Source organism: Arcicella aquatica (assembly GCF_034928825.1).
GTDB classification, from domain to species: domain Bacteria; phylum Bacteroidota; class Bacteroidia; order Cytophagales; family Spirosomataceae; genus Arcicella; species Arcicella aquatica.
In genome coordinates this window covers 115,343-163,589 of record NZ_JAYFUL010000010.1, presented here as the reverse complement: position 1 = coordinate 163,589, position 48,247 = coordinate 115,343, and the positions used below count along the sequence as shown (strand labels likewise).

Sequence of the window (48,247 nt, the reverse complement as noted above, 5' to 3'; positions counted from 1 at the left end):
GTCAATATCGAGTTTGGCTTGATGGCTCTTGGGCATAATTTTAGAAAATGGACTGGACACCTTACTCAAAAATTGAAGAATAATAGGGTATTGATTTGCTTTGTGAATAATCAAAGTCTATTAAAATATTTAGAATTCTTCAAATTCGACTTTAGAAAATTAGGAATGGAAAATTATAGCGTTCTATAAAATTGACCATTAAAAAGAGGCTATCCTTTTGGGACAGCCTCTTTTTTATGATTGATGGGCAACGAATTCCTACTGTTTGAGCGAAGCGAGTCGGTTCGCCGATGCGATTAGGAATTCTTGATTTTTTTATGGTCCGCCGTTGCGGTTACTTTTTGCATCAAGGCAAAAAGTAAGTACGAGAATAAATCCAAAAAACATTGAAATCTTTTAAAACTTGCTTTTCCAAGAGAAAATTCGGGATGACTCATGTTTCTTTATTAAACTGCCAAGTTAGCTTACTTAATAACTAATTCCATCCCCAAACTTAAAAAGTGCATAGCCTTTTGGTTTTAAATATCCCGGCACATCGGATTGATTTTCTGAAACGGCTTTCTCTGAAACAGGCGTGGTAAAAGGCATTTTACCTGTGGGGTTAAATGCTCCACTTACTACATCTAAAATTGCATCAGTTGTAGTACCAAATGTTGCTATTACAGTTTTTAAGTTTGTACCATCTATTTCATTAATTACCCAAGGATTAGTAAAGTTAATGGCAACCACTGTAGGCTTAGCCTTGATAATTTCATTTACATGGGCTACATCTATTTTATTTTTGGATAAACTCAATTCAATCGGTTTTCCTTGCGAACTAAACAAACTCCCACCATTAGGAATTAGCCATAATAAAACAACATCTGCTTCTTCTTTGCTTCCTACAAATTCAATATTAAGGTTCGAAATACTAGGTTTATTAACAGTAATGGGATTGGGGTTTCTACCATTGTCATAATATGTCTCAAAATATACTTTTGTCTTTTTAGTAATAGGCAAAACCTTTGTATCATTACGCAATAAAACGATAGATTTTCTCAGGGCTAAATCTGCTTTTTTCTGAAAAGCTGTATTTCCAACTGTTTTTACAGCTGTTTCTACATCAACATAAGGGTTTTCAAAAAGACCTAATTCAAATTTTTCTTTCAAAAGTCTAGTAATCGACTCATTGATTCTTTCTTCGGAAACCAAGCCTTTTCTAACGGTCTCTAGTAATAAAGACGGGTCTGCACTTCCTGAGAAAATATCAACTCCAGCATCAATGGCTTTTTGATAACGCTGTAGAATCGACAAGTTTTCTACCCCCCAAGGCATCATATCAATAGGGCCTGTATCTGAATTTATAATTCCTTTAAACCTAAGTTTTTTTCTCAGCAAATCTTGTATAATTGCTTTGTTGTACGAAAATCCAACTTCTTCAAATCCATCTCCTTTAGGGGCAGAATAATAAGGCATAATAGCCGAAGTCCCTGCTGCAATGGCTGCTATAAAAGGCTTTAAATGGTATTCAAACATTCCGCCAGGATAATGTGCATTTTTCCCCCAATCAAAATGGGAATCTTGCCCACCAACTTGTGGTCCACCTCCTGGGAAATGCTTGGTAGTCATAGCTACTGAGTTTTTATTCAATTTATTGCCTTGAAAACCCAATACAATTTCGCGAATCATGCTTGATGTCAAATCAGCATTTTCACCAAAAGTGCCTTCAATCCGTTGCCAACGAGGTTCGGTAGACAAATCTGCCATATACATATAGCCTTTTCGTAAGCCTACAGACGACCATTCTTTACCAGCTATTTCAGCAAATTCATGAGTAAGTTTTAAATCTCGCATAGCAGCCAAGCCTAATTCTCCGGGCCATTTTGAAAAAACAGTTGTACCTACACTCAGTCCTATTGAGGCATCAATCGTAACATGATTACGAGGATTGGAAGCAACGATAGCAGGAATGCCAAGGCGTGATGTTTCGCATAACGCTTGCAGATTATTTGACCATTCTGCCATGATTTTGGCTGTAGTATTGGCTCTTAGAATGAAGTGACGAAGGTGATAATTCATTACGCCTTTTGTTGTTCCAGCGGCTGACATGGTAGGAGCTGGCAGAGGCTTACGGGTAAACATATTGATGGGTTGCATCAAATCTTCTTCATTAAAACCACTCGAAATCTCCGCTTTAGGTGCATTAGGTTGAAAAGAATAATCACCAGCCAAACGGGTGCTACTAATAATCATAAACCCTATTTTCTCTTCTAAAGTCATTTGAGCAACCAAGTCTTTTACTCTTAAGTCAATGGGCAGTCGCCAGTCTTCGTATTTATCAAGTTTAGCATTCTTGTTTAAATCCTTAAATACTAGATTTTTCACTTTCAAAAGACTAACACTTCTATTGCCAAGTTCGGGCTGTATTATTTTCTGAGCATTTGAGCCTAGCGTAAAAAATGTTTGAAACACCATTACCGCTGTAGCTTTTAAGTAAATATTCATATCTTAACTTTAGTTTTAATGAACCAATTAGAAACAATCACCATTATTGTAGTTAATTTACCTCTCAATACAAGCTTTACCATAGCGAAAGGCTTATTTCATAAAGCCTACTATTATAAATTTATACTTATTTTTTATAAATAAAGTTATATTTTATAATCGTATAGAGATGACAAACAATCTTAACATTTAAAACCATGAGTGACTCGAAATTCCCAGAAAAATCAATCTTTATTTGTGATGGAAGCAAATGCGGAAAACACAAAGAAGTACGCAAAATTTTTAAAGACGCCATTAAAGAAAATGACTTAAAAGATACTGTAGAGATTTTTAAAATAGAATGTACTGACAGATGTAAACAAGCACCAGTTATGTGCTTTCAACCACAAAACAAATGGTTTACTGAGGTTTCGATGTGGAAAGCCGAGAAGATTTTTAAGGAAATGATTTTAACTAATTAACGATTCAACTGCCTGAATTGCTCGGGCGTTTGATGAACATCTTTTTTGAACACCCTTATAAAATATGAACAATCGTCATAACCAAGGTGATAGGCTATTTCACAAATAGACATACTTGAGTGCAATAAAAGCCTTTTGGCTTCTAAAATAATACGATTGCGGATTAGTTCTCCTGCTGTTCTGCCTACTATTTTATTACAAATGGCATTCAAATAATTAGCAGTGATATTTAGTTGACTAGCATAATTTTTCACAGATTTGTATTTCAGATAATTGTCTTCTATCAGATTTTCAAAACTTTTGAATTTTGAGATGCTTAATGTAGAAGTATCGTCTTTGTAATTAGGTTGGTATATCCTCAGTGCCTGTATCAGAATTTGCTTAAGAATCGTTTTGATGAAAGATTCATAATGTGCTTTTTTATCTGAATATTCTTGAATAATTTCTTCAAAAAGGGTTTCAATCACTTTGCTTGTTGACTCAGCAAAAACAATCATTGGCTCATCATTCGGACTATTATTGAAAAAGGGTAATCCATTCAACGAAAGATTATTTTCATCTACTTCATAGAATTCTTTCTTAAAGAAAAAGGAATACCCTTCAATATCATCACTAAGGTTCCATTCATGTACCTGCCCTTCATTCATTAAAAAAAGTTGGTGCGGTACTACCTCGTAATGCCTGAAATCAATATCATGAGTACCCGACCCTCTTTTTATATAAATCAAATTATAAAAATCATGTCTATGCGGAAAATCAGCAGGAGTCAATGTTTTAGCATGAACCTCTAATCTTCTAATATCCATATTCATCATGATATGCGTACCACAACTATTTAGTTGCTCGATGGTGATGATTGGAATTGGTTTTTTCATTTTATAGACAGAAGACTAAAGACTAGAAGATTAAGAATATAATTTTATAAGATTAAGATAGAAGAAACAAGACAAAAGAAGTAAGTTTTATAAAGACTAAAAAATCTTGTCTTATATCTTATGTCTTGCGTCTTCTGTCTATAAAAAAACTTAATGTGGTAATTTATCTCTTAAATATCCGTACACCCACGTACCAGCAATAGCACTTATTAAAGTGACACTTACTACTGCAAAACCGCTACCGATTTGAGCGAACAATGGCCCTGGACAAGCACCAGTAATGGCCCAACCCAAGCCAAAAATTAAGCCTCCATAGATTTGCCCTTTATTGAAAACCTTATCATGGAAAATGATTTTTTCGCCAGAAAGTGTTTTTATCTTAAATTTCTTAATTAGAAATACAGAAGTCATTCCTACTATCACAGCCGTACCAATCACCCCATACATAAAAAATGATTGTAACCGAAACATCTCTTGTATTCTGAACCATGAAACTATTTCAGCTTTCACGAATACTATCCCAAAGATGATACCTACTAGCATATATTTAAAGTTGCTAGCGAAGGATTCTTTTTTAATTTGTTCGTTTGGTGCATCACACACAAACTCTTCATTCATTAAAACATCTTGTTTTTGCATGGTCTTAGAAAAGTTTAAAGATAAGAGGTAACAGCAGGAATGTCATCAAAAAGCCCCCAATCATAAATGAAATAGTAGCAATTAATGACGGAAGCTGTAGGGTTGATAAACCCATGATAGCATGTCCAGAAGTACAACCGCCTGCATATCTTGTTCCAAAACCAACCATAAAACCACCCAATATAAAAAAGAAGAAGCCTTTCAAAGTAAAAATATTGTCAACGTTAAATAAATCAGCAGGCATTAAGTTTGAAAAATCTGTAATACCCAAAGCTTTCAAATCCGTAACCGTTTGTTCACTGATGACAATTGTATTTGGATTGGATAAAAAATTGGTAGCGATAAATCCACCAATTAATACGCCTGCTACAAAAAACAAATTCCATATTTCTTTCTTCCAATCATATTTGAAGAAAGAAATATTAGCAGGAAAACAAGTTGCACAGATATGACGTAGAGACGATGAAATCCCAAAAGATTTATTCCCAATGATGAGCAAAGTCGGTACAGTTAGACCAATTAGTACTCCGGCAACTGCCCAATGCCAAGGCTGACGAATTAATTCTATCATTTTTCTCGATGTTAAATATTATTTTAATTTAGAAGGACATACAAAATCTGTTGTAGGAACAGCTGTTTTAGCAATCTCATTAAAACCTCCAGCCACATCTACTACATTATCAAAACCTCGGGCTTTTAAAATAGAGCTTGCCATCATAGAACGATATCCCCCCGCACAATGAATATAATTAGTTTTTGTTTTTGAAAATTCAGCCATGTTATCACTTAATACTGCTAAAGGAATATTCATAGCTTCGTCAATATGCTCGGCTGTATACTCTGTTTGCTTACGAACATCCTTCACAATTAATTGCCCGTTAGCTTCTTCAAATCTTTTAGCAAATTCAGTCGCTGATATAGATTCTATACTATCTGTTTCTTTACCTGCCTTTATCCAAGCCTCGATACCTCCTTCCAAATAACCAATCACATTGTCGTAGCCAACTCGTGAAAGACGTGTAACAACATCATCGATATTTTCTTCATCTGCAATAAACAGAATTTCTTGTTCGATGTCAGTAATCAAAGTGCCAATCCACGGAGCAAAATCCCCTTTGATACCAATATTAATTGAATTAGGAATAAACGCATCTTTGAATACTTGTGCTGAACGAGTATCCAACACAACAGCTCCAGTTTCATTGGCAGCCGCCTCAAAGGCTTCTACCGATAAAGCCTGTACATTATTGACAATTTCCTTCATCGTTTTGATACCTGTTTTGTTCATCATTACGTTTTTAGGGAAATAATATGGGGGAGGCAACAAGCCATCGGTTACTGCTGCGATAAATTCTTCTTTGGTTTGTTCTTTCAAAGCATAGTTAGTCGCTTTCTGATTACCCAATGTGTCAAAAGTTTCTTTGCTCATATTTTTACCACAAGCCGAACCAGCACCATGCGCAGGAAAAATAATTAAATCATCTGGCAATGTCATTATTTTATTTCTTAACGAATCATATAAAAAACCTGCTAAATCGTTTGTCGTGATACTTCCCAATTTCTGAGCTAAATCTGGACGACCAACATCCCCAATAAAAAGGGTATCTCCAGAAAACAGACAATGCTGATGACCGTTCTCATCTGTTAGTAAAAAACATGCAGACTCCATCGTATGTCCTGGCGTATGGAGTACTTTGATGCTTACTTTTCCAATTTGAAAGACCTGACCATCTTCTGCGACAATACAATCGAAACTAGGATTGGCATTGGGACCATAAACAATAGAAGCACCCGTTTGGCGAGATAAATCTAAATGCCCTGATACAAAATCTGCATGAAAATGGGTTTCAAAAATATATTTAATTTTTGCATTATTTCTAGCAGCCTTCGCAATATAAGGTTGTACTTCACGAAGAGGATCAATAATGGCGACTTCACCTTCTGATTGAATATAATAAGCACCTTGTGCTAAACAGCCTGTATAAATTTGTTCTACTATCATTGTTAATGAATACATCAATGAAATGTATTAGTTTATTGATTATTGATAAATAATATTAAATACTTAAAGTTTTTTCTTTAGAATTAGCACTGAAACGATACAATAGAATGCAACTGGCAACCACAAAATGGAGAGTGAACTATAAAAAAAGGAAGCGATTCCCCCGACTATGAATCCTATAATATTCAGCATTTTAACACTGAAAGCTTTCAAAAAATCTTTTCTACAATCTGCTGAAAACCCTCCAAAAAAATATTTAGCCATATCAAGTCCAGAAGCCATTACTACACCTGTAATTTGCGAAGCTCTAATCTGATTTTCGCTATGATTAGCTCCAAAAGCATTTTGCGTGCTGGAAACTAAAAAGAGCAACCAAACCACTAAATTCTGTGACCAAAGAGCATATAACAAAATAATAAGATTCAAGAAAATAGGTAACGCTTTTATATAAGCTTTATCGGTTTTTTTTCCATAATAAAAACATGAAGACGCCCAAAATGAACCTAACCAATACATAAAAATATATGAACTGGTAATAAGGATGTCTTTATACGTTTCTGTTTTATTGGACAAAATACTTGTACTATAATGTCCAGTAACATTTGTTACAACCAATCCTAAAAATTGTATGCCCAAAATATTAATAATTCCCGAAACAAACGAAAAGGAAAAGGAGGATATATATGTTTTTCGAGTAATCATTAATGGTATTATTAAAATTAATATATGTTGTTTTTTTCATATAGAAATGTAAAAAAAGTTACATATTGCAATCGCAATTTTCAATACATTGTAACAGTTTAACGATTTCTTTCTCTTTCAAATCATAGTATACATTCAATCCATCTTTTTGAGATTGAAGTATTCCCCGAAGCTTCATATTAATTAAATGATGAGAAATCAGCGATTGTTCGCAGTCTAGGGCTTTGCAAATATCGTTTACGCCCATTTCTCCTTGCTGATTCAGCAAATCTATAATGGCTAAACGAACAGGATGTGCCACAGTCTTTAAGATATAGGCAGCCTTCTCCATTTTCTGTTTACTGGCTTGAAATCTTTCTTTAGGGGTGTTTTCTAATATTTCCATTGCTGTCTTGTTAATCACAATACAAATATATGATAATATTTTCATATAGAAGTATAGAATTGTTCAATACGATGCTATTTAGGTAAATTGTACTGTAAATTTGTTGATTTGTTCGATAAAAACCATACTTAACCTTCTTTACTTTCTTGAATATCTTTTAAAATTTTATGGTCAATATAAAAAGTACCAAACGGTAAAATACTGGCTACTAATACCTTCCAAGTTGTGGTCGAAAACTTCCAGTTTTCTTCTACACCCACACTTAAAGCATTTAAAATGAAAAGGATAAATAATGCCCCATGAATAGGTCCAAGTATTTTTGTTCCTGCTGGACTATCAAAATAATATTTCATCGGCGTAGCGATAAAAAGTAATAATAAAAATGATACTCCTTCAAGAAAAGCAATGATGCGCAAACGCCCAATATTGGTAGATAATAATGTTTTCATCTTAAAATGGTCTAAAAAGTGGTCTATGTGCTAAAGGAGAAAATGGCCAAGGAATGGCTATGAAAATGATGAATAAAGCTAATGAAAACCAAACTAACATTGTCTTATATTTAACTTCATCGTTTTTTCTACGTTTTGCTAATGCCGAGCCAATGGTTAAAACTATGATGGCAATCGACATTAAAAGGATATGTATTAAACCGAAAAAAGTAAATTCTAAGTGCTGAATAGCCTGCTTAAAATTACTTAAAAAATATTTAACTGTTGGGCTTTTAATATAAAGATTAATCCCAACAATTAATTGAATATGGGCAATAGTAGCTGTCCAGTGTCTGACTAAATTGTCTGTTTTAGAAAAAACTGTCTGATTCTTTAAGCCCATATATACTCTGAATAGAGAATATATAATACTAATTAAGACTAGCCACCTTAACAGAGAATGAATAAATAAGAGTATTTGCATCGATATTTTCAGTTTTAATACTGCAAAGATATTCAAAAACATACTAAATAGTATGTTTTTGAATAAAAAATTATTCCAATCGATTAAAATAGTCTTTTAACTCATTTAAATAGGCTCGATAATAATCAGCGTTCTCATATAATTTTCCTAAATTTCTGATACCTCCATAGCTGGCAGAGACAAAGATTGCTACTTGTTTGCTATTAACATCTGCCCTTACCAAGTTTGAAGTTTTTGCTCTCTCAACAGCTTTCTCTATACTTTGTAAAACATCATCCATAATTTTAGTAAGTGCTTTGCTAAAGTTTTCATTCAAAGGAGCCATTTCTTGAATCAGGTTGTTAGTAGGACAACCATATTTAATGTGCAAATAAGGTTCTTGCATTAATAAATATTCCATCATGTGATAAATAGCCATTAATGGATTTTCAGCCGTCAAAAGTGGCTCTAATAACATTTTCCCCATCGTTTGCTGCATCATTTCGTTAATGACAGCAAGCCCCATTTCTTCTTTATTTTTGAAGTGGTAAAAAAAAGCACCCTTTGTTACTTTAGTAGTAGCAATAATATCGTCAATACTAGTAGCCTGATAACCATTGATATAAATCAACTCAAAGGCTTTTTGAAGGATTGTCATTCGTGTTTCAGCAGCTTTTCCCATATTACTATTCCTAATTAATCTTATTTGATGATACAAAGATGGTTGATTTATTGAAAAATTCTCTCATCATGATAGGTTGTAAATTATTAACCCTTGCACACAAAGTTTTTAACTTTGGTGTGCAAGGGTTAATTTCTCAATACTATTAAAATATAGTTGACTATATTTTAAGCTTACTCTTCTTTACTAAATCAAATTTATCTCCCTTTTTCAAAAAGTACATTTTCATTTCATTTTTCTTTTGTTGGGTATCAAAAATCAACACCTGACTTTCGCCTAGTACTTCAGCTAATTTATTGTCTTGTACGTATACAGCTGTGTTTTCATCTATACCAATTCCTAATAACGTTGGATTTTGAAGAATTAAGCCCATCAAGCGATTTTCTCGTTGTCTCTTTACAAAATGCTGATCTACAATTACATTGGGTAATAATCCTAAGCCTTTTTTAGTTTCAACCTGCGAACCGTCAATTACATCCAGTTTACCTTCGCCCGTAATCATCTTTTCAGACATGATGGCTGTTCCTGCACTAGTACCAGCAAAAACGATTTGTTTGTGATAACGTTCGTGCATAGCCTTGAATAAACTTTCGTCTTCCAACACCTTCATAATCCGAACTTGGTCGCCTCCTGTAAAGAAAACGCCTTTAGCTGTTTTTAACTGACTCAACAATACTTCTTTAGACTCGACTGCCAACGGAGAAACTGGTGCATGAACAACTTTAATAGGAGATAATGCTGAAATATCTTTTTTGATAGATTGAAAACTGGCTTCTTGTTCGCCACTTGCCCATGTAATAATTAATATCTCGCCTTGGTCTTTACCACTTAATTCAACAAATTTTGTCAATACATCGGCAGGACGTTTTCCCCCTCCGATAATAATTAAACGTTCTTGAGCATAAGTAAAGCCTGAACACAATAAAATGATTGATAGAATTTTTAGAAGCATGTTTGTAAGAATTATTTGTTGAAGAATTTTCTTACAATATCGCAAATGTAATTTGTAAAAAATAGTATAAAGATATTCTGTTTGAGGATTCTTATCTCTGAGTTTTATATTAAAAATTAAAATGATACTTTAGAGAATTGAATAGATTGTTATTCTAACAATGTAAAAATCACTAAAAAAAGAGAAGGAAAAGTTATGCCTCCCTATTATGATATTTACGGGCTTTCAAAACAGAGAGACAAAGTAACCGTTGAAAAGTTTTTAGACTATTTTTCTTACAGAGATAAAATTGAAAACAGAGAAGAGCAAGAAATTTTTGTATACAAAAATGAGCAGTATGATGTAGAAGAAACTTGGACATCAATTAGAACTTTAACAGAAGTAATTGATTATGGTCTTATCCATAGAAACTATGGATTTGCTTTTTATATTGGAGATTATTTAAAAAAAGAAGTAAGTCATATAATATTAAAATTTACATTCGATGAAAAAATTATTTTTGGAATATCTATTGAAGAAAAACTATTAAAGAATGGTAGCTTAATTGACAATTATGACAAAGCATTTGAAGTAGAAAAATTAATTATTGAACTGACAAATGCAACAAAAACTTCTATACAAGTTGAATATGCCCCTTCAGATGATGAAGATGAATTTGACGATGATATTGAATTATGGAAAAATATGAACGAAGAAAAACGAAAGAAATAAGCACAAATCGTTAGTAAAACTACCAAGAGCAAAATGTAGCGGTAACCCTTGCGGTTACCGACATTCCGACAAAAGAAACGGTAACCGCAAGGGTTACCGCTACAATTATCCAAAATATTATTTTCTCAAGCCAATTCAAATCAGAGATTTTGAAGAAAAATACACTATTCCTTCAGTAATCTAATACTATAAATTGCCCCAGTACTTTGTTTATTTTTAGCAACAAATTTGATATTGATAGCTTTTGTATTCAATGCTTGTGGCAATTCATAATCAATATCTGATGGCTTTCTCGACTTTTTTGCTTCTAGTTGAATCGTTTTAAACAACTCACCATTGATAACAATATCAAATTCTCTTACTTTATTTTCATTCCCTACAGTAACTCTTAATTTCTTAGCAGTCTGCTCAATATTTCTTAAATCATAGCTAATCCAATCGATAGTGCTTCTCCAAAAAGCACCTAATTCTCCTCCTGTGTTTGATTGATTTCCTTGAAAATGATGGTCGGCTTCGGGTTGTTGTTCTCCTAAAGCAATTTGGTCTATGGTTTTCTGTTCCAATGCTAATTTCAATTGCTCTTTTTCCTTCATTTCCTGAATTTTACCAGCCAATTGTTCTTGATTCATTACAGGAAAATACATCATATAACGGGCATCGTGCAATTGATAAAAAGGAATTAAGGTGAGTGATTGGTATTTGCTTGGATAAAGTGCATCACCCATTGAAAACTGTAAAGCTGTATTTTTGATAGGCTGTATTTTCGATAAATATTCATTAGAATTACTTACTAAAATCGGTGCTTCATCTAAAGGATATAGTTTTCCTGAGGCTTCATGTCCCATACGACTATCGTTAGCAAAAAGTCCTTTTAGGTCTGTTGTATCTGTTTTGGCTGCTAATACGATTGGTCCGTGTACAAATGAAACCCAAGATGAACCATCTGGAAGTGTTTCAGCTATAGTTTCCATCGGGAAAACTAGCGATACTTTATCCCCTGATTTCCAAGTTCTATTGATGGTAATAAACGACGATGGTTTTTCATTCAGCACAAAGGATTTACCATTGATTTTTACTTGAAAAGCATTTTCTTTTACCCATTTCGGGTAGCGAACATAAAGCGTAAAGGTTTGTGGTTTTGTAAGTTTTAAGATAATTTCTGAATTGGAAGTGTTTGGAAACTGAGTATTTTGAGTAAGTACTATTCCTTTTTCTTTCCAGTTCACGGTTGAAGCCATGAAGAGATTTACATATAAATCTTTGTCGGTATGGGCGTAAATCATTTCTCCATATTTCCCGTGATTTTCTAACCCTGAGCCTACACAACACCAAAAGCCTTCTTGTGGTTGTGAATACACACGGTAGTGGCGAGGACGAATAGGCGTAAAATATACAAATCCTCCTTTAGTCGGATGTTGAGAAGACAAAATATGGTTGTATAAAGTACGTTCATAAAAGTCTATATAATTGGCTTTAGGTTCTGACAAAAACAAAGATTTAGTCAGTTTGAGCATATTATAGGAATTACAAGTTTCTGGACCTTGATTAGATTCTAACATTGGCGTAAAATCATTAATAGGATTAAAATGTTCTCTGAAACTATTTCCGCCAAAAGAAACACTGCGTTTTGAACTGACATTTTCCCAGAAAAAATTAGCGGCATTAGCCCAATCTTGGTTATTCGTCAAACTTGCTATACGCTGAAAACCAATCACTTTCGGAATTTGCGTATTAGCATGCAAGCCTGTCAGCGCATCTTTTTGTGCTAAGAGAGGATTTAAAATAGCACGATGAGATATCTTCTGAGCTATCTCTAAATATTTTTTTTCTTTCGTAATTTCATACAACTCAGCATATACCTCATTCATTCCTCCATGTTCAGTTTGAAGCATTTTTTGGATTTGAACTTCATTCAAGTTTTGAATCGTACCAGCAAACCAATCACCTAATTTTACCAAAACCGTTAATGCTTGTTTATTACCTCCTACCGTATAGGCATCGTATAAACCTGCAAATAATTTATGAATATTATACAGAGGCACCCAAGTATTGTTTAGTCCAAATCCACTACCATCTAAATCTCCTTTGGCAATCCTCGACCAAAATACTTTTCCCTGTGGAATACCTCCGACATAACCATCACCATTTTTTTCCTGACATAAAGCCAATTCAGACACCATGTAGTTTAGGCGTTTTTGCATTTCAGGGTTATTGGTGGAAGCATACATCAACGCCAAAGCTGATAAATAATGCCCCCCAATGTGTCCATCTAAACCAGAATTCTCCCAGTTTCCATATCGTTCTGCTTTTAATGGCAAGCCTGCATCTATGCGATATGGAGCTAACAGTCTATCAGGATTTAGGGCAATGATATATTTCATATCCACCTGCTGTGCATTCAAAAATGGACCCGCTTGCAAACGAACAGCTTGTAAAGGAAAACTTTGAAGCTTTGGAGTAGCAGAAGACGTTTCTTGTTGAGCATAACTTGTTGTTAAAATGCTGATGAAAAACAAGAATAGAGAAAAGTGTTTGATAGACATTGGATTGTTCATGGATTAAAAATTTGACCTGAATAAAAATTGGTTAAATTTAAAATGTGTATTTTTGACACAAATATAGGTACGCTTTTTTGATTATATAAATGGTACTTATAAAAGCAAGGCTTTTAAGCACCAAATCCATAACGGGGGACTCAAATCCCTCAATATGGATAAATGATTTTAAGTTTTTCACAAATCTACCTTTTGCATTTTTGGCGTTAGCAAATGAATAATGCCCCAAGCTAATAAATAGGCAAAACCACAGGCTAAGAAAATGATATTATAGCCTCCGTTTAGGTCACCAAGTAATTTATACTTATCTAAAATAATTCCAATAAAGTAAGGGAACAAGACACCTCCTAAAGAACCTGCCATTCCTCCGATTCCTACTACAGAACTAATGGCTTTTTTAGGAAACATATCTGATACAGTAGTAAAAATATTAGCACTCCAAGCCTGATGAGCGGATGCTGCTAAGCTAATCAAAAATACTGCTTGCCAAATGTTAGTAGCATAACGCGCTAACACAATAGGTATAACGAATATGGCAAAAATCAACATGGCTGTTTTACGAGCTTTGAAAACTGTCCAGCCCTTTTTAATAAACCATCCTGATAAATAGCCACCCCCAATACTGCCTATGGTAGTAAAAGTATATAAAACGGCTAAGTGTATGCTTGGCTTTTTTAAATCTAAAGCAAAAGTTGACGAAAAATAAGATGGTAACCAGAATAAGAAAAACCACCAGATAGGGTCCGTCAGAAATTTACCCGTAACAAATGCCCAAGTTTGTTTATATTTAAAAAGTTGTAGCCAAGGCACTGATGCTGTAGTACCTTCTTCTTCTTCTTCATTATCACTATGAATGTGCTGAAACTCTTTAGCTGAAAGGTTTTTCTTACGAGTGGGAATTTCATAAATAAACCACCAAAAAAGTAGCCATATAAAACCGATGGCTCCCGTGATGATAAATGCTTCTTCCCAACCATAAGCACCCAAAATCCAAGGCACCATGATAGGAGCAACTACTGCCCCAATGTTTGCTCCAGAATTAAAAATACCCGTTGCCAAAGCTCTCTCTTTTTTAGGAAACCATTCTGCAACCGATTTAATGGCCGCAGGAAAGTTTCCAGCTTCTCCAAAACCTAACGAGGCTCTTGCAATGCCAAAACCTAAAGTTGTTTTAGCTGCTGCATGAAAAATAGCGGCAATACTCCAAATAATAATAGAAATGGTATAACCGAGCTTTGTACCAATTTTATCAATAATGCGTCCGAAAATCAATAAGCCAATCGCATAAGCGGCTGTAAACGACATCACGATTTTTGAATAATCGCTTTCTGTCCAAGATAATTCTTTTTCGAGCGTTGGTTTCAATAGACCTATTACTTGTCTATCGAGATAATTGATGGTTGTGGCAAAGAATAATAAAGCTACAATCGTCCAACGGTAAGTACCTGAATTTTTCATAGAGAATGGTTAAAACTTAACAACTTCCCAAAATGCTTTTTTGGGCTTAAGGTTTTTATCAAATAAAAGCGGGAAGTCTTTTCTACCTGTTACAGGAAAATTATCCAACCAAGAATATTGGTCTGAAAGATTCCAGAATGTTACGCTGGTAATGTTTTGTTTATGCTTTCTGAAAACATCAAAAACCATTTTATATTGCTGTATCTGCTTCTGTTCCATTTCATCCGTGAAAATACCTACTCCATCGTTTTCCCTCCTTTCACGTCTTTCATGTTCTTTTGGATACACCGAAATATCTAGTTCAGTAATCTGTATTTTCAAACCCAAACTCGCAAATTTGGTAATTGATTCTTCTAATTCACTTTGTGTAGGTTCATCAATAGACCAATGGGCTTGTAAACCAACGCCATGAATAGGTACTCCTTTTTGTTTGAGCCCTTTTAATAATTGATAGATTTTTTCTCTTTTAGCTTTACTTTCAGTGTTATAGTCATTGTAAAAAAGTAATGCATTGGGGTCGGCTTCATGAGCATATTCAAAAGCTTTGGCGATGTATTCTTCTCCTATAATCTCATAAAATTTAGATTTTCTATACATTGAAAGTCCAGTGTCGGGCACAGCTTCATTGACTACGTCCCAAACATAAATTTTGCCTTGATAATGTTTTACTACCTCAAAAATATGTGCTTTTAAACGAGCTAATAGTTCCTCTTTCGTAACGACTCTATTATCTTTTTTAAAGAACCATGCAGGTGTTTGGTTGTGCCAGCACAAATTATGCCCCCGTACTTTCAAGCCATTTTGCTGAGCAAAGGCTACCATCTTGTCTGAGGCTTCCCAATTATACACATTCTCTTGAGGATGAATGGGCCCCATTTTCATAGAATTTTCAGGCGTAAGGCTACTGAATTGTTGTACAATAAAGGAAGATTCTGCACCCTCATTCACCATCCGAGGGTTTACTGCTACACCAATGGGGAAATAGGCTTGATAATAATCTTTGAGTCCCTTGACCTTTTCGCTTTGAGCGAAAAGGCATAAAGAGCTACAAGTATATAAAACGGTTAAAAGGGTTTTCTTCATTTATTTGTAAGCAGTGATTGTTTGAATACTTCCATCTGGATTATACTTCAACTCTGTCACTTTTACATTTCTTAAATGTGTTTTTCCAGAAAGCTGTACATCATGATAGAACAAATACCATTTTCCTTTGATTTCTACAATAGAATGATGGTTTGTCCAACCATCAACAGGATTCAATACTACTCCTTTGTAAGTAAATGGTCCATAAGGATTATCTCCTATAGCATAATTGATAAAATGGGTATCACCTGTTGAATAAGAGAAGTAATACTTGCCTTTGTATTTATGTAACCAAGACGCTTCAAAAAAACGTTTGGTATTGTCGCCTGCCAATAATACTTTACCATTCTTGTCTAGAATCTGTACATCTTTTGCTTCCTCGGCAAAGCTTAGCATATCCTTACTTAATTTGGCTATTTTAGGAGCTAAAGCAGGTTGTTTATCATCTTGCAATTTCCCTTTAGGGTCATAGCTTCCTGTTTTCCAACGTTGTAATTGTCCACCCCAAATACCTCCGAAATACATATAATAACTACCATCAGTATCTTTAAACACACATGGGTCTATGCTATAACTGCCTTTAATGGGTTCTTTTTCTGCTTTGAATGGCCCTACGGGACTTTTGCTAGTGGCTACGCCTATTCTAAAAACATCATCTTTATCTTTTACTGGAAAATATAAATAATAGGTTCCGTTTTTAAACGCAGCATCAGGAGCCCACAACTGACGACCTGCCCAAGGAATATTTTTAATATCTAAGGCAACGCCATTGTCTGTTACTTTCCCTCCTACTTTATCCATTGATAAAATATGAAAATCTTTCATATCAAAATGTCCACCCTCATCGTCTTCTTTCACGCCCGACTCAATATCATGTGAAGGATAAATATAGATTTTTCCATTAAATACATGGGCAGAAGGGTCGGCTGTGTAAATATGAGAAACCAAAGGTTGCGATATAGGCTTTTTCGCTTGTCCGAAGACAGACAAAGATGCAGCCACTAAGCATAAGGATAAGAATTGTTTTTTCATGGATAATTAAAATTAAGAGTGTGTAATAAGCAATTTTCAGTGCTTCACGTATTTATCAAACATTGATTTAAAAGCAAATATTATAATAATATCTGCTTTTTACAAGATTATTACAATAAAAAACTAGAACACATAAGAACTGTTTAAAACTATAGAGTCAATCGACTCTATAGTTCATGATGATTAATGGTCAGGTAATGATTAAAACCCGATTGAATTTCCGCCATCTACAGGCAACGAGGCTCCTGTAATATATTTGGCAGCTTCTGAAGACAGGAATACGGCAGCCATACCAATATCTTCTGGTTTTCCAAAGTACCCCATAGGCGTGCGGTCGAGTGCTTTATGCTTTCTAGCAGGGTCAGAATTCATTGCAGTCTGTGACATTGCCGTTTCGATAAACCCTGGGGCAATCGCATTTACACGCACATTGTCGATAGAAAACTCCATTGCTAATGCCTTAACCATACCTTCTACGCCACATTTTGAAGCTGTATACGCCACCACTCTGTCTATCCCATAATAGGCAGCCATCGAAGAAATCATCAAAATTGAGCCCTTCTTACGTGGTAACATTTTTTTAGCACAGGCACGGGTTAAAGCAAATACGGCATTCAAGTTAGTATGCACGATACGGTTGAAATCTTCATCGGTAACTTCTACCGCAAATTTTTTCATATTGATACCTGCATTGTTTACTAAAATATCAATAGCACCTATTTCACTTTCTATTTGCTCTACCAAGCCTTCTAAGTGTTCTAAAACTGTTACATCATTCACAATATAAAAAGCACTATCACCCAATTCAGCAACCGCATCTTTTAAGGCTTGCTCACGTCTACCTGTAATAACTACTTTCGCTCCTGCCGTAACCATGCATTGAGCAATGGCAAAGCCAATTCCACTTCCGCCCCCAGTAATCAGGGCAATTTTTCCTTCTAATGAAAACATGATTTTTTTAGCTTTAAGCTGATAGCTATGAGCCATTAGCTTTTTTACTATTGATTTTTTAAAATATTATAATAAATGTCTGTGCCTTACTAATTCAAGGTATCAAGAAAAAACTCATAGCTATTAGCTCATAGCTACCTCAATTGATACGTTTCTACTAATGTTTTTACTTCCTCCAGACTTCTTTCGGGTTTTGGGAAAGGAGCAGGAATTGGCATTTTTGAATATTGCTGAAAATACAACACACAAGCATCTCTCCACCAAATGGCTTCTCTTTCCTGTACAGCTAGTCTACCTGCTACATCTTCAAAAATCTCTTTATCAACATTCGACTTCACGGATGACCATTGCTGACGCATTTCTTTTACTGAGGCTAATCCTGTATAATATCTAGTACAAAGTTCATCCCAAAGCGTATTCCCTGTTGATAATTTAGTTTTCCAGCCTACATGATGAAACCATAGTAAATAGGGCAATGGAGTTTTGTTAGGGTCATTCCATTGATTTTGTACTTCTGGTGCATACAGCAAAAGGGCTTCTGTGCCTTTTTTTGTTCTATCAAAACCAAGACCTACACTATCAGCACGATGATAATATGCCGATGCCCAGTCAGGACGTGCACTTCTCTCTAACCAAGGCTCAGGGCCGTAATGAATGCCTTGTCCCATAATATGGTGAAGTCCCAACGGAGTAGTAAAATTCACATAGTTTTCACGCGAGGCTAACAATATATTCGTAACCGTTTTTACTGCTTTCTCATCTTGCATTAAGGTCATTTTAGTCCATTCATCTGCGATTTGTGCTGATGATAATTCATGGTTCCACGCCAATCTACCAAATGCATACCAATTAGCTTGCGACATAAAATGACCCGTCCAATTACGGTCAGAACCCGTATTGGCTACTCCAGCAATGGCCGTTAAATTATAATCATGCAAAGAACCATCAACCACTTTCGCTACTGTTGAGCCTTTACCTTTTACATAAGTATCTGATTCAAGACATTCTTTGAAGAGGGGCGCTAAATAAACCAAATTGGTAGAAAATCCCAGATACTCTTGGGTAATCTGAAATTCCATCGCCAGTGGTGTTTTAGGCATAGCTCCAAAAAGTGGGTGAAAAGGTTCACGTGCTTGGAAATCAATCGGGCCATTTTTGACCTGAACAATTACTTTTCTATCAAATTGTCCATCTAACGGTTTGAAGTCATTATAAGCTTCTTTGTAGCGATCACCTTTGGGGTCATCTTTTGAACTTGGTTTATACACAAAGGCACGCCAAATAACTACACCCGTAAAAGGTTTTAAAGCTTCCGCCAACATATTTGCACCGTCGGCATGTGTTCTTCCAAAATCCTGTGGACCAGGCTCTCCTTCAGAATTAGCTTTTACCAAATACCCTCCAAAATCTGGAATAATACTGTAAATTTCCTTTGTTTTGGCTTGCCACCAAGCACGTACTTGAGGGTCGAGTGGGTCTGATGTTTTAGCTCCCTTTAAAATTTTGGGAGCAGCAAAATTCACCGATAAAAATATTTGAATGCCATACGGACGAAAAACATCTGCCAAGGCTTTTACCTTTAAAAGGTATTCTTTGGTCATGAATCTTGCACTAGCATTTACATTATTGACTACCGTTGCGTTAATACCAATTGAAGCATTCGCACGCGCATAATCTTTGTAGCGAGGGTCGATATTTTCAGGTAATTCATACCATTTCCATAAAGATGAGCCTGCATAACCTCTTTCGATAGTTCCCAATGGATTATCCCAATGGTTCAACATCCGTAGTTTGATTTTAGGATTACTCGTGATAAAGATATTTGCTAACGATTTTCCTGTCTGTATACTTCTTAGCAATTCAAATGTTCCATACAATATCCCTTTTTCGGTATTACCAGAAACCACTACATTGCCATTCTGATTGATAATGGTAAATCCTTCATCATTCAATGCTTGATTTTTCGAAAGTTGAAGTACAATTCCACCTGCATTTTTTGAGGTACTCAATACTGAAACTTGCTTACCAAGCAATCCTTGTAAACCACTTTTTAATTCATCAGTAGCTACTTTGATGATTTCATGTTGAGTATTGGCTACAATAAATTTTGTAAAATGTGCGTAACTTTCTCGTTGTTGCTTATTACTGATTAAATCATATTTCAACCATAAACGATAACCATCATCGGCAAAGGTATTCATACTGACAAAAAACAGTAAAAATCCTATTATTTTTTTATACATAATTTTATAATGTTTTGGCAATAATGTGGATTATTTCAGACTGCGTTCTATTCCTAATTCTAAACCTCTTAATTCTGCCAAGCCTTTTAAGCGACCAATGGCAGAATAGCCTGGATACGATTTCTGCTTGCCTGTTTTCTCTAAATCATCCAACATCAAATGCCCGTGGTCTGGTCGCATCGGTATCGACACAACACCTTCATTGGCTTCTTTTCTTCGATTTTGCTCTAGCACAATGGCTTTCACCACTTCATACATATCCACATCTCCATCCAAATGGGCAGCTTCATGAAAATTGAGTGGATTTTCTTCTCGTTTAGTGGTACGTAAATGAATAAAATGAATCCGTTCTCCAAATCGCTGAATCATTTTTGGCAAATCATTATCTTCTCTTACGCCTAAAGAACCCGTACAAAAAGTAATACCGTTGGCTGTTACATCAGCCGCCGCCATTAGTTGTGCTAAATCATTTTCGGTACTTACTACTCTTGGTAAACCCAATAATGACTTCGGAGGGTCATCAGGGTGAATACATAAATTCACGCCTAGCTCTTGGGCTAAGGGTGCTATCTGCTGAATGAAATAATATAAATTTGCCCGTAATTCGGCATCACCAATATGTTTGTAATTATCTAAAAGTGCCTGAAAATTAGTTAATTCAAAGGCTTCTTCTGAACCGGGCAAACCTAATAAAACAGTGTTGGTAAGCAAAGCAAGCTCTTCGGCAGACATTGCTTTCATCTTTTCTAATGCTGAAATTTGTACTGCTTCTGTATAATCTAACTGTGCATTGGGTCTTTTCAGAATGTATAAATCAAATAGCGCAAAATCTTCCCAAACAAACCTAAGGGCTTTAGCACCATCAGGCATTTCATAATTCAAGTTAGTTCGTGACCAATCCAATACAGGCATAAAATTATAGCAAACTGTTTTGATGCCACAAGTCGCTAAGTTCTGTAATGAGGTTTTGTAGTTTTCAATGTATTGCTCACGCGAAGGCAATCCTTTTTTAATGTCCTCGTGTACAGGTAAACTTTCTACTACTACCCACGTAAGCGGACTATATTGTGCATTACCTTCTTCTATTATTTGAATACGTTCCTTGATTTTTTCGACAGTCCAAACCTCTCCTACAGGAATTTGGTGTAAAGCCGAAACTACACCCGAGCAACCTGCTTGTCGAATGTGCATCAGTGAAACGGGATCGTTGGGTCCGAACCAACGCATTGTGTGCATCATACTCATATTTTGTAAGCTAATAATTTTAAAAAACGGTAAGCACAAAAGCCTTAGGCTTTTGTTAACTTATGTGCAAGTGTCTGGGCTTTAATGGATAATTCCGTTGCCAAAAAGCAATGTTCTTGCGTCATCGCCGTTTCTGTACGATTCACAATATCATTCACTAATTGTTCTCCATAAGGTAAAAACTCGTTGCTACAATCTATGTATTTAGTTTCCTTGTTGTTTACCAAGTATAAATTATTCCCGTGGTCATAGGTTGCTATGTCTATATTTTTACGAATCTCAATGTATCCTTCTGTACCCAGAATAGTAAGGCGACCATCACCCCAAGTTTTCAGTCCATCTGGCGAAAACCAGTCAACTCTCACATAGCCTGAACCTTCGTTACCACGCAACATCACATCACCAAAATCTTCAAATAATGGATATTGAGGATGATTGACATTAGCAATTTGCGAAGCTACCACTTCTGCTTTTGTTGAGCCTGTAAAAAACAAAAACTGGTCGCATTGATGCGAACCAATGTCACACAGGATACCTCCAAATTGTTTTTTATCAAAAAACCAAGCAGGTCTTGAATTAGCATTTATTTTATGAGGGCCTAATCCGATTGTTTGCACCACTTTCCCAATAGCCCCTGCCTTTACCAGTTCTCCTGCTTTTACAGTAGCTTTATTTTCAAAGCGTTCACTATACATGATGGAGTAGATTTGCTTGGTAGCTTTTTGTACTTTTCTTACTTCTGCCAATTGTTCTAGCGTTGTAATACCGGGTTTATCCGACATATAGTCTTTCCCATGCTTCATCACTCTAATACCTAGTGGAGCTCTTTCGTTAGCAATGATAGAACTCAATACCAATTGTATCGACTTATCTTCCAGAATTCCTGTTTCGCTCGAAGCCAACTTAGCATTCGGATACTTTTTGGCAAAATTAGCCGCTAAATCTGCCTCTTTGGCATAAAATGCAACCAATTCTCCTCCCCCACGAATTACTGCCTCAACCTGACCGTAAATATGGGCGTGATTCATGCCTATTACTGCAAATTTAATTTTAGGCGCAAGGTGTCTATGAATGTATGGTGAACTAATAGTTTCTATTTTGGTAGCACTAGCCATGAGTTCTTGCGAAACACCCGACATTAACACCATGCCCGCTGCGGAAGAAAGCGTATTTTTAAGAAAATCTCTGCGATTGTTTTGTCCGTTTTCCATCGTCTTTTTCGGTTTTTTCTACTTGTTAGATTGAGTTTTTTTAGCAATCTCCAAAGCCTTGGTTGTTGTGTAATATTTTGAAATCATATTAGGTACTTCCCATGAAGGTAATTTACCCGCTTTCAAAAATTCCAAGTATTTTTCGGCAACTCGCCCAAAATGGGCTTCATGACCTTCTTTATATTTTTCTGGTATCAACACTTCCCACCCTTTTGCATTTTTCTTTACAGCAATTCCTTCAAAATTCTTTTGCAAAGCTGCGACTGCTTTTAAAAGAGCAGGTTCATAAGTATCAGCAGGGTTGATAGGCTCGATATACAACGTTGGCTTATAACCTTGTTCTGCTCCCTGACGAATGATAAGATTAGCTTTTGTACCACGCATGATAGAATAATGCGTATCGCCACCACCCTCTGGTGCTTTATAAGCCCATATTACTGAAGTTTTGGCATGAATACCTTTTAGTTGATAATTGATTTCCCCATTTGCATATATTTTCAGGGTAGTATCATTAGCTAAATCTTTCTTCAAAAATGCAGGAAAACCATCTGTTTTAGTAATCGTTTTAAACTGACTCAAAGTCATATCCGTCGTCCAACGCTTGGCACTAGTTATGTTGACATCTTTTTGATAGTCAATCACTTGTTCAGGGAAACATTCCCATTGAATCAAATCTACCAAATGCGTTGTCACATCCACCACGCCTTCACCTTGTTGAGCGACATCCATAAACCAAGTTGGTCGCGTTAATACACTGCCAGATACATACTTATAAAAATGATGAACGCTTTCTTTCGTAACTGCGGGATTATCAGGCGTTCCTTTTTCTAACGTACCAAACACAGCGGGAATCCCTGAAAATGCCCTTTGAAGCATCGTGCTGATTTCATAGCGTTCTGTCATGATATCATAAAGCAGTACTTTCTTTTTAGCAGCATTGCTAAAAGTAGCTTTTAATCTCGTGAAATCTTTTGCATCAATTATCATCGGTTTGTCAGCAAGCACATTGAATCCTGCATTGACCGATTTCTCTAAATAATCTGCTTTGATTCTATTGTTTCCAGCTATCACTATTACATTCCCTGCTTTTTCAGCTAGCATCTTTTCAAGATAGTCGCTACCCGCATATACCTTTTCTTGCCAATGAGTAGGATTATCTGCCCGAGCGTTATAAGAATTGATTCTATCAATATGAAATTGCACGTCATTACCAACAGGTGAATAAACATGTACTATCGGACTTACATCTGGATACATATTTTTTTGAACTAGTGCCGCATGAAAATGCCCAGGGTCGAGGGTGATTATTTTTACTGCTGGCACTGATTGTGCTTGTGCATATACACTTGAACACAATCCTATTCCAATGCACAAAAGCGTTTTATTGATTACTTTCATTATTATCTCTTTTTAGTCTCTAAATAACTCATTGTTAAATTTTGATAGCATAAGGTGCTCGCTGCTCTCTTGCTAACAGTAAATTTGCCTCTGGGTCATTGATAAATCTTTCTTGTGTTGGATTCCAAAATAGTTTCCTATCAAGCTTCATCGCAGCATGATGCAACAAACAAGCAGTACATGAACGATGTCCTATTTCTGTGGGTGCTATTGGTTCTTTTCTAGAAACAATGCTTTCCAGCCAGTTTCCATGATGGTCTTTACTAACTGTCAAGTGTATTTCGTTATCACCAATGACAGAAGTTATTATTTTAGGGTCGCTTGCGTCCAAGGCTTTTGGGGCATTTTGTTTCGCTGTAGGGTCGCTTGAAGTAACGGCAGCGTCTCCTCTTGATACAAAAATCCATCCCTCTGTTCCTTCAAATTTAATACCGTTGGGCAATTCATTGCTTACAACCATCCTTACGCCGTTTTCATACATTGCCTCAGTTCTGAAAATTCCATGAACATTCCAAAGTCCTTTTTTAGGGAAATCTGCTTTACCCCAAATCTCAATAGGACCTGTATGTTCTGTATTCATAGCCCAGTGTGCACAGTCTATATGGTGCGAACCCCATCCTGTTATCATACCAGCACCAAACTGCTCGCAACGCAACCAACCGGGGCGGTCGAAACCTGATTGTGGATGTACTCTTTTTTCAGTATAATATACGTCTGGCGTTGTTCCCAGCCACATATCATAATTAAGGTTTTTCGGGATAGGCATTTGAGGTTCTTCATCACCTGATGGGTCACCCGGCAAACCCACATAAACAGTCTTTAAAGTGCCTATTCTACCATTTCTTACCAATTCTGCGGCATACCTAAATTGGTTTGATGAACGTTGCTGACTTCCTACTTGTACTATTCTTCCTGATTTTTTCACGGCATTAGCCATCATTCTTCCTTCTGAAATAGTCAAAGAAGCGGGCTTTTGCATATATACATCTTTCTTGGCACCTACAGCATGAATCACTATTGGGGCATGCCAATGGTCGGGCGTACTTACCAATACCGCATCAATATCCTTGTTGAGTAACAGTTCTCGATAATCTGTATAGGTTTTTACACCGTCAAATTCTTTTCCTGTTTTCTTTGAATAAAAATCATTTACTAGCTTTTTAGCTGATTCAACACGATTGCTGTCTAAATCACACACAGCCATTATCTGAGCATTATCGAATTTCCAAACGCCAGGCATATCATGCCCTCTTGAAATTCTACCTGTACCAATTGCCCCGATGTTTATTCTATTACTGGGAGCATTCTTCCCAAACACAGAAGCTGGAACAATGGTTGGAAAACCTGTAATGATAGAACTTGCTAAAGTTCCTTTAATACCTAAATCAAGAAATTGTCTTCTAGATATTACATTTTTCTGTTCTTGTGACATATCCGTTTTATATTCAAAAATTAAAAAGGTTCTTAATGCTTTACTTGATAACTAATGTGTTTTTTCATGCTACAAGCTTTTATTCACTATTTAAATCAGCATGCTTATTAACTCAATATTCAATAGTATCTTGTATAAATATTTTTATATTATATGATGTAAAACAATGCTTATGTCGCTGGTATCAAAAGTATCATAGCGTAGTATATCTACTGGTTTATGCTACCTAAATATTGTTATTTTAATTGAGAATGTAAAGATGGAAATTAATTTTTATTATGCAATCGGTTGCATAAATATTTTATAATTATTCCAATTAAATATTTTACTATTTAGTTTCACAAAAATAAGAAAAGCTATCAAAAGAGCCAAAAAGGGCATAAATAACCATTAAATGATAAATCAGGTTAAGAAAGGTCAAATCATTTATAAACATTAATGCTGTAATATTTTCAATTGTTGCATAAAATTGTTTTATAATTGTACCATAATTATCCAATGAAAGAAATCCCAAGCATGATATTCTAGCAATAGGAATCTGGAAGGGTCATAAAGTTTATATCATGAGTAAAGAAATAACTATTTACGACATTGCAAATCAATTAAAGTTATCGCCTGCAACTGTCAGCAGGGCTTTAAATGATCATCCTGCCATTAATGAAAAAACGAAGTTATTAGTCAATGCCAGAGCTACCGAATTGGGCTATCGTTCTAATAAATTTGCGAGCAATCTTCGTAAACAAAAAACGAATACTATCGGTGTTATTGTGCCTAGGCTGAATAGCTACATCATGTCTACTGTTATTGCAGGGATGGAGAAAGTGGCCAATGAAGAAGGTTTTAATTTGATTATTAGTCAATCGCTTGAATCACAAAAAAAGGAAATCGCCAACGCAAAAACAATGTTTAGCAGTCGGGTAGATGGCTTATTGGTTTCTGTAGCTTTTGATACTGATTCCTTTGAACATTTTCTGCCTTTTATGAAAAAGAAAATTCCTTTGATTTTCTTCGACCGTATTTTTGAGAATAGTGATTGTCCAGATATCGTCATTGACAATGCCAAGGCGGGTTATGAAGCCACCAAACACTTGATTGAACAAGGACGAAGAAATATTGTCCATATTACAGGTAATTTAAAAAGGAATGTTTATTCCGACCGACTTAAAGGATATCAACAAGCACTTACAGAACAAGGCATTCCCCTGAATCAAGATAATGTTTGGGTTACAGCCCTAAACCTAGAGGCTGGGCGAGAAATAGCTCATCGAATAAAGGCATTAGCCAACAAACCCGATGCGCTTTTTATTGCCAGTGATTTATGTGCTGTTAGTTGTATCGCCACTTTGAAAGATTTGAAAATAGATATCCCTAAAGATATTTCTGTAGTAGGTTTCAATAATGACCCTGTTGCACAAGTAATTTCACCTAAGCTAACTACTATTCATTATCCTGCTAAAGAAATGGGGGAAATGGCTGTAAAAAGTTTGATAAATCACTTAAAAGGCAATATGAATCTGGATACTACCACTACGATTACTTTACGTTCTGAATTGATTATTCGAGAATCAAGTTTGTTTTCGAGAGATTAGCTATCGAAGCTGTTTAAACTCTCCCTTTTGGGTTAAACTAAGTCTTTTAGAATAGCTTGTTCCAAAATTTACTCAACGTAGCGATGCTATGCTTCCCAAATTTTGAAAAAATCAATTCAAAAATACAATACTTTCACCTAAGAAACGGAAAGTTTAAACAGCTTCATCATTAAAAATTGCATTTTTAAAAAATATCATCGACCTTAGAGGAATGCAATTTAATAATTAATTTATGCCAAATCTGAACGTTAAAATCAATAAAGATAATACCTACGATGCCATCGTGATTGGCTCTGGAATGAGTGGCGGTTGGGCTGCTAAAGAACTTTGTGAGAAAGGCTTAAAAACATTAGTCCTTGAAAAGGGAAGAATGGTAAACCATGTGGAAGATTACCCAACCATGATGTTGGATCATTGGGAACTTGAACATCGTGGTGGACTTTCGTATGAAGACCAACAAAAGCAACACATCCAGATACGAAGTGGGTTTGTTGGTGAATCCACCAAACATTTTTTTACAAATGATGTCGATAATCCATACCAAGAAAAACAACGTTTCGACTGGATTCGGGGTAATCATGTTGGGGGGCGTTCACTCACTTGGGGAAAACATGTGTATCGTTGGAGCGATTTAGATTTTGAAGCCAATGCAAAAGATGGCATTGCTATCGACTGGCCTATACGTTATAAAGATTTGGCTCCTTGGTATTCTTATGTAGAAAAATTTGTGGGCGTAAGTGGCGAGAAATTAGGTCTTGACCATTTGCCCGATGGAGAATTCCTTCCTCCATTTGAATTAAACTGCTTGGAAAAACACTTTAAAACAGAAGTAGCTAAAAAATTCAATGGTCGCCCAGTCACAACGGGAAGGGTAGCTCATCTTACAGAACCACAGCCACAGCACTTAGCTTTAGGGCGTGGCAAATGTCAAAACCGTAACCGTTGCTCAAGGGGTTGTCCGTTCGGGGCATACTTTAGTAGTAATTCTGCTACTTTACCCGCTGCAAACAATACCCGCAACTTTTCTATTCGTCCAAACGCTATCGTTCATTCTATCATTTATGACGAAAAAACACAACGTGCTACAGGTGTAAGGGTAATTGATAGCGAAACAAAAGAAGAGATTATTTTCAAAGCCAAAATCATTTTTAGCTGTGCTTCTACTTTAGCCACCACTCAGATTTTATTAAATTCCAAATCAAGCCGTTTCCCCAATGGAATGGGGAATGATAGTGGTGAATTAGGGCATAATTTAATGGACCATCACTATAGAACAGGAGCCATGGGTTCCTATGATGGTTTTGAAGACCAATACTATAAGGGGCGTAAACCAACAGGCTTGTTTATTCCAAGATATGTAAATTTGAATGACGCTTCTAAAAATCCAAACTTTATTCGTGGTTATGATTACCAAGGAGCAGGTGGTGGCAGAGGTAACTGGGGAAGAGGTGTAAGTGAAGAGGGCGTTGGGGCAGCCTTTAAGGAGTCGTTATTTAAGCCAGGAGGCTGGGGAATGGCATTGATGGGTTTTGGGGAAGTATTACCATACCACGACAATATGGTAAGCTTAGACTCAGAGAAAACCGACAAATGGGGAATTCCACAATTGGTTTTTGATGCTGGATTGAAAGAAAATGAAATGAAAATGCGTGAGCAAATCAGGATAGATGCTGCCGAAATGTTGGAAAATGCAGGTTTTAAAAATGTAAAGACCTTTGATAATGCTGGTGGACTAGGCGTAGGCGTGCATGAAATGGGAACGGCTAGAATGGGAAAAGACCCTAAAACCTCTGTGCTCAACGGCAATAATCAAATTCATTCAGTGCCTAATGTATTTGTAACAGACGGGGCTTGTATGACGTCTGCTTCTTGTGTTAATCCTTCTATTACTTATATGGCACTTACAGCACGCGCTGTTGATTTTGCTGTAAATGAGTTGAACCGTAAAAATTTGTAACATCATGAATCGCAGAGAAGTCCTTAAAAATACATCCTTATTCTTAGGTTACAGTTTATCAGCTGGTGCCTTGTCCGAACTTTTTATTGCTTGCCAAAAAGAAGCGCAGTTAAACTGGAAGCCTGTATTTCTTTCAAACAATCAGGCAAACCTAATTGCGGAAATCACAGAAACGATTTTACCGAAAACAGAAACACCTGGAGCAAAAGAGCTTGGCGTACCTCAGTTTATCGATAAAATGTTAAAAGATATGCTTTCGGAAGAAGACCAGAAAGCATTTGTGGAAGATTTAGAGAAGTTTGATAAAAGTTGTGAAGAAGCCTACAAAAAGCCCTTCATTGAATGTACACAGGCAGAAAGAGAAGCCTTTTTATTAAAAGCAGATAAAGAAGGTGGCAAGCTCCCTCCTAGTGCTTGGGGCATTACTTTAGTAGCAAAACCAGCGCCAATTTCATTTTTCAGGAGGCTCAAAAGCTTGACATTATTGGGTTATTATACTTCTGAAAAAGTGGGTAAAGAAATACTTTCGTACGACCCTATCCCGGGAGAATTTATTGCTTGTATGCCCTTGGATAAAGTCGGTAATGCTTGGAATGAATAATATTACCTCTGAAGCTGTTTAAACTTTTCCTTTCGGATTAAACTAAGTCTTTTAGCATAGCTTGTCCCAAAATTTACTCAACGTAGCGATTGCTATACTTCACAAATTTTGAAAGAATCAATTCAAAAATACAGTACTTTCACCTCAGAAACGGAAAGTTTAAACAGCTTCTCTATCAAAAAGAGTATTCAAACTTACTTTTGCCTTTTGGGTGTATCACTCAAAAAATATAACATAATAAAATGAAGAGATTTTGTCTTGCCCTTGATTTAGTTGACGACCCACAGCTCATCACTGAATATGAAGCCTATCATCAAAACGTTTGGGAAGAAATAAAAGCTAGTATTTTGAACGCTGGGGTTATAGATATGGAAATCTATAGAATTATGAACAGACTGTTCATGATTATGGAAACGGAAGACGATTTTTCGTTTGATAAAAAAGGAGAAATGGATGCTAATAATCCTAAAGTACAAGAATGGGAAAAACTAATGTGGAAATACCAATCAGCCTTACCTATTGCCAAAGAGGGTGAAAAGTGGCTTTTGATGGATAGAATTTTTAAGTTAGTATAAAGTGAAATGCCTAAACTTTTGAAAAGTTTAGGCATTTCACTTTATAGCCTAGACAATTTTTATACTTTCAACTTTGCCAACTCATATTTTTCTTTAAATAAGCTGATTCCTATCATTTGCGATGATACAAATTTTAATTACTATTGCATTTATATCATCAGTTATAAACGACACTCCCATTAACCATGAAAAACAAAATCTTATTCGCATTAGTAATTGTATTAGTATTAATCCAATTTATCCGCCCTGAAAGAAATCTTTCCGACGACCAAACCTATAATATTTCTACTAAATATGTAGTAACAGACGAAGTGAAGGATATTTTAACGGTAGCCTGCAACGACTGCCACAGTAACAAAACAGCATATCCGTGGTACGCTAACATTCAGCCAGTTGCTTTTTGGCTTAATCATCATGTGGAAGAAGGTAAAGAAGAACTTAATTTTTCAACTTTCACTAAACTTCCCATCGCTGTACAAAACCATAAATTAAATGAAACAGTTGAACAAATAGAAAAGGGAGAAATGCCTTTACCTTCATATACTTATTTAGGTTTACACAAAGAAGCTAATCTGACAGAAGCGCAAAAGAAAGTACTTATTGATTGGGCAAAAGCTCAGATGGACACGTTAAAGGCTACTTATCCAGCGGATAGTCTTGTATTGAAAAGAAGGAAAAAGCCTGTGACCGATTAATTATGTAAGTTTTATCCATAATTATATAATATGTCTGCTAATACTTTACCATAATTTTGTGTTATTAAAATATCTCACAAATCATGGAAAGCGAAACAGGTATTCAACATAACATCAAAACTTTGGTTATCCCCGTTACGGGGATGACCTGTGCTGCTTGTGCTAGCAGTGTTGAAAATATCCTTCATAAGCAAAATGGCGTATTAGCATCAAGTGTAAATTTTGCAAGCGAATCGGCTAAAATTCAATTTGATACCAATCTTACTTCACCAGAATTTTTACAGGGAAAACTCCAAGCTATCGGCTACGGCTTAATTTTGGGAACACCCGAAAAAGCCAAAGAACAACAAAACCTCATTAAACAAAATCATTATAGAACACTCAAACAAAACTTAATCTGGGCTAGTATTCTTACGCTCCCTGTGGTAATCATTGGGATGTTTTTGATGGATATGCCTTATGCCAATTGGATAGAGTTGGTACTTACTACCCCCGTTCTTCTCTGGTTTGGCCGACAATTCTTTGTCAATGCGCTTAAACAAACCCGTGCTGGAAGTGCCAATATGGATACACTTGTGGCTTTAAGTACTGGTATTGCTTTTCTGTTCAGTTTATATAATACGCTGTTCCCTGAGTTTTGGCATCATAGAGGTTTGCACGCTCATGTATATTACGAAGCTGCTGCGGTGGTCATTGTATTTATTATGTTGGGCAAATTATTAGAAGAAAACGCTAAAGCAAATACTTCTACTGCCATCAAAAAGTTAATGGGCTTACAGCCCAAAACAGTTTTAATAATTGATAATGGCGTAGAAAAAGAAATAGCCATTGCTGATGTACAAGTAAGTGATAGAATTTTGATTCGTCCGGGCGATAAGATACCTGTAGATGGGAAAGTACTTTCTGGAAATTCATTTGTAGATGAAAGCATGATGAGTGGTGAGCCTTTGCCTGTAGAAAAAAGTAAGGGTTCAAAGGTATATTCTGGTACTGTAAATCAGCAAGGTAGTTTCAAATTCATTGCTGAAAAAGTAGGCGATGAAACATTCTTAGCACAGATTATCCAATTGGTACAAGAAGCCCAAGGCAGTAAAGCTCCCGTACAAAAATTGGTCGATAAAATTGCTAGTATTTTCGTCCCTATCGTTTTAGGTATTGCGGTGGTAACTTTTATCGTTTGGATGATTTTCGGAGGAGAAAATGCTTTGACGCACGCATTATTAACTTCCGTATCAGTATTGGTCATTGCCTGTCCCTGTGCTTTAGGCTTGGCTACGCCTACCGCTATTATGGTTGGTGTAGGGAAAGGTGCCGAAAACGGAATTTTGATAAAAGATGCTGAAAGTTTGGAAATTGCCCACAGGGTCAATGCCATTATTTTAGATAAAACAGGTACAATAACCGAAGGCAAACCTTCTGTAAGTGATTTAATCTGGCTGAATGACTCTGCCAACGAAACTTTCAAAAGTATTTTACTATCCCTTGAAAGTCTTTCTACACATCCTTTAGCAGAAGCAGTGACTCAATATCTAAAATCAGAAGGAACAAAACCTTTAACGCTTATTGATTTTGAAAATATCGTCGGCAAAGGAATACAGGCTACATTTGAAGGTAAAAAGTATTTTGTCGGCAGTCCGAAATGGATAGAAAATATCGTAAAGACTATTGATAATAAAGCAGTTATCTCTTTAGAAAAGTCAGGGAAAACTGTGGTTCTTTTTGCAACTGAAGTTCAAGTAATAGCCATCATTGCTATAACAGATAAAATCAAAAGTACTTCTGCTGAAGCCATTCAACAATTACAAAAACAGGGCATTGACGTATATATGCTGACAGGTGATAATGCTTTAACAGCAGAAAAAGTAGCAAGCCAAGTAGGTATTACAAATGTACAGGCGGGCTTACTACCCAATGATAAAGCACTGTTTATTAAGCAATTGCAAAAAGAAGGCAAAGTAGTGGCGATGGTTGGTGATGGTATCAACGACTCACAAGCGTTAGCCCAAGCAGATATTAGCATTGCGATGGGCAAAGGCTCGGACATTGCGATGGACGTAGCCAAAATGACTATAATATCTTCTGATTTACTAAAAATTCCAAATGCCTTAAAGCTTTCTAGGCAAACGGTATCAACTATTCACCAGAATTTATTTTGGGCATTTATTTATAATCTGATAGGTATCCCATTGGCAGCAGGCGTATTATTTCCATTCAATGGCTTTTTGCTAAATCCTATGATAGCAGGAGCGGCAATGGCGCTCAGTTCAGTTTCAGTAGTTAGTAATAGTATTCGTTTAAAATATAGATGATTGGTATCATCATTAAATCACAATCCAAGATGGCAACTTTAACATTCAAAACCAATATCAATTGCAATAATTGCGTAGCTAAAGTAAAACCTTTTCTCAACCAAGTAGAGAATATAGAAAATTGGCAAGTGGATATTGAAAATCCTGATAAAACCCTTAAAGTATCGGGTGAAGACGAACTGACGAGTCAAGAGGTAATTGAGGCTGTGCAGAAAGCTGGCTTTACGATACAACCACAGTAAACGGTTCAACCTGAGTACAAATGTTTATCCTTCATTTCTATGAAGGATAAACAAGTACATACAACTCGCTTATTTAATAATCAAAATCTTAGCATTTTCTATGCATAATAATTCATGCAGAGCTTTCCCTGGAAAATGAATAAAATCACCCGTTTGAAAAATATTCGCCACTCCTTCAAGCTTAATTTCCATTTTCCCTGATTGCACTATCACAAATACGTCTGTTGGGTTACTATGCGATGGCATTTTATCTCCTGTTTCAAACGACTTATATATAATTTTTGCCCCTACTATTTCTTGGAGTACTTGCATCTTTTTCTCAACAAGTGGGTATTGTCCTCCTAATAAACTTCCGATTTCCATGATATTATTGCTATTAATAGTGGTGATGATATTTGATTTACTATGCTAGCTCAGTATGTTGAAGCCAATAATAAAACTATGAACTATCGCACTAATCCAGAAAATGGTTACGCCAATCCTGACTGGTTGAGCGGAAAGTATAGGAATAAGTACACTAAAAAAACAAAGTACACAAGCTGCTAATTGCCAGTCGCCACCGTTATAGACATTCATACTCACTAAAGTAAGAGGCGTTAAAATATTGGCTTGAATCATCAGAGAAAATCCATTCCAAAAAGCACGGTTATTTTCTTGTTGTTCGAAAAAAATAGTATATTGATTTGTTAGAGCATTCATAATTTTTTTGTGTTTGATTATGATACAAATTTGCAAGTAGCCTGTCACTCCAGTTTATGACCTAAATCATATTGTAAAAAATAATGCAGAGCATAGAAGTTCAATATCGTTTTACAAACAACCTGTAATTTTATGTTCCATCGTTATCTTTGTTTTAAAAATCTTGTATGCAATGATTCCTCCAGCTATTTTAGAAAAATTTGGTGCCACCCGTAAAATATTGGTGAAAACTGAAGTGCTTTTTGAAGAAGGGACGGATGCACATTTCTATTATCAAATTATCAATGGCGAGATTAAAGTATTGAATTGGTCGGAAGAAGGAAAGGAATTTATTCAAGGCATTTTCTCGGATGGTCAAGGTTTAGGCGAACCTCCCTTATTAGGGCGTTTCCCCTACCCTGCTACAGCCATGGCTACAATGACTACCGAAGTATATAAGTTATCCTATCAGGCAATGATAGCTTTATTACAAGATAATTTTGATATTCATTTAAAACTCACACATATTCTTTCAAATAGGCTACAATATAAAGCCATGATTATGAAAGATATGAGCACTCAAGATGCTGAACACCGCATTGTTTCGATGCTTAGTTATTTAAAGAAAAAAGAAGGTATTAAGGGAGTTTTTGAAGTAAATCTTACTCGACAAAATCTTGCTGATTTAACTGGATTAAGGGTAGAAACTGTAATCAGAACAATTAAACTAATGCAAGAACAAAAGAAATTAAAGATAAAAGGGCGAAAAATTTGGTTTGAATAGGTGTTTAAAAACCTATTAAGAGAAAAATTTTACCCGTTGCATTCAAGGAAGGCTTGACACTCTGACGTAGTGAAACACTACGCCAAGTGAGGGAGAATCTTTTTTATAAATATTATTAGTAATTACTTTTATCATTATCATAAATTATTTCAGTTACAAATGATTTAATATCTATAAATAAATGTCAAAATATTCCTATAAATCTGAAGTGGCAATTGAATATTCTTTCTTAATTCCAGATACACAGGTTTTATAAATGTTATAATTTTTAATTCCTGAGGTATCATTATTAAATAATTCTTTTTTTACTTGCCTTAAAATTCTTCTATTTGATTTTTCAATATTATTATCATTTTTCAAGGAATCACATTCATCATAAAAAATTGAAATATAATAACAATCGACAGGATAAGAATAAGGTGTAATAGGAAGGGTGTGAACCATCCCTGTTATTTCTGAACATTTTAATTTATTCTTTAATGAATCAAGTAACAATTGTTCTCTTTTTGAAAATATCAATTGTTCTTTGGTTGGAGGCGTTTTTCTTTCACTCCCAAATAAGATCATAATAACAAAGAATCCATATTGATAGACTGCGAATCCTATTATCAATCCTATTGATAATAGGATTCCATTATTTTTAGATATCATAAATATTAATTAAAATTGCTACAAATAAACATACGAAATAATTATGACACTATGACGTATTCAAACATTACCACAAGCGAGGGGAAAGTTTTTACCCATAATTTTAGCATAAAATAACTTCAAAAAAAGCTATTTTATCAAAACTATCAAAGCCTTATTACTGCCATAAAAATCAATTATTTAAAAAGCTAGTTAAGAAATCAGCACATTTTGTTAAAAAAATTAAGTATATTTAAAGATTAAGTGTCTTTTTTTATTGAAAACGCAATTATTTTAACTGAATGACCCCAAAGTTTTTATATGATGAAAAGGAACTGTTAACGCTTGCGTCATCTGGCCATGAACAAGCTTTTACGATGCTTTTTCATGCTTATAAAAATAAGTTATATGGCTATTTGTATCGATTGACAGATTCTAACGAGATAACAGAAGACATTATTCAAGAGCTTTTTTTGAAACTTTGGAAGGATAAAAGTGAGCTAGTCAATATCGTTCAGTTTGATGCTTATTTGTTCAGGATGGCAAAAAATCAAGCCTTGAATGCTTTTAAAAGCATGGCAAGGCAGACACTTTTGTATGCTGAATATTTTGATACTCAAAGCATCGAAGTATATTCAACTGATAATATTATTCAATTTGATGAAACACAAAAACTGTTGAAGCAAATTATTGAAAACCTTCCTCCCCAACAAAAACTTATCTTTAAATTAAGTCGTGAACAACATTTAAAACACGATGAAATTGCAGATATGCTCAATCTGTCGCCCTCTACAGTAAAAAACCACATCATTCAAGCCCTCAACACAATAAAACATAAGCTTAAATATCAAGCGGCATTCTACCTTTTTTACATGTTTTGGATTGCCATAAAAAAATAATTTAAAAATTATTTAACATCGACTAGTCCTATCTTTTCCCAGAATTGTCTTCTATTTAGTTAACATCAAAAAACAGTGGTTTTATTGATTGTTGACTTATCAATATTATAATCTAAAAGGGACAAAATCCATTGATGTGATATGCCTTCAGAGAGAATCAGTTTTTTAGTGGAAAGATATTTCAGTAATTCTTGTACTGAAGCAGAAAAGTATGAACTGATGCAATGGGCAAATACGGCTTCTGAAACTGAACTTGAAGAGATTTTGCATAGTTCATGGCAAAACCATGAATCAAATCTGGAGATGCCAACAGAAATGTCTGACAGGATAATGTCTAAGATATTTACTCAAAATCAAGTTTCTGATGAGGATGATGAATATTCAGAGGAAGAAGATAAACCAAGCATTGGCTTTTGGCGTGTTAATTACAGCATAGCGGCCTCGATTGCCTTAATTATTTCAGTTGGGTTGTTCGCATGGTTTCAATACAACACGGTTGATAAAAGAACTGAAAACAGAATAGTTCAAGTAAAGGAATTTGAAAAAAATGATGTATTGCCCGGTAGCGACAAAGCGATTCTAACATTTGATGATGGTACTAAAGTAGCTTTGGATGATTCAAAAAACGGAAGCCTAGGGAAACAAGGGGAGACCAATATCCTTAAGCCAGAAAAAGGACAATTAGTATATCAATCTACCAAAACCGCTGTCGCCCAACCAATGTATAATACCGTCACGACGCCAAAAGGTGGGCAGTATCAGGTGGTGCTATCAGATGGCACCAAGGTATGGTTGAATGCGGCATCAAGTCTAAGATTTCCATTAGTTTTTGAAGGGAATGAGCGGAAAGTGGAGATGACTGGCGAGGTATATTTTGAAGTAGCAAAAAATGCGAAAAAGCCATTTAAAGTCATCAGCAACGGGCAAGAGGTTGAAGTATTGGGAACACATTTTAATATCATGGCTTATCCTAACGAAAAAGCCATTAAGACTACCTTATTAGAAGGTTCTGTAAAAGTTAGCAAAAATGACCATTCAACGATATTAGAGCCTGGTCAACAAGCAAAAGTGGGCTTTAATAATAATATTTTCAGAACGATAAATGATGTTAGTCTGGAAGAAGAGCTTGCTTGGAAAAACGGATATTTTCAGTTCAATAATGCTAGTTTAGAGATGATTATGCGACAGATAGAACGTTGGTACGATGTTGACATTCAATATATTGGCAAAATACCTGATGAACATTTTACGGGCAAACTCCAACGAAATACCAATTTGTCGAACGTATTGAAGATATTATCAATGAGCGAAGTTCAATTTAAGATAGAGGGCAAAAAAATAGTGATAACACCATAGTTTGGGAAGCTTAAAAATACTGAGTATAAATAAAAAATTGTTAAACATATTTTCAGTGAAAGTGGCACTCAATCCACAAAAAGGCATTAAACAACGAAAAAGCGAAAACGCGGCAACGTTTTCGCTCTAAATCGGAGTTTGATTAAAATAATTTTTCCAAGTATCTCATTTAACCCCAAAACAAAAGTATGAATCGCAATCCTATTTTCCAAATTAGGCTGGGTTTGCCGTGTAATTCGGCGTCCTGTCGTGGACAACAATTTTCCACTAAATTTTTCAGGGTCATGAAACTAACCTTTATTTTATCATTGACGATATATTTACAGGTAAGCGCTGTTGGGTTTTCACAAAGGTTTAATTTAAACCTTAGAAATACCGCTATCAATAAAGTATTCAACGAGATTGAAAAACAAAGCGATTATACGTTTTGGTATAAAACAGATTTGTTGTTAAATGCGGAAAAGGTATCTATCAATCTTAAAAATGCTAAGCTTGAAGAAGTCCTTGAGAATTGTTTTGCCAATCAACCCCTCGATTATTTGATTGTTGATAAAACCATTGTCATCAAATCCAAAAAAGTTAATCCTAAATTAGAACTTCCTATTGAAATACTATTACAAACTGTTAAAGGAAAAGTAATCTCCTCTACTGATTCAAAACCATTAGTAGGCGTAAATATTGCTATAAAAGGCACATCCAGAGGAACCACAACAGATCCAAACGGAGAGTTCTCCTTAAATGCTACTAAAAACGAAACCCTTGTGTTTTCTTATATTGGCTATAAATCAAAAGAAGTATTGGTAGGTAACCAAACATTTATCTCGATTAATTTACAAGAAATAGCTACATCTTTGGCTGAAATTGCAGTGGTAGGTTACGGAAACCAATCACGTAAAACACTTTCAAGTGCTGTTAGTACTATTAAAACTGAAGAGCTTAACAAAGGGGCAATTACAGACCTCGGACAATTACTACAAGGTAAAGTACCAGGGTTAAATATCACCGCCAATGGTGACCCTAACAAACCTGCTGCTGTGATTTTGAGGGGTGCTTCAACCTTGAATAGCTCACAAGGTCCATTTTATGTAATTGATGGAGTACCGGGTGCTGATATTTCAACTATTGCACCAGACGATGTTGCTTCAATTGATGTGCTGAAAGATGCCGCAGCAACAGCTATTTATGGAAACCGTGCTGCCAATGGGGTAATCATGGTGACAACTCGAAAAGGCAAGAAAGGACAAACACAAGTTTCGTACAGTTCATTTGTAGGTCTCGAAAAAGTATCTAATAAACTAGATATGATGACGGCTTCAGAATTGCGTGCGTTTATGCAAAAACTGAATATTTCTTTCTCTCCAAAAGACGATAAAGGTGCTGATACTGATTGGCAATCTGCTATCCAAAAGAAACAGGCTATTTCAACTAACCACAACCTTTCTGTAAGTGGTGGTGGGGAGCATACTTCTTATAGTGCAAGTTTAAATTATGTAAAGAAGGATGGTATTTTGTTGAATAGCTCTTTAGAAAGAGTAATCGCTCGTTTGTCGATTGAGCAATTAGCTTTGAAAGACAAATTAAAATTTGCTTTCTCCATCACTAATTCAAGCAGTGATGCTGAGGATATTCCTTATAGAAATACGGTTCTTTTACAGTCAACATCTTATTTGCCTGTATCGCCAATTACAAATGCTGATGGTACTTATTTTGAGAATTTAGAAAACTCTGGTTATTACAATCCAGTTGCGATGGTTAATAATAGCCAAATGAGAACCAAGTATAGTAATTTGATTGGAAGTTTTAAAACTCAGTTAGAATTGCCTTTTGGTCTAACTTATAATTTAGACCTTTCTTACATGAATTCTAATACACTACAAGGTACATATTACAATAAATATTATACAAGTACTTATAACAATATGTATGACAACCCAGATCCTGGTCTAGGTTTTCACTATCAGCAAACATTTGGTAAGGACGGTCAAGCTAGTAGAAGTTCATACCAAAATACGAACAAAATTTTAGAAACATATTTAACTTGGAATAAAGAGTTTGGCAATCACACAATTAATGCAGTACTAGGTTATTCTTGGCAAAACAATAAAATTGGTGATGGTTTCCAAGTAACTACCAGTAACTTACCGGTTGATAACATAGGTTATAACAACTTAGCACTAAGTAATCCTTATGGAATCTCAGGTTATCAGATTAGTTTTGGACCAGACGGTGTTTATCAAGAGACTCAATTAATTTCAGACTTTGCTAGATTCAATTATAATTACAACAATAAATACTTATTACAAGGCTCAGTAAGAAGAGATGGTAGCTCAGTATTTGGCAAAAATAATCAGTGGGGATATTTCCCTTCAGTGGGTGCTGCTTGGAGAATCAGTCAAGAAGATTTTATGGCAAATCAGGATATCTTGAGTGATTTGAAATTAAGAGCAAGTTATGGTGTAACAGGTAACGCTTCAGGGTTTAATGCTTATACTTCTCAATTTATTTCAGGAGGTTTAGGAACATATTACTATAATGGTACATTAGTAGCAGCAAACGGGCCAACTAAAGCGGCAAACCCAGATTTGAAATGGGAAAAAACAGCCACAACGAACATCGGTCTAGATTTTGCAACGGCTAATAATAAAATTAGTGGTTCATTAGAATTGTATAATAAAAATACTACTGGAATGATTTATTCTTATAGTGTTGACCCAATTCTTGTACCAGTAGGAAGTATTGTTGCTAATGGTGGAAGTATCAACAACAAAGGGATTGAATTAACTGTTAATGCAAAAGTAATCAATAAGGGCAAATTTAACTGGGCAACTACCATTAACCTTGCACATAACAGTAACGTAATTACAAGTTTAACCAATCCTTTATTTGCAGGTGGAGATTCAGTACTTTTATCTCGCCCAGAAGGTGGCGGACAATCAGGACGTTCATTACAAATTCTAAAATCAGGAAGACCTCTCGGACAATTTTTTGCTTTAGAATATGCAGGAAAAAATGCTTCAGGAGTTTCTCAGTTTGTTGGTGCTGATGGTAAATTAACGACTACACCGAAAGAAGGTGTTGATTATCATTACTTAGGTAGTGCACAACCAAAATTATTATTAGGTTGGAACAATACATTCAAGTATAAAAATTGGGATTTGAATGTATTCATCAGAGGCGTTTTTGGCAATAAAATTTTCAATGCTACGCGTGCAGACTTATTCAGACCAAACACAGTACAATATGCTAATATCTTGGCAGATGCAGCCAACGAATCGGCTTCAGATTATAATGCATATTTTTATTCATCACGTTTTATTGAAGATGGAAGTTTTATCAGATTTGATAATGCTACTTTGGGTCATAACTTCAAAAACTTAGGTTCAGCAGTTAAAAACCTAAGAGTTTACGGTTCTGTCAATAACCTTTTTGTGATAACAAAATATACAGGTGTTGACCCAGAAGTAAACCAAGGAGGTATCGCTCCAGGGGTAGATTATAATAACTTCTATCCAAAAACGCGTACTTTCTTAATAGGTGTAAATGTTTCATTTTAATTGTTAAAAATCTGAAATTATGAAAAAGTCATATTTATATACATTACTATCAGTACTACTTTCGGGTGTACTGTTCTCTTGCCATGATTTAGTCGTGCCAGTAACGACTGAACTAACTCCAGACGTTTTTCCGACCAATACTGAACAATATATTTCGGCATCTGGTCCTGTATATGTTTCACTAAGAGGTAATTATGCTGTTGAACATTTCCAACAACAATCTTATAGTACGGATGAATCTATTATGCCAGCAAGAGGTGGAAACTGGTTTGACGGTGGACAGTGCCAAACGATGCATTATCATACTTGGACAAAAGACAATGGTTTTATTAACGGGAACTGGACTTGGCTATCGACAACTATTGGCGTTGCCAACCAAACGTTAAATATTCTATCGACAACCATGCCAGCAGGTGCCACTAAAAATACAAGTCTTGCTGAAATAAAGATGGTAAGAGCTTTTACGTATTTTTTGATGATGGACAGTTACGGTAACGTACCGATTGATACGGTTTATGGAGATTTTACGCCCAAAACCAATGTAGCTAGAGCAGATGTATTCAAATTTATTGAGAAAGAAATTAATGCTGCTATTCCTTATCTAAGTGAAACTTCAGGTGTGGCTACTTATGGAAGACCTAATAAATGGACGGCTTATGCTCTATTAGCTAAATTGTATTTGAATGCAGAGTATTACACTGGAACAAAGAGATACGATGATTGTATTGCTGCTACTGACAAGATAATCAATTCGGGTTTATTTGCTATTGAACCTAGAAGTACATATCTAAAAATGTTTTATCCTGATAATGGTCCTTCTAAAAAGGAATTTATTTTTGCGATTCCTTATGATGCAACTTCAACCAATAGCTTCCCGTTTAGATCAACAAACTTGCATGCTCGATATAGCATTCCAAGAAGTATGCGTGCAAAATTTAAGTTGCCATTTACACCAAGTGGTCCTGAAAGTACTTTGCCAGAATACTATGCCTACTTTAACGATGCTAATGATGTAAGAAACGGTCAGTGGTTAACTGGATTACAGTATATGGATGATGGTTCTCCAATAACTGTTCAAACAACAAAATTAGGTCTTGACCAATTCTATAAAGGTAGCGATGGAGCTACTCCGGTTACTTATCAAGTAAATTTAACACCAGAAGTAATTCTTCGTCAAGATGTTGCTGCTTTTGATGCAGGAAATGATGAAATTGCTTGGAATATGGGTTATCGTAACAATAAATTTTATGCTGATGGTACTTCATTAAGCAGAAATCAAAATAATGATATTCCTATTTTCCGTTATTCTGATATACTGTTGATGAAAGCAGAAGCTATTCTTAGAGGTGGCGCAGCGACATTAGGTCAAACTGCTCTTTCTCTGACAAATCAAGTAAGATCAGAAAGAACTACTTCTGCTTCATTAACAAGTGTAAATTTAGAGTCACTTTATGGAGAAAGAGTAAGAGAGTTTGCTTATGAAGGATGGCATAGAAATGATATGATTCGCTTTGGTAAGTTTGAGGGTAAATGGGGTTATAAAACAGATTCAGATGTTAATCACAGAATTTTCCCAATCCCAAGAGTTGCCTTACAGCTTAACCCAAATTTAAAGCAAAATCCTGGTTATTAATTAAATCGACCATTTTAAGGTCTTATCTATATTTAGTGTTCACAAACGTATATTATCTATAGTTCAATTGTGAAATGATTTTATTATAAAATTTTATTACCCGTTATGCGCTAACTCCCGCCAGAGCTTAGCGTATAACTTACAAACAGATACTTACTCATGACTAGACTAACACACCAAATTTTCTTATTGGTCATTGTGGTGCTTTTTAGTAGCCATTATGCTGTGGCTCAGCTTAATAAACAAGAAGCTTTAGCACTTATTAGCAGGGTTATTCCTAAACAAGCATATAACTTTGAAGTAAAGTCATTACCAAGTACTGCCCCAAAAGACCTTTTTGAAATAGAGAGCAAAAATCAAAAAATTGTTTTGAGTGGAAACAATGGCGTAGCTGTAGCTTCTGCTCTATATTATTACTTAACAGAATATTGTCACTGCCAGATTACGTGGAATGGTACAAATCTGGATTTACCTACAACTTTACCCAAGCTTTCTGCTAAAATTACTAAAAAAACACCCTACCAATACCGCTACTATTTGAACTATTGTACATTCAATTACAGTATGTCTTGGTGGAATTGGGAAAGATGGCAAAAAGAAATAGACTGGATGGCGATGCATGGCATCAATATGCCTTTGGCCATTACAGGCGAAGAATATACTTGGCGAGAAGTCTATAATGAAATGGGATTTTCGGATGCAGACCTAAAAGATTTCTTCAGTGGTCCTGCTTATTTCTCTTGGTTTTGGATGGGAAATCTTGATGGATGGGGTGGGCCGTTACCGCTTAGCTGGATGAAATCTCATAAAGATTTACAAGTAAAAATATTGTCAAGAGAACGTGCCTTGGGCATGAAGCCTGTTCTACCTGCTTTTACGGGACACGTACCTTCGGCTTTCAAAAAGAAATATCCACAAGCCAAACTAAAAGCAACCAACTGGACAAATGGTTTTGGCGACACTTATATTCTTGATGCAGAAGACCCTCTTTTTGCAGAACTTGGCAAAAAGTTTATCAAAAAACAAACACAGTTATTTGGTACAAATCATTTGTACTCGGCTGATACTTTTAATGAAAACGAACCTCCGACTGACGAACCAGCTTTTTTATCTAAGCTGACGGCTAAAATTTATGATGGCATGAAGCAAGCCGACCCTGAAGCTATTTGGGTAATGCAGGGATGGTTGTTTTACAGTGATAGAAAATTTTGGAAAGCTCCACAGATAGAAGCTTTATTAAATGCTGTACCAGACGACAAGATGCTTTTGTTAGACTTGGCTACAGAAATAGAACCTGTTTGGAAAAGAACAAATGCTTTTCATGGTAAGCCTTGGATTTGGAATATGCTCAATAATTTTGGAGGAAATGTTAATCTTTTTGGACGCATGGATGGTGTAGCAAGTGGCCCTGCTGTGGCTTTGAATGACCCTAATTCGAAGAATTTACAAGGAATAGGTCTAACAATGGAGGCAATCGAACAAAACCCTGTGATTTATGAATTGATGATGCAACATACTTGGCAAGATACACCTGTTGAGCTAAACGATTGGTTAGTAAAATATGCAAAGAATCGTTATAAAACAGATGATAAAACCTTGGTAGATGCTTGGCAAGTATTAAGACAAACAGCTTATAATGGAAAGGATATTAGAGATGGTGCAGAGTCAATCGTTACTGGTCGCCCTACATTTGATTCGACTACTGTTTGGACAAGAACAAAGCTCAATTATCCTCCGAAAGACTTTTTGAAAGCTTGGGATCTATTTGTACAAGCTTCTCAACATGGAGTTGATTCGGACGGATTTCAGTATGACCTTGTAGATATTACACGACAAGTGTTGGCAAACTATGCGTTAGTTTTGCAGAAAAAATGGAAGAATTCTTACAAAGCAAAAGATGAAGCTCAATTCAAAAAAGATGCCCAAGCATTTATTGATTTGATTGCAGATATGGATGAGCTATTGGCTACCAGAAAAGATTTTATGCTTGGTCCGTGGATTAACTCGGCTAGAAGTTGGGGAAATACTAGTGAAGAGAAAGCCTTGTATGAACAAAATGCAAGAGACATTATCACACTCTGGGGCGATGCTAACAGCCCTTTGCATGAATACGCAAACCGCCAATGGAGTGGTTTATTGAATGATTTTTATAAACCAAGATGGCAAATGTTTTTTACAGAACTGAATCAATCATTAGCTACGAAGAAAGAGCCTGATTTAACAAATTTTGGAAATACCATTCGTGAATGGGAATGGAATTGGGTAAAAGCACATAAAGATTTTCCTGTTGTACCAAAAGGAAATAGTCATTCATTGGCATTGAAAATGTATAAAAAATACCGTGATGCCCTAACGGTAGCTTATCCTTGAGGTAGTCATACATTCTACGACTTACCTAAGCATTCAACAACAAACTACCAAAACTATGAATAACAATCCAAAAAGTATAAGACTCGTTTCCCTAGATGCACTCAGGGGATTCGATATGTTTTGGATAATGAGTGGCGAACACATTATTCACGCTTTAGCAGAAACAACGCATATTCCACTGTTTGAATGGATGTCTGAACAGTTACATCATACTGCTTGGAATGGGATTACGTTTTACGATATGATTTTCCCGCTTTTTCTTTTCATTGCTGGGGCGTCTATGCCCTTTTCGATGCAGAAGAAAGTAAGTGAAGCTTCTGTTGAGTCTGCCTATGAATTACCGAATGTAGTAAAAAGGTCACTATACGTTGCAATGGTGAAACGAACGGTAATATTGATATTTTTAGGCATTGTAGTAAACGGACTTTTTAAGTGGAATGGTTACGAACAGACACGCATTGCCAGTGTATTAGGCAGAATCGGCTTGGCTTGGTTTTTTGCAGGAATTATCTACCTGAATAACAACACATTGAAGCAAATTTATTGGTTTGTATTTATTCTAGTAAGTTATTGGTTAATCATGAAATATGTGCCAGTCCCAGGTTTTGGTGCAGGGGTATTAACTAAAGAAGGCTCGTTGGAATCGTATATTGATAGAATTTTATTACCCGGACGATTACATAGCAAAGTACATGACCCAGAGGGAATTTTGTCAACCATTCCTGCCATCGGAACGGCTATGTTAGGAGTATTTACAGCTACCTTTCTAAAAGCCAAAAATACTTTTTCAAATTATCAAAAGGTATTAGTGATGGTGACAGGTGCATTTATATTAATAGGCATAGGCTTATTATGGGATTATTCTTTTCCTATTAACAAACGCCTTTGGTCAAGTTCATTTGTGTGTTTCGTTGGAGGATGTTCAATCTTGCTTTTTACGTTGTTTTATTTGATAATTGACCTTTGGAAATTACAAAAATGGGCGTTGCCTTTCGTTTGGATTGGCTCTAATTCTATTTTGATTTATATGGCATCTGAAGGCATTATTAATTTTGGATATACTGCTAATTTTTTATTCGGTGGCCTGATTTCTTATACGCCAGAGATTTGGCAACCTGTCTTTACTGCTTGTTCTATTACCATTACCCAAATTATATTGCTGTATATTTTCTTCAAGAATAAAGTTTTTTTGAAGATATAGTTTTTACAAATGACCTAATGAAAAATGGACATATAAAAATAGTTCTACATTTATTTTTTTTCACTTGACTCAATTAAGACATCTATTAAATAAAAAATGATAGTAAATAGCCATTAAGAAGTAGTTAAAAGTGATTATCTCTACAATATTTTTGATATATTGCCTGTTACAATGGAATAACTCAATTAAGTATTTATCAAAAATGACTACAGAAATCCTCATATCACTCATTACGCTTATCGTTCTTGAAATTGTCTTAGGTATCGACAATATCATCTTTATTTCTATTTTATCCGACAAACTTCCCGTTGATAAACGTAAAAAAGCTCGTTTAGTTGGTCTAAGTTTGGCATTAATTACCCGTTTAATTCTGCTTGCGGGGATTAGCTGGATTATGAAACTCGACAAAACGCTTTTTGTCTTTTCTGGGATTGATTTTTCTGGAAAAGATTTAATCCTGATTATAGGAGGCTTATTTCTGTTGTACAAGAGTAACAAAGAAATCTTTGAAAAAACAGAAGATGAACACGAAGACAAACCCTTTGTTTATACTTCTTTTTCAAAAATCATCGGGCAAATCATTATCCTAGATTTAGTATTTTCTATCGACAGTATCATCACAGCCGTAGGTTTGGTTGATGAACTATGGGTGATGTATGTAGCTGTAATAGTCTCTATTTCAATTATGATGATGGTCGCAGGAACGATTAGTACCTTTATTAGTAAACATCCATCTTTAAAAATATTAGCCCTTTGCTTCTTGATGATGATTGGTATTACATTGATTGCAGAAGGTTTAAACTTTCATATTCCTAAACAATATATATATTTCTCCATGGCGTTTTCATTCTTGGTGAATGTGATACAGATTAGAAAAAATGCAAAGTAATGATATACAAAAAGGGCTTGATTTTAAAAATCAAGCCCTTTTTGTATATCTATTATCTTACTTCTCTTTACGCTCAATCTCTCTAAGGTTTTCTAATTTTTTATTTCGAAGAAAGCCTGTAATATCTTCAAAATGTTCTTTTACTCTTTTGTTTCCAAACTCAAATACTTTAGTGGCAAGTCCATCTAAGAAATCCCTATCATGAGAAATCAAGATAATCGTGCCTTCAAAACTCTTTAAAGCATCTTTTAGAATATCTTTCGTTTTTAAATCCAAATGGTTTGTAGGTTCATCCAGAATCAACAAATTCACAGGTTCTAACAATAATTTCACCATTGCCAAACGTGTTTTTTCTCCTCCAGACAATACCCTTACTTTTTTATTGACACTGTCGCCACCAAACATAAAGGCTCCGAGAATATCTTTGATTTTGGTACGTACTTCACCTACCGCAATATTATCAATGGTCTGAAAAACAGTTAAATCTTCATCCAATAATGAGGCTTGATTTTGTGCGAAATAGCCAATCATTGAATTATGTCCCAATTTTAAGTCACCTTCAAAAGGTATTTCGCCCATAATGGCTTTTACCATCGTTGATTTACCTTCTCCATTCTTTCCTACAAAAGCTATTTTCTCCCCTCTTTCAATGGTCAATGAAGCATCTTTGAATACCAGATGGTCGTCATAGCTTTTACTTACATTATCAACAATTACAGGATAATTCCCAGAACGTGGTGCAGGCGGAAATTTAAGATTCAGTGCGGAAGTGTCTATTTCGTCTACTTCTACAATCTCTATTTTCTCCAACATTTTTACCCTTGATTGTACCTGTAAAGTTTTCGAATACGTTCCTTTGAAGCGGTCGATAAACTCTTGGGTTTCAGCAATCA

General features: G+C 35.4%; 43 protein-coding genes (1 of these 43 only partly in view). 18 read left to right on the top strand and 25 right to left on the bottom strand.

The window, feature by feature from the left end:
• The coding region (locus tag VB264_RS08855; protein WP_323248583.1) for a hypothetical protein at window positions 1-189 on the top strand (189 nt) is incomplete at its 5' end.
• Window positions 190-468: 279 nt separating this feature from the next.
• On the opposite strand, the gene VB264_RS08850 is transcribed toward VB264_RS08855, so the two are convergent.
• Window positions 469-2,454 carry a glycoside hydrolase family 3 protein gene (locus VB264_RS08850; protein WP_323248584.1) on the bottom strand — a complete coding sequence of 662 codons (1,986 nt, stop codon included), beginning with the start codon at window positions 2,452-2,454 and terminating at the stop codon, window positions 469-471.
• Between the two features lie 227 nt (window positions 2,455-2,681).
• Between VB264_RS08850 and VB264_RS08845 the strand changes: the two genes are divergently transcribed.
• Window positions 2,682-2,945 carry a (2Fe-2S) ferredoxin domain-containing protein gene (locus VB264_RS08845; RefSeq protein WP_323248581.1) on the top strand — a complete coding sequence of 88 codons (264 nt, stop codon included), beginning with the start codon at window positions 2,682-2,684 and terminating at the stop codon, window positions 2,943-2,945.
• Here the strand turns inward: VB264_RS08845 and VB264_RS08840 are convergent.
• From VB264_RS08840 to VB264_RS08795, 10 genes are all read right to left on the bottom strand, one after another.
• The gene (locus VB264_RS08840) at window positions 2,942-3,820 is read right to left on the bottom strand and encodes an AraC family transcriptional regulator (RefSeq protein ID WP_323248579.1); all 879 of its coding nucleotides are present in this window, start codon (window positions 3,818-3,820) and stop codon (window positions 2,942-2,944) included. The genes VB264_RS08845 and VB264_RS08840 overlap by 4 nt on opposite strands.
• 150 nt (window positions 3,821-3,970) lie before the next feature.
• Window positions 3,971-4,459, bottom strand: a complete 489-nt coding sequence (locus VB264_RS08835; RefSeq protein WP_323248577.1) for a DUF6691 family protein — start codon at window positions 4,457-4,459, stop codon at window positions 3,971-3,973.
• A 4-nt stretch (window positions 4,460-4,463) separates the two neighbouring features.
• Window positions 4,464-5,030 (bottom strand): YeeE/YedE family protein, encoded by a 567-nt coding sequence (locus tag VB264_RS08830; protein WP_323248575.1) that lies wholly within the window; start codon window positions 5,028-5,030, stop codon window positions 4,464-4,466.
• Window positions 5,031-5,048: 18 nt separating this feature from the next.
• Window positions 5,049-6,461, bottom strand: coding sequence for an MBL fold metallo-hydrolase (locus tag VB264_RS08825; protein WP_323248574.1), 1,413 nt, complete (start codon window positions 6,459-6,461; stop codon window positions 5,049-5,051).
• A gap of 63 nt (window positions 6,462-6,524) precedes the next feature.
• The gene (locus tag VB264_RS08820) at window positions 6,525-7,163 is read right to left on the bottom strand and encodes a DUF1275 family protein (protein ID WP_323248573.1); all 639 of its coding nucleotides are present in this window, start codon (window positions 7,161-7,163) and stop codon (window positions 6,525-6,527) included.
• Between the two features lie 58 nt (window positions 7,164-7,221).
• The gene (locus tag VB264_RS08815; RefSeq protein ID WP_323248571.1) at window positions 7,222-7,548 is read right to left on the bottom strand and encodes an ArsR/SmtB family transcription factor; all 327 of its coding nucleotides are present in this window, start codon (window positions 7,546-7,548) and stop codon (window positions 7,222-7,224) included.
• A gap of 128 nt (window positions 7,549-7,676) precedes the next feature.
• The gene (locus VB264_RS08810; protein ID WP_323248570.1) at window positions 7,677-7,997 is read right to left on the bottom strand and encodes a DUF3817 domain-containing protein; all 321 of its coding nucleotides are present in this window, start codon (window positions 7,995-7,997) and stop codon (window positions 7,677-7,679) included.
• Between the two features lies 1 nt (window position 7,998).
• On the bottom strand, window positions 7,999-8,460 hold the full coding sequence (locus tag VB264_RS08805; RefSeq protein ID WP_323248568.1) for a hypothetical protein: 462 nt from the start codon (window positions 8,458-8,460) through the stop codon (window positions 7,999-8,001).
• 70 nt (window positions 8,461-8,530) lie between these two features.
• Window positions 8,531-9,121 (bottom strand): TetR/AcrR family transcriptional regulator, encoded by a 591-nt coding sequence (locus tag VB264_RS08800; RefSeq protein WP_323248566.1) that lies wholly within the window; start codon window positions 9,119-9,121, stop codon window positions 8,531-8,533.
• 160 nt (window positions 9,122-9,281) lie between these two features.
• Entirely contained in the window at window positions 9,282-10,073 is a 792-nt protein-coding gene (locus VB264_RS08795) for a cyanophycinase (RefSeq protein WP_323248564.1), read from the bottom strand.
• Window positions 10,074-10,268: 195 nt separating this feature from the next.
• Here VB264_RS08795 and VB264_RS08790 point away from each other — a divergent pair, with 195 nt between their 5' ends.
• Complete coding sequence (locus VB264_RS08790) at window positions 10,269-10,784, top strand: hypothetical protein (RefSeq protein WP_323248563.1); 516 nt, start codon at window positions 10,269-10,271, stop codon at window positions 10,782-10,784.
• Window positions 10,785-10,948: 164 nt separating this feature from the next.
• Here the strand turns inward: VB264_RS08790 and VB264_RS08785 are convergent, their stop codons facing one another.
• The 10 genes from VB264_RS08785 to VB264_RS08740 all read right to left on the bottom strand — a co-directional run bounded on the left by VB264_RS08785 (window position 10,949) and on the right by VB264_RS08740 (window position 25,392).
• Window positions 10,949-13,339 carry a glycoside hydrolase family 127 protein gene (locus tag VB264_RS08785; RefSeq protein WP_323248562.1) on the bottom strand — a complete coding sequence of 797 codons (2,391 nt, stop codon included), beginning with the start codon at window positions 13,337-13,339 and terminating at the stop codon, window positions 10,949-10,951.
• Window positions 13,340-13,516: 177 nt separating this feature from the next.
• A complete protein-coding gene (locus tag VB264_RS08780) occupies window positions 13,517-14,797 on the bottom strand; it encodes an MFS transporter (protein WP_323248560.1) in 1,281 nt (426 codons plus the stop codon).
• Between the two features lie 9 nt (window positions 14,798-14,806).
• A complete protein-coding gene (locus VB264_RS08775; protein ID WP_323248558.1) occupies window positions 14,807-15,880 on the bottom strand; it encodes an endo-1,4-beta-xylanase in 1,074 nt (357 codons plus the stop codon).
• Window positions 15,881-16,912 (bottom strand): glycoside hydrolase family 43 protein, encoded by a 1,032-nt coding sequence (locus VB264_RS08770; RefSeq protein ID WP_323248557.1) that lies wholly within the window; start codon window positions 16,910-16,912, stop codon window positions 15,881-15,883.
• 201 nt (window positions 16,913-17,113) lie between these two features.
• A complete protein-coding gene (locus tag VB264_RS08765) occupies window positions 17,114-17,863 on the bottom strand; it encodes an SDR family NAD(P)-dependent oxidoreductase (RefSeq protein ID WP_323248555.1) in 750 nt (249 codons plus the stop codon).
• Window positions 17,864-17,997: 134 nt separating this feature from the next.
• On the bottom strand, window positions 17,998-20,106 hold the full coding sequence (locus VB264_RS08760) for an alpha-glucuronidase family glycosyl hydrolase (RefSeq protein ID WP_323248554.1): 2,109 nt from the start codon (window positions 20,104-20,106) through the stop codon (window positions 17,998-18,000).
• A gap of 30 nt (window positions 20,107-20,136) precedes the next feature.
• Window positions 20,137-21,351, bottom strand: a complete 1,215-nt coding sequence (gene uxuA / locus VB264_RS08755; RefSeq protein WP_323248553.1) for a mannonate dehydratase — start codon at window positions 21,349-21,351, stop codon at window positions 20,137-20,139.
• Between the two features lie 44 nt (window positions 21,352-21,395).
• On the bottom strand, window positions 21,396-22,562 hold the full coding sequence (locus VB264_RS08750; protein WP_323248552.1) for a Gfo/Idh/MocA family protein: 1,167 nt from the start codon (window positions 22,560-22,562) through the stop codon (window positions 21,396-21,398).
• A gap of 18 nt (window positions 22,563-22,580) precedes the next feature.
• Window positions 22,581-23,960 (bottom strand): putative oxidoreductase C-terminal domain-containing protein, encoded by a 1,380-nt coding sequence (locus tag VB264_RS08745; RefSeq protein WP_323248550.1) that lies wholly within the window; start codon window positions 23,958-23,960, stop codon window positions 22,581-22,583.
• A gap of 34 nt (window positions 23,961-23,994) precedes the next feature.
• Window positions 23,995-25,392: a Gfo/Idh/MocA family protein gene (locus tag VB264_RS08740; RefSeq protein WP_323248549.1), complete on the bottom strand. Its 1,398-nt coding sequence runs from the start codon at window positions 25,390-25,392 to the stop codon at window positions 23,995-23,997.
• 563 nt (window positions 25,393-25,955) lie between these two features.
• On the opposite strand from VB264_RS08740, the gene VB264_RS08735 reads away from it, so the two are divergent.
• From VB264_RS08735 to VB264_RS08705, 7 genes are all read left to right on the top strand, one after another.
• A complete protein-coding gene (locus VB264_RS08735) occupies window positions 25,956-26,981 on the top strand; it encodes a LacI family DNA-binding transcriptional regulator (RefSeq protein WP_323248548.1) in 1,026 nt (341 codons plus the stop codon).
• Window positions 26,982-27,213: 232 nt separating this feature from the next.
• Complete coding sequence (locus VB264_RS08730; RefSeq protein ID WP_323248546.1) at window positions 27,214-28,938, top strand: GMC family oxidoreductase; 1,725 nt, start codon at window positions 27,214-27,216, stop codon at window positions 28,936-28,938.
• Between the two features lie 4 nt (window positions 28,939-28,942).
• A complete protein-coding gene (locus VB264_RS08725; RefSeq protein WP_323248545.1) occupies window positions 28,943-29,539 on the top strand; it encodes a gluconate 2-dehydrogenase subunit 3 family protein in 597 nt (198 codons plus the stop codon).
• A 242-nt stretch (window positions 29,540-29,781) separates the two neighbouring features.
• Window positions 29,782-30,114 carry an L-rhamnose mutarotase gene (locus tag VB264_RS08720; RefSeq protein ID WP_323248543.1) on the top strand — a complete coding sequence of 111 codons (333 nt, stop codon included), beginning with the start codon at window positions 29,782-29,784 and terminating at the stop codon, window positions 30,112-30,114.
• Window positions 30,115-30,299: 185 nt separating this feature from the next.
• Window positions 30,300-30,809: a heme-binding domain-containing protein gene (locus VB264_RS08715; RefSeq protein ID WP_323248541.1), complete on the top strand. Its 510-nt coding sequence runs from the start codon at window positions 30,300-30,302 to the stop codon at window positions 30,807-30,809.
• Between the two features lie 83 nt (window positions 30,810-30,892).
• On the top strand, window positions 30,893-33,118 hold the full coding sequence (locus VB264_RS08710) for a heavy metal translocating P-type ATPase (protein ID WP_323248539.1): 2,226 nt from the start codon (window positions 30,893-30,895) through the stop codon (window positions 33,116-33,118).
• Between the two features lie 29 nt (window positions 33,119-33,147).
• Window positions 33,148-33,360: a heavy-metal-associated domain-containing protein gene (locus VB264_RS08705; protein ID WP_323248538.1), complete on the top strand. Its 213-nt coding sequence runs from the start codon at window positions 33,148-33,150 to the stop codon at window positions 33,358-33,360.
• Between the two features lie 69 nt (window positions 33,361-33,429).
• On the opposite strand, the gene VB264_RS08700 is transcribed toward VB264_RS08705, so the two are convergent.
• Window positions 33,430-33,723 (bottom strand): cupin domain-containing protein, encoded by a 294-nt coding sequence (locus VB264_RS08700; protein ID WP_323248536.1) that lies wholly within the window; start codon window positions 33,721-33,723, stop codon window positions 33,430-33,432.
• A 45-nt stretch (window positions 33,724-33,768) separates the two neighbouring features.
• Window positions 33,769-34,059 carry a hypothetical protein gene (locus tag VB264_RS08695; RefSeq protein WP_323248535.1) on the bottom strand — a complete coding sequence of 97 codons (291 nt, stop codon included), beginning with the start codon at window positions 34,057-34,059 and terminating at the stop codon, window positions 33,769-33,771.
• 172 nt (window positions 34,060-34,231) lie between these two features.
• Between VB264_RS08695 and VB264_RS08690 the strand changes: the two genes are divergently transcribed.
• The gene (locus VB264_RS08690) at window positions 34,232-34,822 is read left to right on the top strand and encodes a Crp/Fnr family transcriptional regulator (RefSeq protein ID WP_323248533.1); all 591 of its coding nucleotides are present in this window, start codon (window positions 34,232-34,234) and stop codon (window positions 34,820-34,822) included.
• Between the two features lie 195 nt (window positions 34,823-35,017).
• On the opposite strand, the gene VB264_RS08685 is transcribed toward VB264_RS08690, so the two are convergent.
• Window positions 35,018-35,473: a hypothetical protein gene (locus VB264_RS08685; RefSeq protein WP_323248531.1), complete on the bottom strand. Its 456-nt coding sequence runs from the start codon at window positions 35,471-35,473 to the stop codon at window positions 35,018-35,020.
• A gap of 281 nt (window positions 35,474-35,754) precedes the next feature.
• On the opposite strand from VB264_RS08685, the gene VB264_RS08680 reads away from it, so the two are divergent.
• The 7 genes from VB264_RS08680 to VB264_RS08650 all read left to right on the top strand — a co-directional run bounded on the left by VB264_RS08680 (window position 35,755) and on the right by VB264_RS08650 (window position 47,354).
• On the top strand, window positions 35,755-36,351 hold the full coding sequence (locus tag VB264_RS08680) for an RNA polymerase sigma factor (RefSeq protein ID WP_309917015.1): 597 nt from the start codon (window positions 35,755-35,757) through the stop codon (window positions 36,349-36,351).
• 141 nt (window positions 36,352-36,492) lie between these two features.
• Complete coding sequence (locus tag VB264_RS08675; RefSeq protein ID WP_323248528.1) at window positions 36,493-37,707, top strand: FecR family protein; 1,215 nt, start codon at window positions 36,493-36,495, stop codon at window positions 37,705-37,707.
• Between the two features lie 284 nt (window positions 37,708-37,991).
• Complete coding sequence (locus VB264_RS08670) at window positions 37,992-41,261, top strand: TonB-dependent receptor (protein ID WP_323248526.1); 3,270 nt, start codon at window positions 37,992-37,994, stop codon at window positions 41,259-41,261.
• Window positions 41,262-41,280: 19 nt separating this feature from the next.
• Window positions 41,281-42,894: a RagB/SusD family nutrient uptake outer membrane protein gene (locus VB264_RS08665; protein ID WP_323248525.1), complete on the top strand. Its 1,614-nt coding sequence runs from the start codon at window positions 41,281-41,283 to the stop codon at window positions 42,892-42,894.
• A gap of 159 nt (window positions 42,895-43,053) precedes the next feature.
• Window positions 43,054-45,264 carry an alpha-N-acetylglucosaminidase gene (locus VB264_RS08660; RefSeq protein ID WP_323248523.1) on the top strand — a complete coding sequence of 737 codons (2,211 nt, stop codon included), beginning with the start codon at window positions 43,054-43,056 and terminating at the stop codon, window positions 45,262-45,264.
• A gap of 55 nt (window positions 45,265-45,319) precedes the next feature.
• The gene (locus VB264_RS08655) at window positions 45,320-46,465 is read left to right on the top strand and encodes an acyltransferase family protein (protein WP_323248522.1); all 1,146 of its coding nucleotides are present in this window, start codon (window positions 45,320-45,322) and stop codon (window positions 46,463-46,465) included.
• Window positions 46,466-46,667: 202 nt separating this feature from the next.
• Window positions 46,668-47,354, top strand: coding sequence for a TerC family protein (locus VB264_RS08650; protein ID WP_323248520.1), 687 nt, complete (start codon window positions 46,668-46,670; stop codon window positions 47,352-47,354).
• A 57-nt stretch (window positions 47,355-47,411) separates the two neighbouring features.
• On the opposite strand, the gene VB264_RS08645 is transcribed toward VB264_RS08650, so the two are convergent.
• A protein-coding gene (locus VB264_RS08645) for an ABC-F family ATP-binding cassette domain-containing protein (protein WP_323248519.1) crosses the window boundary here: on the bottom strand, window positions 47,412-48,247 show its 3' portion. Its footprint extends 805 nt past the window's final position; only the last 836 of its 1,641 coding nucleotides appear in the window; the start codon falls outside the window, past its right edge; it ends in the stop codon at window positions 47,412-47,414.

Coding starts and splice junctions, on each gene's coding strand:
- VB264_RS08810 (WP_323248570.1), bottom strand. CDS start 7,997: ATGAAAACATTATTATCTACCAATATTGGGCGTTTGCGCATCATTGCT.
- VB264_RS08785 (WP_323248562.1), bottom strand. CDS start 13,339: ATGAACAATCCAATGTCTATCAAACACTTTTCTCTATTCTTGTTTTTC.
- VB264_RS08650 (WP_323248520.1), top strand. CDS start 46,668: ATGACTACAGAAATCCTCATATCACTCATTACGCTTATCGTTCTTGAA.
- VB264_RS08835 (WP_323248577.1), bottom strand. CDS start 4,459: ATGCAAAAACAAGATGTTTTAATGAATGAAGAGTTTGTGTGTGATGCA.
- VB264_RS08690 (WP_323248533.1), top strand. CDS start 34,232: ATGATTCCTCCAGCTATTTTAGAAAAATTTGGTGCCACCCGTAAAATA.
- VB264_RS08790 (WP_323248563.1), top strand. CDS start 10,269: ATGCCTCCCTATTATGATATTTACGGGCTTTCAAAACAGAGAGACAAA.
- VB264_RS08715 (WP_323248541.1), top strand. CDS start 30,300: ATGAAAAACAAAATCTTATTCGCATTAGTAATTGTATTAGTATTAATC.
- VB264_RS08825 (WP_323248574.1), bottom strand. CDS start 6,461: ATGATAGTAGAACAAATTTATACAGGCTGTTTAGCACAAGGTGCTTAT.
- VB264_RS08675 (WP_323248528.1), top strand. CDS start 36,493: ATGCCTTCAGAGAGAATCAGTTTTTTAGTGGAAAGATATTTCAGTAAT.
- VB264_RS08655 (WP_323248522.1), top strand. CDS start 45,320: ATGAATAACAATCCAAAAAGTATAAGACTCGTTTCCCTAGATGCACTC.
- VB264_RS08660 (WP_323248523.1), top strand. CDS start 43,054: ATGACTAGACTAACACACCAAATTTTCTTATTGGTCATTGTGGTGCTT.
- VB264_RS08680 (WP_309917015.1), top strand. CDS start 35,755: ATGACCCCAAAGTTTTTATATGATGAAAAGGAACTGTTAACGCTTGCG.
- VB264_RS08725 (WP_323248545.1), top strand. CDS start 28,943: ATGAATCGCAGAGAAGTCCTTAAAAATACATCCTTATTCTTAGGTTAC.
- VB264_RS08815 (WP_323248571.1), bottom strand. CDS start 7,548: ATGGAAATATTAGAAAACACCCCTAAAGAAAGATTTCAAGCCAGTAAA.
- VB264_RS08775 (WP_323248558.1), bottom strand. CDS start 15,880: ATGAAGAAAACCCTTTTAACCGTTTTATATACTTGTAGCTCTTTATGC.
- VB264_RS08765 (WP_323248555.1), bottom strand. CDS start 17,863: ATGTTTTCATTAGAAGGAAAAATTGCCCTGATTACTGGGGGCGGAAGT.
- VB264_RS08705 (WP_323248538.1), top strand. CDS start 33,148: ATGGCAACTTTAACATTCAAAACCAATATCAATTGCAATAATTGCGTA.
- uxuA (WP_323248553.1), bottom strand. CDS start 21,351: ATGAGTATGATGCACACAATGCGTTGGTTCGGACCCAACGATCCCGTT.
- VB264_RS08845 (WP_323248581.1), top strand. CDS start 2,682: ATGAGTGACTCGAAATTCCCAGAAAAATCAATCTTTATTTGTGATGGA.
- VB264_RS08730 (WP_323248546.1), top strand. CDS start 27,214: ATGCCAAATCTGAACGTTAAAATCAATAAAGATAATACCTACGATGCC.
- VB264_RS08670 (WP_323248526.1), top strand. CDS start 37,992: ATGAAACTAACCTTTATTTTATCATTGACGATATATTTACAGGTAAGC.
- VB264_RS08710 (WP_323248539.1), top strand. CDS start 30,893: ATGGAAAGCGAAACAGGTATTCAACATAACATCAAAACTTTGGTTATC.
- VB264_RS08740 (WP_323248549.1), bottom strand. CDS start 25,392: ATGTCACAAGAACAGAAAAATGTAATATCTAGAAGACAATTTCTTGAT.
- VB264_RS08760 (WP_323248554.1), bottom strand. CDS start 20,106: ATGTATAAAAAAATAATAGGATTTTTACTGTTTTTTGTCAGTATGAAT.
- VB264_RS08850 (WP_323248584.1), bottom strand. CDS start 2,454: ATGGTGTTTCAAACATTTTTTACGCTAGGCTCAAATGCTCAGAAAATA.
- VB264_RS08820 (WP_323248573.1), bottom strand. CDS start 7,163: ATGATTACTCGAAAAACATATATATCCTCCTTTTCCTTTTCGTTTGTT.
- VB264_RS08800 (WP_323248566.1), bottom strand. CDS start 9,121: ATGGGAAAAGCTGCTGAAACACGAATGACAATCCTTCAAAAAGCCTTT.
- VB264_RS08750 (WP_323248552.1), bottom strand. CDS start 22,562: ATGGAAAACGGACAAAACAATCGCAGAGATTTTCTTAAAAATACGCTT.
- VB264_RS08795 (WP_323248564.1), bottom strand. CDS start 10,073: ATGCTTCTAAAAATTCTATCAATCATTTTATTGTGTTCAGGCTTTACT.
- VB264_RS08735 (WP_323248548.1), top strand. CDS start 25,956: ATGAGTAAAGAAATAACTATTTACGACATTGCAAATCAATTAAAGTTA.
- VB264_RS08745 (WP_323248550.1), bottom strand. CDS start 23,960: ATGAAAGTAATCAATAAAACGCTTTTGTGCATTGGAATAGGATTGTGT.
- VB264_RS08780 (WP_323248560.1), bottom strand. CDS start 14,797: ATGAAAAATTCAGGTACTTACCGTTGGACGATTGTAGCTTTATTATTC.
- VB264_RS08700 (WP_323248536.1), bottom strand. CDS start 33,723: ATGGAAATCGGAAGTTTATTAGGAGGACAATACCCACTTGTTGAGAAA.
- VB264_RS08840 (WP_323248579.1), bottom strand. CDS start 3,820: ATGAAAAAACCAATTCCAATCATCACCATCGAGCAACTAAATAGTTGT.
- VB264_RS08720 (WP_323248543.1), top strand. CDS start 29,782: ATGAAGAGATTTTGTCTTGCCCTTGATTTAGTTGACGACCCACAGCTC.
- VB264_RS08685 (WP_323248531.1), bottom strand. CDS start 35,473: ATGATATCTAAAAATAATGGAATCCTATTATCAATAGGATTGATAATA.
- VB264_RS08805 (WP_323248568.1), bottom strand. CDS start 8,460: ATGCAAATACTCTTATTTATTCATTCTCTGTTAAGGTGGCTAGTCTTA.
- VB264_RS08665 (WP_323248525.1), top strand. CDS start 41,281: ATGAAAAAGTCATATTTATATACATTACTATCAGTACTACTTTCGGGT.
- VB264_RS08770 (WP_323248557.1), bottom strand. CDS start 16,912: ATGAAAAAACAATTCTTATCCTTATGCTTAGTGGCTGCATCTTTGTCT.
- VB264_RS08830 (WP_323248575.1), bottom strand. CDS start 5,030: ATGATAGAATTAATTCGTCAGCCTTGGCATTGGGCAGTTGCCGGAGTA.
- VB264_RS08695 (WP_323248535.1), bottom strand. CDS start 34,059: ATGAATGCTCTAACAAATCAATATACTATTTTTTTCGAACAACAAGAA.